Below are 57,671 nucleotides of genomic sequence, written 5' to 3'. Positions count from 1 at the left end.
TAATTGACAAGGATTATCATTGTCAACACGAAACGCATATATTTTCCTACAAAAAAACAAAAAGCGCGACAAAAAGATTTTTTCTTTTCGCTGCGCTCTAGTTAACAATATTATTCACATTCATTTTCCTCTAGCTGGTCACGCATCACTTTCACACGCTGAAAGAAAAAGAACGATAAGCTTAAAAATATAACGATGCTCCCCATCATAACAAAAAATTGGATTGTCTCTTTTGCTCCACTCGGAATCAATAAGCCAACCATTAACAATGTACTTACAGCGAGAAGCATTTGTCCAAACCGAGTATAATCTTCTATTTTTCCTTTTAATTCTTTCATTATATTCTCACTCCTCCATTTCACTGTATCATATTCTATGAAACTGAAAGACCAGTAAATACAGCCATTCTGGGAGATGTTTTCCAATAAAAAAAGAGCCGCTTTTACTGCGGCTCTTTTTTTATCATTATTCACCTTTATATGCTTCCATATAAATTTCTTTCAGCTCTGAAATAAGCGGTAACTTTGGATTAGCAGTTGTACATTGATCTTCAAAAGCTCTTTCTGCTAATACTCCAACAACCTCTTCAAATTGCTCTTTATCGACTCCTTGTCCCGCAATACTCATATTAATATTTAAGCTTTTTCCAAGCTCAATAATTGCTTGGACGAGTGATTCCACCCCTTCTGCTGCCGAACTTGCTGGAAGCCCGAGCATTCTCGCTATATGTGCATATCTTTCATCTGCCACAAAGTGCTCATATTTTGGGAACAATGCGTGTTTTCTTGGCTTAATAGCATTATAGCGGACTACGTGCGGCATTAGAATGGCATTTGCGCGTCCGTGCGGAATATGGAATTCTGGTCCAATCTTATGTGCTAAGCTGTGATTAATACCGAGGAAAGCATTTGCAAATGCCATCCCTGCAATTGCAGAAGCGTTATGCATTTTTTCTCTTGCTTCTTCATCATTTCCATCTTTATATGCTCTCGGTAAATATTTGAATACGAGATCAATAGCTTTTAATGCTAATCCATCTGTATAGTCATTTGCCATAACAGACACATACGCCTCAATTGCATGTGTTAAAACATCCATACCAGTATCTGCTGTTACATGTGGTGGTACTGTCATTACAAATTGTGGATCAACAATTGCTACATCTGGTGTTAATTCATAATCTGCGAGCGGATACTTTATATTATTTTTCTTATCTGTAATAACCGCAAATGGTGTCACTTCTGATCCCGTTCCTGATGTCGTTGGAATCGCAACAAACTGCGCCTTATTTCCTAATTCCGGATATTTACATGTACGTTTTCTTATATCTAAAAATTTCTGTTTAATACCATAGAATGTCGTTTCTGGATGCTCATAGAATAACCACATTCCTTTTGCTGCATCCATAGCTGAACCACCACCAAGTGCGATAATTACATCTGGCTTAAAACTTTTCATCATTTCCGCACCTTTGAAAACAGTTTCATCTGATGGATCTGGTTCGACCTCAAAGAAAACTTCAACTTTCACATCATTTGCATGCTTGTTTAAATAGTGCGCGACTGTATCGACATAGCCATGTTCAACCATTCCGGGGTCCGTTACAATAAAAGCACGTGAAATGTTAGGCATATTTGCTAAATAAGCTGTAGCATGTTTTTCAAAATAAATTTTTGGTGGCAGTTTGAACCACTGCATATTCTTTTTTCTATTTGCCAGCCTTTTTATATTTAATAAATGAGTCGCTGTTACATTTTGGGAAACTGAATTCTTTCCGTATGAACCACAACCAAGTGTAAGTGATGGAATAAATCCATTATATATATCCCCTATTCCACCTTGTGATGAAGGTGCATTTACAATGAGACGGCAAGCTTTCATACGTAACCCAAATTGCTTTTGCACATCTTTATTTGTAGAATGGATAACTGCTGAATGTCCTAAACCACCGAGGTTCAACATTTCTTCGCAATATGTAAATCCTTCTTCTAATGAATTTGCCTTCACACAAGCTAATACTGGACTCAGTTTCTCACGGGATAACGGATATGCTGCTCCGATACCTTGAATTTCAGCTACAAGCATTTTTGTATGTCCAGGAACAGTGATCCCAACTAAATCGGCAATATACTGTGCTGATTTCCCTACAATATCACTATTTACTGCACATGTATTTTCATTTATAACGAGCTTTTCTAATTTTTTTCTTTCTTCTTCTGTTACAAAGTAACAACTGTTTTCAATCATTTCTGTTTTAACATCATCATAAATTTCTTTATCGACAATGATTGCTTGTTCCGATGCACAAATCATACCGTTATCAAATGTTTTTGATAAAATCAAATCATTAACAGCTCGTTTTACATGTGCTGATTTTTCTATATAACACGGTACATTACCAGGACCAACGCCTAACGCTGGTTTTCCAGTAGAGTAAGCTGATTTCACCATACCAGCGCCTCCAGTTGCTAGAACGAGTGCTACACCATCATGGTTCATCAATTGTTTCGTCGCTTCAACAGACGGTCTTTCAATCCATTGAATACAGTGTTTTGGTGCACCAGCTTTCATCGCTGCATCATATACGGTTTTCGCTGCTGCCACAGAACATTTTTGTGCGGAAGGATGAAATGCGAAAATAATTGGATTTCTTGTTTTTATCGCAATTAACGCTTTAAACATTGTTGTCGACGTTGGATTCGTTACTGGTGTTACTCCAGCTACTACACCGACAGGTTCCGCGATTTCTATTATTTCTTCATGAGGATCTTCGTGAATAATCCCTACCGTTTTATCTTGCTTTATACTATGCCAAATATATTCAGTGGCAAAAATATTTTTAATGCATTTGTCTTCATATACACCACGGCCAGTTTCTTCAACTGCCAATTTCGCTAGCGGCATATGTTGATCAACACCTGCTAATGCCATTTCATGAACAATGTTGTCAATTTCCTCTTGTGTAAAACTTTCTAATGCTTGTAAAGCTTGTTGACCATTATTTACTAGCGTATCAATCATCTTTTTTACTTCCTGCATTTCATTTACAACTTTCTCTTTGACTACCATGTGAATTTCCTCCTATTCTACTATTACGGTCCTTATATGTCCCTGTAGGTCAAAATAAGTCCCAATTAACACAAAAAAATAGAGATGCTTTCCTACATGAATTTCATTGTTTGTGAAAAGTTTCACAAGTTTGTTCGTGAGTAACGTTTCCTGAATTCAATATACATGAAATCATTTCGTTTGTGTATGTCTATTTTGTGAAATGTTTCACAAAAAGACGTAATAAAAAAACGCACTGCTAATATAGAGCAGTGCATTTTTTATTATGCTAGCGCTTGTGCTAAATCTTCAATTAAATCTTCACCATCTTCAATACCGACAGAAATACGAATTAATGTATCTGTAATTCCTAATTCTTTGCGGCGATCAGCCGGGATTGATGCATGTGTCATTTGAGATGGAATAGAAATTAAACTTTCTACCGCTCCTAAGCTTTCAGCAAGTGTAAAGTATTGTAGTTTCTCAAGTACTTTATTTAATGTTTCTTCACTATCTACATCAAATGAGATAATAGCACCAAACCCGTTTGCTTGTTCTGTTGCTAATTCGTGATTTTGATGTGATTCAAGACCTGGGTAATATACTTTATTTACTTTTGGATGATTATTTAAGAACTCAGCAATAGCACGTGAATTCGTTTCATGTTCTTCCATACGAATTCCTAATGTTTTTAAACCGCGAAGTAGTAAGAAGCTATCTTGTGGCCCAAGAATACCTCCTGTTGAGTTTTGTACAAAGTGAAGATCTTCTGCTAGTTGTGGGCTATTTACAACTACTAAACCTGCAACTACATCACTATGACCTCCTAAATATTTCGTTGCACTATGAAGCACAATATCTGCTCCTAAAGAAATCGGCGACTGCCAATATGGCGTCATGAATGTGTTATCAATAATTGTTAATAGGTCTTTCTCTTTAGCAAGAGTAGATATTTTCTTAATATCAGTAATTTTTAGTAGTGGGTTCGTTGGTGTTTCCACATAAATTGCTTTCGTATTTGGACGAATCGCTTCTTCAACTTCCTCTAAGTTTGTTGTATCTACAAATGTATGCTCAATACCGAAACGGTTTAATACTTTCGTAATAACGCGGTATGTTCCGCCATAAACATCATCTGTTAAAATAACGTGGTCACCTTTTGAGAACAACATAATTGTCGCTGTAATAGCAGCCATTCCTGAACCAAATGCAAATCCAGCATGCCCATTTTCTAATACAGCAATCATTTCTTCTAAAGCTGCACGTGTTGGGTTACCTGTACGTGAATATTCATATCCTTGATGCTTACCAACTGCTTCTTGTTTGTACGTACTTGTTTGATAAATCGGTACGTTTACAGATCCAGTTGAAGGTTCTCCTATGCGAATACCATGAATTAACTTTGTCTTTGCTCTCATTTTTTATTCCCATCCTTTGTATATGTCTTTACTTAAATAGCGCTCACTGCTATCAGGAAAAATCGTTACAATATTTGTACCTGGTGCTGCCTTCTCGGCCTCAAGTAAGCTCGCATGAAATGCTGCTCCTGAAGAGCTCCCAACGAGAAGTCCTTCTTTTTTCGCTAATTCTTTCACTCGTAAAAATGCATTTCGATCAGAAATCGTATGAATTTCATCAAAATAAGATGTCTTCAAAAATGGCGGGATAAATTCCAGTCCAATTCCTTCGGTCTCATGTGAACCAGCCTTACCACCATTTAAAATAGATCCTTCTGGCTCTACGATAACTGTTTTAATATCTATATTTTTTTCTTTCAAATAAGATGCAGTCCCCATAAACGTACCGCCAGTTCCTGCTCCAGCAACAAATATGTTAATCTCTCCATTCAATGCGTCCCACAGTTCAGGTCCTAGTGTTTTAAAATATGCACGAGGATTTGCCTCATTTGCGAACTGACTTGGAGAGTATGAATTCGGTAGTTCATTTACTAACTCTTTTGCTTTAGCAATTGCACCGGTCATTCCTTGCTCAGTCGGTGTATGCACGACCGTTGCACCTAGTGCTTTCATTAATTCTTGTTTTTCAATACTAAATTTCTCTGGTACACAAACAATAACACGTAAATCATGTTCTAATGCTGCAAGTGCCAGTCCAATACCAGTATTCCCAGCAGTCGGTTCAATAATTGTTCCACCCTGGGTCACAAGCCCTTTTTCTAGCGCATCTTCGATTAATTCTCTTCCTAAACGATCCTTAACGCTTCCGCCTGGGTTATAAAATTCAAGCTTTGCAAATAAACGGACTCCTTTCGGAAGTGAAAAACGAGTAATTTCTACAATTGGTGTATGACCAATTAACTCATGAACTCCACGATATACATTCATCGTGTTCTCCCCCTTGTTTGCCAATAAAGAAAAGGCAACTGTATGTATTTTCTTTATATGAGACAGTTGCCTTTTTGTTACATTACTTTAACTCTTCTAACACTTTTACGATAAAGTTTGTAGAATGAAGAGCTGCTTGATCTAAAAACTGATCAAATGAAACATTTGATTCTTTACCAGCAATATCAGAAAGTGCGCGAATGATAACAAACGGAATTTCATATTGGTGGCATACTTGTGCAACAGCTGCTGCTTCCATTTCTACCGCATAAAGATTTTCAAATTTATCACGGATGGCTGCAACGCGGTTCGGATCACTCATAAATGAATCACCTGTTGCAATCATGCCTTTTACAACTTGAATATTTTCTTCAGCCTGCATACATTTCTCAGCTAATGCAACTAACGCCTCATCAGCTTTAAATCCAGGCGGCATTCCTGGTACTTGACCATATTCATAGTTAAATGCTGTTACATCTACGTCATGGTGACGAACTTCAGTGGAAATAACTACATCACCAACGTTTAGAGAATGATGGAATCCACCAGCTGAACCAGTATTAATTACTTTTTCAGGCTTATATTTTTCTAATAAAATTGTCGTTGACATCGCTGCGTTTACTTTACCAATACCAGACTTTAACAAGATTACTTCATGCCCTGCTAATAGCCCTTTCGTAAATTCACAACCTGCAACCGTTTCTGTCTCTGCTTGTTCTAATTTGTCACGTAAAATACGTACTTCTTCTTCCATTGCTCCAATTACAGCAATTCTCAATCTAATCCCTCTTTCTATTGCTTAGTTGCCTCCATTACCCAAACGAAATGATTTAATCTCGTGAACGTTACATGGAAGCCATTGTTTTCAAAAATAGTCTGCATAACTGGAATACGTGTATAGTATTCCGTTTGCAAATCGTTTGCTAACTGGTGGAAACCTCTTTGTTTTGCTGTTTCAACAGTTTTATCATATGCATCTTGATCTGCAAATATCGTATCAGCAAACACTATTTTACCACCTTTGTTTAGCAATTGACTATACTTCGCAATCGCTACATTTTTTTCATCATCTGTTAAATGATGAAATGCATAGGTGCTTACAATGGTATCAATTGAATTTGGAACTTCAAACGAAAGAAAATCACCGTCTGTAATTGAAAATTCTTTTGGCAATTTCTCTTTTGCAATCATGCGCATTTCACGCGACGGTTCTATACCGTAAACTGTGCGGCCAGCAAGTAATAATTTATTTGTTAAATTACCTGTACCGACACCAAATTCTAATACATTACCAAATGACTTGTGAACTACATCCTCTAGAATGTCCTCATAATGGGCGAAAACTTCTTTATATTGTATATCTTCGCCTTGTACAAATGAGTCGTACGTATGAGCCCACTCATCAAATAAACCATTAAATTCTGTACCCATAAAAATTCCCCTTTTTCTTATCGGTTTTATCAGTATGATATTCCCTCTTTCTAAAAATGTCAATTGAAATGTACATGGTATTTCCTTCTTTTCTTTGTTACACTATAGTTGATTACATAGGAGAGGGGCCGTCTTCATGTCATTTACCTTTGAAATGTTAGAAGATAAAGTAGAGTTTTTTGAAGCGGGAGACTTAGCTTCTTTAGAACGAACAATTAGTGAACAAATTGATAATAATAAAGCACTTATGCTTGAAGTTCATCACATCTCACATCAAATGGTTATGGATCCTGAAAGCAAAAGACCGTATTATAGCGCGGTTGTTCATTTTAAATTAAAGAAATTGCGTTAACAAAAAAGAGAAGCTCCTAAGGAGCCTCTCTTTTTTAGTTTAGAGTTTGAACAAGTACTGGTTTCCAGCCCTCATTGTCTACCCAATCAATATTTACATAATATCTTTTCCCACTTTGCTTATCTTGAACATCACCATAAGCTTTGCTCTTTCCAGTTTTGTCTCTTCCAACAAAATGGAATACTAATTGCTCTTTCGGTACTTCAACACCTGCAGCAATTGCACTTTGCATCTCATTCCAATCTGATGAACCCTGTTTAAACGTCATCGCTGGTGATGAACCTTGTTCTGTTCCTACAGCTTTCCAAGAAGGTTTTGTATACGCCTCTTTTGCCTTAGATACAGTTTTCTCAGCTGATACTTTCTCGTTAGCTTTCGCTTCTTCTTCAGCTTTTTTCTGTTCTTCTTCAGCCTTTAGCTTCTCTTCTTCAGCTTTTTTCTTAGCTTCTGCTTGCTCTTGTTCTTTTTCTTTTTTCTTAGCAGATTCTTTATCTTCTGATTTTCCAGCTTTCTCATTCTTTGTTGTTTGTTGAGAGACTTTCTTATCAGTAGAAGATGCTTGCTCTTTCGTACTAGGAACGAACAATTGATATGCTACAATAGCTACTAATAGTAATACAATAGCGATTGCAATATTTAAAACACCGTTTTGACGACGTTTTTGTTGTTTCTGTTGGAATCTTGATCCTCCTGCCATTCTCCAAACCTCCATGCAGTTTTTCCTAATTGCTATTGTAACATTAAATCTAGAAAGGTTGAACATTTACAATGATATTTTCATGAAATGAAGACATTTCACTATAAATTGCAAGATTACTTTTCATTCTCCAATTGATAGATTGCTCCTACCATATCTTTAAAAATAGGTGTAACTTTATTCACTTTGCTATCAGTCTCTAGATCAACAACAACTAAAGCATATCTTGGATTCTCATACGGAAAATAACCTGCAAACCAGCGATTCACCCTCGTCCCTTTCCCTGTTTGCGCTGTCCCGGATTTTCCAGCGACACTTAGTGGCAACGAACGGAATGCCGTTCCTGTTCCTTTCTCCCTTGTTACAACGCCTCTTAATAACTTTTGTAATGTTTTCACTGTTTCATACGAAAGCTGTTTTCCATTTAACGTATGGCTCTCAAATGTAAAAAAATCCGCTCCATTTTTATATACTATTTTTTCAACTGCTTTCACTTCCATCTTTTCTCCATTCCTCGCAATCGTCGCCATCATATTTGCAATTGCTAGAGGTGATATACGTACATCTTTCTGTCCAATTGCTGTTTGTTCTACCGCTTTTTTACTATTTTTATTTTCTTCATTCCCCCAAATAGTAGTACCCTTTTCTTCTGGCATTTGCTCAAAATGAGGTGTATGAAATACAGAACCTTTCCATCCAACCTTTTCATTTGCTCCTAAAGCTGCTACGTATGTTTCTAGCACCGTCTTATCCTTTTGTAATAGCTCGTTACCTAACTCGGAAAATGTCCTGTTACAGCTCCTAGCAAAGCTCTCTTTAAAGTTAAGTGTACCCATCCTAACTTGCGGGTCGTTTTCACCATATAAATCTTTATTACAGTTAAATGTCCGATTAAACAAATTTACTTTTTGATCAATGACTGCAGCTGCAACTACTGTTTTAAAAACAGAGCCTGGAAAATGTGGCGTTAACATTTGATTTTCAAGTGTAGTTTTATATAAATTCTCATCCCTTACTTGTAAAGACGGCTTACTAGCCATCGCTAATATTTCATTTGTCTTTACATCAAGTAATACTAGTCCCCCCTTCTTTATTTCGTTCGCTTCAATTACTTCTTCTGCTTTTTGCTGCAACTCTTTATGTAAAGTAGTTTGAATCCTAACTGGATAAAATGGATTTCCTGGTGAAGTGTATTTCGCTTGCTTTCCGAAAATTGGTTCTCCTTGCCGATCTACTTGATATAATACTTTTGCCTCTCCATCAGTCAATAGAAATTCATCAAATGATTGCTGTAATCCTGAAATACCTATCGGCGTTTGTTTTGAGATTCTTTTCAATTCTCCATATCGCTTTTGAAACTCCCTTTCGTTCTCCCCTACATCACCAATTAAATGATTTATCTCTCCAGTTTGTTTTAATCGCACTTCAGCTGCTACAATACCTAATACATGTAATTCATTTACCTTCTCCATCTGCTCTCGTGTCACTCGCAATGGAGCAGTTTCTCCTTGTAGTGTAAATGCATTTTTATTATTTTTCATTTGTCTTCTAATCTCTTGTCCCGACACACCAATGATATGCGCGATTTTCTCTAACATGTCATTTTTTATTTGTAAAAATGGAAAAATAATTAAAACAGGATATTTTTCCTCACCTATTTTTTTACCATTACGATCTATAAACTGCCCACGTCCATCGTCTACTGTAATGGATTGTGTGCGTTGCGTAACACTTTTTTCAATTAAATTTATTTTGCGATCAGTAAATGATTCTGTATCTATAATTTGAATTTGGATTAAACGACAAAGCAATACAAACATAACGCTCATAAAACAAATTAAAACAATTGTAATTCTCCGTTTTATTTTCATAAAAAACACCTCGTCTATTGTAGTTTAGACGAGGTACTATTTTATTTATACAATCTCCAAAACAAAAACAGATATTATATAAGGCTATTATTGTTTCTTTGGCTTCTCTAAAAATTTCATAAGAAGCGATCTAAATTCAGTTTCATTCACTCCAGTGTTTTTAGCAACTTCAATTACAGTGGTTGTTACATTAGCCGCTATTTTTAAATAATCCTTACTAAGATTATCCATTTCATTTCTTTTTTCTTTTGCATTCTCAACTGTTACAGAATCAATACAAGTAATCATCTTATCTACAATATGTAAATAATTATTTTGTGCATCTATTATTTTTTGAATATCATCTTTATTACTTACTTTCGATTGTTTTAAATATGTATATGCTTGATTCACTTCATCTTTTAAAATTTTATCATTATTCTTCGCCTGTTCTTGTAACATATTCTTCATATCATCTATTGTTTTTTGATCCATCGAATCTCGCAATAAATAATCTGGATTCCCAATTGCGTAATCATACTTAATCGTTACATCTTGAAATATTTTCATGACAATTGCTAATTGATACGCTACATCAAAATCATTAAATTCCTTTTTATCTTGTGGATTTTCTAAGGCTTTTGAACTCTCAGTTGCTTTAATATCCTTTTTTTCTTCTTGCTTCACTTTTTCTCCCTTTGATGATGTAGTTTCTTCATTCGTTCCGCATGCAGCAAGTCCTAATATGGAGATGCTACAAACCAATCCTGTAAAGATTTTATGTTTCATAATTAGCCCCTTTTCCCTTTTAAAACCTATGGTCTCTAATTATGATATCAAAGCTTAAAGTGTTTTTTTGACATTTTTTGTCGAATCACTCTAAGGTTTACACAATTTTTTTCTGTAGAATGAAAAAAAAGATTCTCCCGATAGGAGAATCTTTTTTTATTTTACAGAGACAATCTCTACTTGCATTTCTCCGCCTGGTGTTTGGATTGTTACTTTCTCACCAATTTGCTTACCTAATAAGCTTTTTGCGATTGGAGAATCGTTAGAAATTCTCCCTTCGAATGGATCAGCTTCCGCGCTACCTACGATTGTATACGCTTCTTCATCTCCGTTTGGTAATTCTTTAAATGTTACTGTTTTACCTAATGTAACAACAGTAGATACTTCGCCAGTATCTTTAATGATAACTGCGTTACGAATCATATTTTCTAATTGTGTAATACGTCCTTCTACGAACGCTTGCTCATCTTTCGCTGCATCGTACTCAGAGTTCTCAGAAAGATCCCCGAAGCTACGTGCGATTTTAATACGTTCTACTACTTCTTTACGTCTTACTGTTTTTAATTGCTCAAGTTCGTTCTCTAGTTTTTGCTTACCCTCTTGCGTCATAGGGTATGTTTTTTCTGTTGACATATTTTCCACTCCTTTTATATACCAATCCCCCGAAAAAAAAGAGGAGTTCCATATGAAAACTCCTCCGCTTCCATTGTTAGCGGAGGTTTCTAGTACCCTTGCACTAGCGGAGTTGTCACATACAACCCCGTATTTCCAATTCTTCTTTATATAAAGAAGATATGTATGGAAAGTTGATATAAATATGCCCTCACCTATATATAGATGAGGTTGCATGTTTCATTGTATTCGATAAGAAGGGAAAAAATCCCTTCCTACCGTATATCTTTTACTATGCTATTACAAATTTACTTTTTGTTCAAGAATTGTTGCAATTTTTGTCACCATAATATCAATTGCAACGTGGTTTTGTCCACCTTCAGGGATAATAATATCCGCAAATTTCTTAGAAGGCTCAATAAATTGATTGTGCATTGGACGTACAACATTTACGTACTGATCAATAACTGAATCCATCGTACGACCGCGCTCTTTAATATCACGTTGCATGCGGCGCAGAATACGAAGGTCAGCATCCGTATCAACGAATAATTTAATGTCCATTAACTCGCAAAGACGTGGGTCTTCTAAAATAAGAATTCCTTCTAAAATAATTACATCTTTCGGCTCAACCGGAATAATTTCTTCTGAACGCGTATGCAATGTATAGTCATATACAGGCTTATCAATTTGCTCATATGCAAGCAACTGCTGCAAATGTTCAATTAACAGATCATTATCAAACGCAAGCGGATGATCATAATTTGTTTTTAAACGCTCTTCCATTGGTAAATGGCTTTGATCTTTGTAATAATAATCTTGCTCTAAGATTAAAATAGAATGACCTTTAAAATGGTCAAAAATCGCTTTCGTTACACTCGTTTTACCTGATCCCGAACCACCAGCAATTCCAATTACAACAGGCTTATTCGTCCCCATTCGACTATCACTCTTTCTTATTGAAGTATGCTTTTGCGCATCATATTATTCACATACACTCGTTGATCCACTTTGAATTTCACGATTTGCAACGGATGTCTCGCTGCATCTAATTCGTTTCCATCCTCATCCCAAATTTTCTCCACCGTTTGCGTAAAGTTTTCTATTTCTGGTCCAAAGAACTCCACTTCATGTCCTGGTTTGAAATGATTACGTTGCTCAATCGTTACGATGCCCGTTTCTTCATTATAATCTAACACTAAACCAGCAAAATCATACGTTGTTTTCTTACTATGATTTCCAAACATTTGCTCTTGATGTCCTGGAACCCCTTCAAAGAATGCAGGAGCTGTATCACGATTTGCACATTTATCAAGCTCATCTAACCATTCTTGTTTAAACTCAAAGTTATCTGGATCCGCACAATACGCATCAATTACTTTACGATATACAGTTGCTACAGTCGCTACGTAATGGATTGATTTCATACGTCCTTCTACCTTTAAGCTATCGATTCCGATTTCAATCATTTTTGGAATTGATAAAATTAAATTTAAATCTTTTGGACTCATCGCAAAGTGAGCATCTCCTTCTTGGAATAGAGGAAGCTCTTTTGCATCTTTATGTTGTGATACTGTTTGAACTAAATCATAATCCCAGCGGCAAGATTGGCAACAACCACCACGATTAGAATCACGCGCTGTCATATGGTTACTTAATGTACATCTTCCTGAATATGCGATACACATTGCACCATGGACGAACGCTTCAATTTCAATATCCACTTTTTCTTTAATTTCTTTCATTTCTTCATAGCTTGCTTCACGAGCTAATACAAGACGATGTAAACCTTCTTCTTTCCAATACTGTGCTGCTTTCCAGTTGGATAGTGATTGCTGTGTGCTTAAATGCACCTCAACAGAAGGCGCTACGCGTTTACAAGTCTCAATGATAAGCGGATCAGCAACGATAATTCCCGTTACGCCAGCTTTTTCAATCCCTTTTAAATATTCCTCTAGCCCGTCCATATTTTCATTATGTGCAAAGATATTTGTTGTTACGTATATTTTTGCTCCATACTTCTTTGCAAACTCAACGCCTTCTGCCATTTCTTCTAGCGTAAAGTTACCTGCATTCGAACGAAGACCAAATTCTTGTCCACCTAAATATACAGCATCTGCCCCGTAATGGATAGCTACTTTTAATTTTTCTAAGTTACCCGCAGGGATTAACAGTTCAGGTTTCTTCACAATAACACGTTTGCCATCGATCACTCGTGAAATTTCTTGTACAGTCATTTCCTACACCCTCCTCGTTTAGTAAACCGTTTCTTTAAAGAAGAATCCTGTATCTAACGGACGATTTACTGGTTGCATTTCTTCTATTTCTTTATATAGATCATCTTTCACGTCATAATATGCATCACGATCTTCTACGCATAAATCAATCGCTTGACGATATTTCTTCGTTACTTCAATAATGTATTCAGAGCTTTTTAGTACACCGTCGATTTTTAAGCTATCAACTTCAGCATCGATTAGTTCCTCTAATTCATCGATGAAACAAATGTCGTTCGGACTCATAATGTGAGTACCATTTTCATCTTCATAAATTGGATATTTATTGTTACGCTCTGGGTCATATAAGAACATATTCTCTTCATATTTTTTCTTTTCAATGTCAAGATTACGTCCTTGATACTCAAAGTAGTTTCCTACTAATGAACGCTTCGATTGGAACATACAAGTCATACCGTGAATTTGTACTTCCAGTTCCACTTCAGCATTTTCTTTTAAATCAACAATTTCATCTAAGCTAAGCTCACGAGCTAATACAGCACGCTTTGATCCTCTTTGTCCCCAGTAATTACAAGTGAACCAGTTTGTTGCTGTCGTTTCTGTATTCCAGTGCAACTGCATATTTGGTGCTACTTCACGAACAGCCATTAATACCGCTGGATCTCCGAAAACAATTGCATCTACATTTACTTCGTTTAAAAATGAAACGTAATCTGTTAATTCTTCTACTTTATCGTTGTGGAACATAGCGTTCATGGCTACGTATACTTTCACACCATTTTCATGTGCAATCTTTACAGTTTGTTTTACATCTTCACGTGAAAACTCCCCTGCTAAACGTAAACCAAACTTTTGCTCACCGATCATTACCGCATCTGCTCCTGCTTTCGCAAGTTGTTCGATATCCGCCACCGCTCTTGGCGTTACTAACAATTCAGGTTTCTTCATACCTTGGTCACCCTCTCTTTTTACTAACAGCTACTCCATCACCAATTGGGAAAATCGTTGTATCATATCCTTCATGGTTCATAAGCCACTCATTGTACGTCTTAATACGACGGATTAAACCACGTGTACGTCTGTTTTCAATTTTCTCTTTTGTCGTTACAAGACCGTGGTACATAACATTATCTGAAATAATTACGCCACCAGGATTTAATAACGGTTCATATAAGTCAAAAAAGCGACGATACTGTCCTTTTGCTGCATCAATAAAAATAACGTCAAATGTCCCATGTTCTTTTACTTGTTCACCTGTCTCTAACGCATCACCGTAAATAACTGAAATACGATCTGTTACTGGGGAACGTTCTATATATTCAAGTGCTTTTTCATATCGCTCACGATTGCGCTCAACTGTCACAATACGTGAATTTGGAATAGCTTGCATCATACGAATACTAGAATAACCGATTGCTGTTCCAAGTTCTAAAATGCTTTTCGGTCCAATTAAACGTAAAAATTGCAGCATAAATTCCATTCCAAGTCGATCCATAATCGGCACATGATTTTCTGTTGCATATTCTTCCATTTCAAGAATTAATTTATCTTTCGGATCAATAAATGATAATAGGTACTCGTTAACTGCATCCTCCATAAATGGTCCTCCTTATTTACATGGAGAAGTGCCTCTATGACGTCTTTTCACACATAGAATGCAATAAAAATACAAGCCAGCTTTATCCTTAGCTTGTACGTCCCGTTTTGATATTAAAAACGATTCTTCTGCCAGTTTTTAACCCGATATATTTTACCACAAAAAAGAGGGATGTGCGACTTTTTTCGCTATCCCTCCCCATTTCACTATTTTTTCGTAATGTATTTTTGCTTTAATGCATTATGCTCTTCTAATGTTTTCGCATAGTACACTTCACCACTTGGTGCAGCTAAGAAATAATAATAATCTGTTTGCGCAGGTTCTAACGCAGCTTCTACTGAATGTTTACCAGAGTTTGCGATTGGCCCTACCGGCAATCCTTTTACAACATACGTATTGTACGGTGAGTTGACCTTTAAATCTTCGTATAATACACGTTGTTTATGCTTTCCAAGTGCATATAATACCGTTGGATCCGTTTGAAGCGGCATACCTTTTGCTAAACGATTATAAAAGACACTAGAGATCTTTTGACGATCTGTAAAACCAGTTGCCTCTTCTTCAATAAGTGAAGATAATGTTAAAAGCTGATGAACATCCCAATTCTTCGCTTTCATTTTCGCCTCATTTTGAACAATGATTGCATTTGTTTTCTCAAGCATTGGAATTACAATTTCTTCTAACGTTGTATCTTTCTTATAAAACGAATACGTTGCAGGATATAAATAACCTTCTAATGGGTATTTAATATTGCTATCAAAGATTTTATCCGTTAATAACTTCGGATACTTTTGCTGCATTTTTTGAATAAATGCTTTATCGTTTAATTGACGCGTAACATCATCTTTATTCCACTTTAGTTCTGTCGCAATCGTTTCTGCAATTTCAGTTACTTGCGCCCCTTCTTTAATCGTCACTTTATAAAGAGCCGGACGATGCACATTGCCAGATGACATTTGTTCGATCACATCTTCAGCATTCATTGAAGGATTTAATAAATATGTACCTGCTTGTAAACTTTTCGATTTAGCCTTTGTATAAAAACTAAAAACTGTACCGTTTTTTACAGCGCCTTTTTCTTCTAAAATTTCTCCAATTTTACTTGTAGATGATCCTTTCGGAATTTCTACTTCAATCTCTTTTTTATTCCCGCTATCAACTGGTCCTAATGCGGATGAAATATACGCATAGACTGAACCACAAACTAAAAGCAGTGCAATAATCGAAAATAAAAAGATGCGTCTACGCTTCTTTTTCACTTGATTCTCTATCAAAACATTTCCTCCTTACTTAATTGTAGACCGTATGTACACCTTTCTATACAGCACGATGTAAAAACGCTAAAAATTCACTTATCTTTTTTAATTGACACTTTATTTTTCTACAATCCGTCTCATTATACTACAAAGACTTACACAGTTTCGACAAAAAATCTTTCATTTTACATATAAATACAAAAAAAGATGGACTGTATGTCGTCCATCTTTTCAGTACTTATTATTCAGCTTCTTGCTCATCAGCTAGAGTGTTGAACATTTCTTGTACCATTTCCCACTCTTCTTCAGATTCGATTGGAAGTAAAGTTCCGCCCTCTTCTTCATTTTGCTCATAAGCCATTGCATCATAAATTTGGTCTCCATCTTCATCTACTTCACCGATTGGAGAGAAGACTACGTATGATTTTTTCCCAAATTTTTCAGCGTCAAAAGTGAAAATAATTTCACATAAATGTTCGTTACCTTTTTCGTCTACAATTGTAATTTGATTTTCTTCCATTTTGGTCACCTCTTATTTACTATCTAAAAATCCTTGTAAGATTACGACTGCAGCCATCTTATCAATTACTTGCTTTCGCTTCTTACGGCTTACATCGGCTGAAATGAGCAGACGTTCCGCTGCCATTGTTGACAAACGCTCGTCCCACATTACAACGTCTAATTGTAACAGCTCTCGTAGGTTTTCTGCAAATTGTTGGCACGCTTCACCACGCGGGCCAATTGTACCATTCATATTTTTAGGTAAACCTACTACTATCTTGTCCACATTGTACTGCTTTACTAACTCAGAAATACGATCAAAACCAAAGTGACCTCGTTCTTCGTTAATCTTAATTGTTTCTAATCCTTGTGCTGTCCAGCCCATTTCGTCGCTAATTGCAACTCCGACTGTTTTTGTACCTACATCTAAACCTAATATCCGCATAAACTACTCCTCACGATGATGTTTCAAGTAAGACTTCACAAGCTCTTCAATTAACTCATCACGTTCAAGCTTGCGAATGATGCTACGTGCATCTTTATGGCGAGGTATGTATGCTGGGTCTCCACTTAATAAATAACCGACGATTTGGTTAATCGGATTATAGCCTTTTTCTTGAAGTGCATCATACACAGTTAAAAGTACATCATTTACATGGACACTCTGTTTTTCATCTTGAATGCTAAACTTCATTGTTTTATCAAAACCGTCCATTTCAAGCACCTCACTTATATAGTAAGTATAGGGAGAAGAACTTCTCCTCTCCCTACCATTGTACACTACTATCTCTTTATTTTGAAACAGATTTAACGTACTCTTGTACAAATGCTAAAGCTTCTTCGACTTGAGCTGGGTTTTTACCGCCTGCTTGTGCCATATCAGGACGGCCGCCACCGCCACCGCCGCAACGAGAAGCTACTTCTTTCACAAGTTTACCAGCATGGTAACCTTGGCTAATTAAGTCTTTCGTTACACCTGCTAGGATGTTTACTTTATCGTCATTAACAGACGCTAATACAACAACTGCTGACTCTAATTTATTTTTCAGATCATCCATCATCGTACGTAAGTTATTCATATCTGCAACATTTACTTTCGCTGCTAATACATTCACACCATCAACTGTCATTACAGAATCAGTTAAGTTTCCAGCTTCGATATTGCTTAATTTCGCAGCAAGAGATTCATTTTCTTTTTGCAGTTGTTTCACTTCAGCAAATAGACCATCAACTCTTGTTAAAATATCTTTCGGATTTGTTTTCATTTTTCCTGCTGCTTCTTTTAATAAACCTACTTGATCATTCATTAATTTGTATGCAGACTTACCAGTTACTGCTTCAATACGACGAGTTCCTGCACCGATACCAGACTCAGCAACGATTTTGAAAATACCGATAGAAGCTGTGTTATCAACGTGACAACCGCCGCAAAGCTCTAAGCTGTAATCGCCAACTTGTACAACGCGTACAACATCACCGTATTTTTCACCGAATAATGCCATTGCACCCATTTCTTTCGCTTCTTCGATTGCTTTTTGAGAAATCTCAACATCAATACTTTCCCAAATTTTCTCGTTTACCATACGCTCAATTTTTTCTAATTCGTCAGCTTGTACTTGACCGAAGTGAGAGAAGTCAAAGCGTAGACGTTCAGAAGTTACAAGAGAACCTGCTTGGTTAACGTGTGTTCCAAGTACGTCTTTTAATGCTTGGTGTAGTAAATGAGTTGCTGTATGATTTTTTACAACGCTACTACGGTTTTTCGTATCGATAATAGCTTTTACAGCCGCATCTTTCGTTAATGTACCTTCTTCAACAACAACTTTATGCAAGTTTTGGCCGTTTGGTGCTTTTTGTACGTCTTTTACAAGAACTTTCACACCATCCGCAAGAAGGTAACCACGGTCTGCAATTTGTCCACCGCTCTCAGCATAGAATGGTGTTACATCAAGCATTAATTGTCCTTCTTCACCAGCTTGTAAGCTGTCTGTGTATTCGCCATTTTTCACAAGTGCAACAACGTTACTTTCTGTTGCAACTGTACCGTAACCAACGAATTCGCTCGCTACTTTAATTTCTCCAAGGACACCACCTTGAACTTGCATAGAATCAACGTCTTGACGAGCAGCACGTGCACGCTCACGTTGTTTTTCCATTTCATTTTCAAAACCTTCATGATCAACTGTCATGCCAGCTTCTTCTGCATATTCTTCTGTTAATTCAATTGGGAAACCGTATGTGTCATATAGACGGAACGCATCTACTCCAGAAATAACAGTTGTTTTTTCTTCTTTTGCTTTTGCAATTACTTCAGCTAAAATCGCTTCACCATCATGAAGTGTTTCATGGAAACGCTCTTCTTCGTTCTTCACAACTTTCGCAATGAAATCTTTCTTTTCAAGTACTTCTGGATAGAAGTCTTTCATTACTTCTCCAACAACCGGTACTAATTCAAACATAAATGGACGATTGATGTTTAATTTCTTCGAATAACGAACAGCGCGGCGTAATAAACGACGTAATACATAACCACGGCCTTCGTTAGATGGAAGAGCACCGTCACCAACAGCGAATGTTACTGTACGGATATGGTCAGCAATTACTTTGAATGCCATATCTTTTTCTAAATCGCCATTACGATATTTTTCACCAGAAATTGTTTCTGTTGCATCAATCATCGGCATGAATAGGTCTGTATCGAAGTTTGTAGGCACATCTTGAACGATAGATGTCATACGCTCTAGACCCATCCCTGTATCAATGTTTTTCTTAGGAAGTGGTGTATATGAACCGTCTGGATTATGGTTAAATTGAGAGAATACAAGGTTCCATACTTCTAAGTAACGCTCGTTTTCTCCGCCTGGATATAATTCTGGGTCACTAAAGTCATTACCGTAAGCTTCTCCGCGGTCATAGAAAATCTCTGTATTCGGTCCACTTGGTCCTTCACCGATATCCCAGAAGTTTTCTTCTAAGCGAATAATACGCTCTTTTGGAACGCCCATTTTCTCATTCCAAATTGTGAATGCTTCTTCATCTTCTGGATGGATTGTAACTGATAGTAATTCTTTATCGAATCCGATCCATTTGTCGCTCGTTAAGAATTCCCAAGCCCAGGTAATTGCTTCTTCTTTGAAGTAATCACCAATTGAGAAATTTCCTAACATTTCAAAGAATGTATGGTGACGAGCTGTTTTCCCTACGTTTTCAATATCGTTTGTACGAATTGATTTTTGAGCATTTGTAATACGTGGATTTTGTGGGATTACACGTCCATCAAAATATTTTTTTAATGTAGCTACACCACTATTAATCCATAGAAGAGATGGATCTTCATGCGGAACTAGTGATGCACTAGGTTCTACTGCATGTCCTTTTTCTTGGAAAAAGTCTAAAAACATTTGACGAATTTGTGCGCCTGTTAGTTGTTTCATTGTATTTTCCTCCTTAAATATAAAAAACTCCCGTCCCTATAAAAGGGACGAGAGTTAACTCGCGATACCACCCTAATTATGAATTGATTACAATAACAATCAATTCATCACCTCATGGTGCCATAACGTGGCAAGACGGCAGTGATTAGCTGCTCTCAGGATTAGCTTTCTGTTACCCTTCATTTAAAGCTTCTTTCAGCCATATGGAAGCTTCTCTCTATAAATGGACTGTAACGTACTTGTTCCGTCATTGATTTAATGTATTATATGACTAAATATAATAGAATTCTCTTAAGTTTGTCAATGTAGATAATCATTTATATTGGATTAATTACTTATTAATCATAAGTATTCTACTATTCATTCTTAACAGCCTTTTCATATAGTATGCATTTATTAACAAATCGGAATCTCCTTATAAGAATATTTTATAAAAATTTCTAAATATTACTTTTTTTGTTATAATTAAATTATTGTTAATAAAATAAAGGAGCGATCACAATGACAACCTTACTTAGCAAAGCTAAAAACATATTAGCGACTGACGAAACGATATTATTTTACGCAGCATGTTCATTAGACATATTTATTTATCGTTCCGTCGCAAGGCCAGGAATGCTAATTTTAACGAACAAAAGGCTATTCTTTTATGGGCCAGATGTAAGTAAGAATCCAATATTTGAAGAGTACTCTTTCGCAAAAATTTCTAATCTAAAAGAACAAAAGCGTCTTTTCAACAATCAAATTGTATTTATGTATGATAACGAATGGAAAAAAATAAAACATATTCAAACAAATGATGTGAGCTCCCTCGTTCAAAAGATACACGAGCAGCTTTCTAAATAAATATATGATTAGCCCTCTATTTCTTACATAGAGGGCTTCTATACTTACACATCTTCTTTTTTCAAGAGCGGTCTCACATGAACAATGACAGTGCGAATAACTGCTAAAATCGGAACCGATATTAGCAATCCTACAATCCCAGCTACCTCTCCCCCAACTAGTAAGGCAAGCATAATAATAACGGGATGCATACGAAGTGACTTACCAACGATGTAAGGCGATAAAATGTTACTCTCCACAAATTGCAAAATCGCAATTGTGATCCCCGCCTTAATAAGTAAACTCGTTGATACTGTTGCTGCAATCATTAACGTCGGGATTGCTCCTAAAATAGGACCGAAGTACGGGATTATATCCGTTACCCCAATAATAATGCCAAGCAATAATGGATATTTCATACCGATAAACCAAAAAGAAAGAGCTGATACTCCCCCTAATACTAAACAAACAAATAACTGTCCTCGAATATAACTTCCAAGTGATTTATCAATTTCTTTCGCAAGCATTTGCCCCGTACCTCGCCATTTACTTGGGACTAGTTTCCAAAAGATATGATAAAACTCACCATAATCTTTTAATATGTAAAATACAATGAACGGTATTAAGAAAATAATGAGCAATGAATCGAGTACACCACGAGCTGTACTCATCACTTTATTTAAAAGCGCTTGAATCTTCGTTTCCACACCCACAAAAAGTTGTTTCACCTTTTCATGAATGAACGAAGGGAAATTCGCCGTTTGTTCTGTAACGCCATCCATCCACGAATCGTACATTTTTGTAAACTGCGGAAATTGTTCATTAATCTCTTGTAACTGTTTAATAACGACTGGTGTTCCTTTATAAATCCCATAACCAATTCCGCCAAAGAAAAGGATATAAATGAGCAAAATGGCAAGTGTACGGGGCATCCCTTCCTTATGAATTTTTTCAATTAAAGGGTGCAATAAATACGCAATAAAACACGCGATAAGAAACGGCGTGATTGCTACTTTAAATACAAAAATAATCGGTGCCCATAGCGGCTTAATTTTTAAAAAGACGAGCAGACAAAGAAAAACAAGTAACAATAATCCTAAACGATATATCCAAATGATTTTAAGATTCTTCACATGAAAAACCTCCTCCACCTTTATTTTGAAAATAAATGGGGTAGGTTATGTGCGAAACTTTTAAAATCTTTTCATACGGACCATACTGTTTTTTAAAGACGTACATATAAATAACATAACAAGGACAACCACCCCTGAGAATACAGCATGAATTAATATAATCAGGAGGGCTAATTATGGTTTTGTTTATGCTTGGATTATCAGCACTTTTTATGATTCTTGAATGGATTTGTATCGGGTTCGGTATTTGGAAGGGGTTCTTTATTCATTCCTCACGTAAAGAAAAAGCGAAGCAATTATGGCAGTATGGAATACTTGGCGTTGGCTGCTACGGTCTATCTTATCTTTTCTCAGAGATCGGACTTTTTTATTTACATATGGGTGCATAAAAAAACTCCCTTGTCTACAAGGGAGTTTTTCACTTTATCGAAATGATTATAAGTAAGACTTAATCATCTTACGTGCTTTTTTCATATTGCGTTTTGAAAATACATCTTGCTTACGAGCATATTGATATGCTGCAGCTCCAACACCTAATGCGATTAATGAATTGCGTAGATTCAAAGTAAATCCCCCTTTTCGTTATCCGATCGTTCTTTCATTCTCATCAAATAAATCATCAAGAGAGCTTAGTGAACCATCTTCCTCAACTTGATGCGTATGGATTTTCCCCTTTGAAACCGATAATTCGATATAACAATTCCAGCAATAAAATTGGTTGACACCTATTTTTCCAATGTCTTTCCCTTTGCAATTTGGACAAATAAACATATGGCTTTCATCTCCTTACAGTCTCCCAGATTCTATTCGCCATTATGTCCAAACTGCATTCATTTATACATTTTACTGGAGCCTTTCAACGCTATGCGTTTGAAAGTTTCACTATATAATTTCACCTTGTTACATGAAATCATACGGTGAAATGTTTTCCACGTCCATTTCCTCGCCATTAACTGTGACCATCTGTACTTCTCCTTGTGATTCTTGCAAGCGACTAGCTAAGGTTGTTTGACGCATTGCATCATCAAGGCGATTTACACCAGATTGGAAAGCTGCTTCCTCTCCGCAAATAATAAGGAACTTCTTACTTCTTGTAATGCCCGTGTAAATTAAATTACGACGTAACATACGGTTGTAACTTTTCACGATTGGCATAATAACAATCGGAAATTCACTACCTTGTGATTTATGAATGGAACAACAATATGCATGCGTAATTTGATTTAAATCGGGCTTCGTATACGTTACCTCAATTCCGTCAAATGAAACGATAATCATATCTTGTTGCTCAACGTTTTCTTTCGCATAAAACACCGAAACAATTTCCCCAATATCACCATTAAACACTTGGCTCTCCGGCTGATTCACGAGTTGCAGTACTTTATCGCCTCTTCGGTACACAACATCACCATAAGCAATTTCTTTACTCTTTTCCCTCTTCGGATTAAATACTTGTTGCAGCGCTTCGTTTAATACATTAATACCAGCAGGCCCGCGGTACATCGGTGCTAATACTTGTACATCTCTTGCGCTAAAGCCTTTTGTTTTAGCATTTTCACAAACTTTTTTCACAACCTCAACAATTTGAGCTCCTGTACAGCCGATAAATGAACGATCTTTTTGATTTTGTGCTAAATCTGGTGGTAGAGTTCCATTTTTTATCGCATGGGCAAGTTGAATCACTGATGAGCCTTCCGCTTGACGATAAATTTCAGTAAGCTTCACTGTCGGAACTGCGCCTGCATTTAATAAATCTTTTAATACTTGTCCAGGTCCTACAGATGGCAACTGATCTTCATCACCTACAACGATAACTTGAATGTTCGTCGGCAACGACTTAAATAGCTGATTTGCAAGCCAAATATCAACCATTGAAAATTCATCGATAATAAGGAGCTTACCTTGGACAGGATCCGTTTCATTACGCTGGAAAGATCCTTCTGGCGTCCAACCAAGTAAACGGTGAATTGTGCAAGCCGGAAGTCCTGTCGATTCACTCATCCGCTTCGCTGCTCTTCCTGTTGGAGCTGTTAATAGTATTGGAAATGGATTATCATCACTGTATTCATTCGGATTTAACGATAACCCGTGTAGTGATGCATACATTTCAACAATCCCTTTAATAACTGTTGTTTTCCCTGTTCCTGGTCCACCTGTCAATAACATCATCGGTTTATGAAGTGCCGTTTGAATTGCTTCTTGTTGAAACGGTGCATATTGTACGTTCAGTTGTTCTTCAATTTCACCTAACGTTTTTAACACTTCTGCTTCTGGAAATGAAGGTGTTTCTTCTTGATTCATAAGCCTGCGAATAGACTTTACAACACCTTTCTCAGAGTAGAATAACGTTGCTAAATACACTCGTTCTTCTTCTATGATGACTTTCCCTTCACTTTGCATCGTTTCAATACAACCTATAATATCTTCCTCAGTCACTCTTCCTTCTTGATTGTTTAAAAGTGACATCGTTTCTCTTACAAGTTGATCTTTCCTCATATAAACGTGACCAAGTTGTAATGAGACATTCTCTAATGTGTAAAAACATCCTGCGCGTACACGGTCGTCATGATTACCCGATATCCCTAACGCACGCCCTATATCATCCGCTCTTCCAAAACCAATCCCGTCCACTTCTTCGATAAGTTGATACGGATTATTACGAATCACTTCTAATGTCATCTCTTTATATTGCTGGTAAATCTTAATAGAAAGTTTCGTTCCAAAACCGTAGCCATTTAAAAAGCTCATTACTTTCTCTAGCCCTTGATGTTCAACAATTGTCTCATATATTTCCTGAGCCTTTTGTTTATTAACGACACCATTTAATGCCTCAGGGTCATCCATAATTTTAGAAATAGCATGTTCTCCGAGATGGTCCACAATTTTTTCAGCTGTACGCTTTCCTATCCCTTTAAATAAATCACTCGCTAAATATTGCACCATACCTGCTTTTGTTTGCGGCAATTCTTTTTTAAATGTTTCAACCATATATTGTTTTCCATACTTTGGATGGTCCTTAAAATGACCTGTCAATGTAAACACTTCATCTTCATGCATGCGGGGAAAATGACCGTTTATCATTACTTTCTTTTCGTCATACGTTTCATTCGTTTCAATGACTTTCATACTGACAACGGAATAGAGGTTTTCTTCGTTGTGGAAAATGGTATGAAGAACTTGCGCTTTTATAAACTTTTTCTCTTCCTCAAACAAATCCATTGCATGTTGATTTCCCATTTTCCCTCTCCTTTCCGGTATTTTCACTTTAATGAGCAGTACATCCCCCACCTTTTTAGATGAGGGATAACTACCCATTAAACTATATTTTTATCTTATTCAGCTTCTTGCTCTAATAAACGAACGCCATTACCCGCTAAAAAGTGATCTGGCTGAATTTCAGTTGCTTTCTTAAATAAAGCGAGAGCCTTCTCATTATTTTCCTCAAATACGTACGCAACACCTAAATTGTAATACGCATCTGCATGCTCCTCATCCATTTCTAATACCTTTTCAAAATAAGGTTTCGCCTCTTGAACGTGTTCTAATCGCGCGAAGCAAAGTCCGCACTGGAATACAGCTTCTACATCGTTTTCATCTAATTCTGTTGCTCTTTGTAAGAATGGTAGTGCAAGACGATCATTTCCAAGCTGTACATGTGTGATACCTAACATAAATGTTACATCAGCTGATTGTAATCCAGCTTGCATTGCTTGTTCAAATACAGCTTTCGCTTCAGTAAATTGCTCTTGGCCATAATATACATTTCCTAAACCATAATAGGCTGCTGCAGATTTATCATCTAACTCTAGTGCACGTTTATAAAATAAAATCGCTCGCTCGCTATCACCTAATACGTCTAATAAATTTGCAAAATTAATGTACCCAAGCGCATCTTTCGGATTTTCTTCGATTGCTTCTGTAAAATTTTTAGCTGCTTCTTCCCAGTTTCCTTCTTGCATATATTGAATACCTGTTTCAAGTTTGTTTGACATGTCCTTCACCTCTACAACAAATTATAACAAAGAATGTATTTTCCAAGCGAACGAAAATTCGCTTTATGTAAAAAAACCTCTAACCGCTAATCGGCAGAGGCTTCTCATTTATCCTAAATAATCCAATTTCTTACCACTACGGTATACTTCATCAATTGTAGCACCGCCTAAGCACTCATCTCCATCATAGAAAACGACTGCTTGTCCTGGTGTAATTGCACGAATTGGCTCATCACAAAGAATACGAACTGTATTTTCATCAACGATTTGAACCGTTACTTTATTGTCTTCTTGACGATAACGGAATTTCGCCGTGCACTTAAATTCTGTTTCTTTTTCTTTGTTACTTACCCATCCTACATTCGTAGCAATAACTTCATCACCATATAGAAGTTCGTTATGGAATCCTTGATCAACATATAAAATGTTTTCTTTTAGATTTTTCCCAACAGCAAACCATGGGTCACCATTACCACCAATTCCAAGGCCATGACGTTGTCCAATTGTATAATACATTAAACCGTCATGCTTCCCTTTCACTTCACCAGATAATGTTTGCATTACACCTGGTTGTGCCGGTAAGTAGTTACTTAAGAAATCTTTAAAGTTACGCTCACCAATGAAGCAAATACCTGTACTATCTTTTTTCGCCGCTGTCGCTAAGCCAGCTTCTTTCGCCATTTCACGAATTTGCGGTTTCTTTAATTCACCTAACGGGAACATTGTTTTTGATAATTGCTCTTGGCTTAATTGATTTAAGAAATATGTTTGATCTTTATTGTCATCAACACCGCGAAGCATTTTATATTCGCCGTCCATATAAGCAACGCGTGCATAATGGCCTGTTGCCACATAATCCGCACCAAGCGCAATTGCATGCTCTAAAAATGCTTTAAATTTAATTTCTTTATTACACATTACATCTGGGTTTGGTGTACGACCAGCTCGGTACTCATCTAAGAAGTACGTAAATACTTTATCCCAGTATTGTTTTTCAAAGTTTACTGCATAATACGGAATACCAATTTGGTTACACACTTCAATTACATCATTGTAATCTTCTGTTGCTGTGCAGACACCATTCTCATCTGTATCATCCCAGTTTTTCATAAAAATTCCGATTACATCATAACCTTGCTCTTTTAATAAAAGTGCTGCTACAGATGAATCGACGCCACCGGACATACCGATGACAACGCGTGTTTCGTGAGGTAGTTTGTTCATCATGTCACCTCCCATGCTAATTTTGTGTTAATCGCTTCACGATTTTCACTGTTTCGTACGCCGCTTTTTCAATTTGCTCTTTCGTATTTCCAAGTCCAAAACTAAAGCGTACGGATGAACGTATTTGATCGGAGTCTTTTCCAAACATCGCTACTAATACATGTGATGGATCAATCGAACCAGCTGTACAAGCAGAACCACTTGATACTGCAATGCCAGCTAAGTCTAAGTTCACAAGAAACGGTTCAATGTTCATTCCTGTAAAACTTACATTAAGTACATGCGGTAAGCGATGTTCTAAGTTTCCGTTTACCTCGAAAGTAATGCCTTCATTTTTGAAGACAGATACCATTATATCTTTAAACTCTTCATATTGGGCATTTTTTTGCTCACGAGTTTTTTCAGCTATAAGAATTGCATGCTGAAGCCCAGCAATACTAGGCACATTTTCCGTACCAGCACGGCGTTTTCTTTCTTGCTCTCCGCCTATTAATAACGGTTCAAATTTCACATTTGCACCAGCGTATAAGAACCCTACACCTTTTGGCCCGTTAATTTTATGAGCTGAAATTGATAATAAATCAATACCAAACTCTTTCACATTAATTTCTACTAAACCGTAAGCTTGTACCGCATCTGTATGGAAATACGCTTGATGCTCTTTTAACAGCTTTCCTATTTCCACAATCGGTTGTATCGTCCCTACTTCATTATTCCCAAACATAACAGATACAAGAATCGTCTCTTCTGTTAATGCCTTTTGTATGTCAGAAACTTGAATGCGCCCTGTTTCATCGACAGGTAAATATGTCACTTCAAACCCTTCACGCTCTAACAATTCGCACGTATGCAAAATCGCATGATGTTCAATTTGCGTCGTTATAATGTGGTTACCTTTATGACGGTTCGCACGTGCTACACCGATAAGCGCTAAATTATCAGCTTCTGTACCACCGCTCGTAAATATAATTTCATTCGGATTCGCATGAATGCTGCGTGCACACACTCTTCTCGCCTCATCTACTGTGTGACGAGTTTGACGTCCATAAAAGTGAATACTAGACGGGTTCCCGAATATTTCTGTCATATATGGAATCATCTTTTCGACCACTTCTGGGTGAGTCGGAGATGTCGCAGCATGATCTAAGTAAATGCGTTCCATTAAATCTCCTTCTTTCCAAATCGTTTCACAAGGAATTAAATGTAAAACATATAGCCCCCGTGATTTTCTTCCTCATAACGTACTAAATCTTCTAACGTTGTACTATCTAACACTTCTTGCACCGCATCACGAACACGCATCCATAACTGGCGCTGCGCTGGCTCTTCTTCTTCTATCATTTCTACAACACTAATCGGTCCCTCTAATACACGGATTACATCCCCAGCTGTAATGTTAGCCGGTTGATCAGATAATACATATCCGCCATATGCCCCGCGCGTACTCTTTACAAGACGAGCGTTACGAAGTGGTGAAATTAATTGCTCTAAGTAATGCTCAGATAAGTCATGCGCCTGCGCAATTGATTTTAATGAAATCGGACCTTCACCAAACTTTTTTGCAAGATCAATCATAATTGTTAAGCCATAGCGGCCTTTCGTTGAAATTTTCATCTATTTTGCACCTCTTTTCAAATTTTCACTTCTATTGGTTATATCTTATTTATAAAAAGAACACAATTTAAAATCCTATGAAATTATAGCATAATATAGTATTATAAGAAATTTCAACTTGTGTATCAAAATGATAACATAAAATCACATTGAAAAACTCGGGAATTATTACAATTGAAAGAAAAATGAAAATATTATCCTTTATTTTTCCCATAAAACAGCATCCTATTTCAAATTTCGTAGAAAAAAATGATACGATAGAACGAGATTATATATTAAGGGAGACGGTCCAAATGAAACAACCACTCGCACATCGAATGCGCCCTACAAATATTCAAGAAATTATTGGGCAACAACATTTAGTTGGTGAAGGAAAGATTTTATGGCGAATGGTCCAAGCCAATCATTTTCAATCTATGATTTTATACGGTCCTCCAGGTACAGGAAAAACATCCATTGCCAGTGCAATTGCTGGAAGTACCGGTACCCCGTTTCGTCTATTGAATGCTGTTACTCACAATAAAAAAGATATGGAAGTTGTCGTACAAGAAGCGAAGATGCATCGACACCTCGTTTTAATTTTAGATGAAGTTCACCGTCTAGATAAAGCAAAGCAAGACTTTCTATTACCTCACTTAGAAAGCGGACTTCTTACTTTAATTGGTGCAACGACAAGTAATCCATTCCATGCAATAAACTCCGCTATTCGAAGCAGGTGTCAAATTTTCGAATTACACGCACTAACAGAAGATGATATTTTAATTGGGTTAAAAAGAGCTTTAGAAGATAAAGAAAAAGGCCTTGGAGAATATGCTGTAACGGTAACAGATGAAGCACTACATCACTTTGCAAACGCCTCTGGTGGTGATATGCGTTCCGCTTATAACGCACTTGAGCTTGCTGTATTATCTAGCTTTACTACAGACGATCAAGCGGCTGAAATCACACTCGAGATTGCAGAAGAATGCTTACAAAAGAAGAGCTTCGTTCACGACAAAGGCGGCGATGCTCATTATGACGTATTATCAGCATTTCAAAAATCAGTGCGCGGAAGTGATGTAAATGCAGCGCTCCATTATTTAGCACGCCTTATTGAAGCAGGTGATTTACAAAGTATTGGCAGACGCCTTCTTATTATGGCTTATGAAGATATTGGACTTGCTAGCCCACAAGCTGGACCACGTACACTAGCTGCAATTGAATCAGCTGAACGAGTTGGATTCCCAGAAGCACGCATCCCACTTGCAAATGCCGTTATCGAGCTATGCTTATCACCAAAATCAAATTCAGCTTATAAAGCACTTGATGCTGCATTACACGATTTACGCAACGGTCAAACAGGTGACATTCCAAGCCATTTAAAAGATAGTCATTACAAAGGCGCAGAATCACTTGGAAGAGGCATTGGATATTTATATCCACACGACCATCCAAACGGCTGGGTAAGGCAACAATACTTACCTGATAAAATAAAAAACAAGCAATATTATAAACCGAAAACGACAGGGAAATTTGAGCAAGCACTTTCTACTGTTTATGAAAGATTACAAACTTCGAATAAAACGAAAAATAAAGGGTAACATAAACGAAAACGTCACCATTATGGAGGCTTCGCTTATGAAAACACGTCAAGATGCATGGACAAAAGAAGATGATCTCCTTTTAGCAGAAACTGTTTTACGACATATTCGCAGCGGAAGTACACAAATAAAAGCATTTGATGAAGTCGGCGATATGTTGAACCGGACTTCAGCAGCTTGCGGCTTTAGATGGAATGCTGAAGTAAGACCGAATTACGAAGATGCTGTGCAGCTTGCGAAGAAACAACGTAAAGAATTAAAGCGCTCTGAAGCTAAAATAGAAAAAAATCAGTTCACGAAAACGAAACAACTCGTAATCGATGCTGAGTTTTCTGAAGATATTACGCCAAGTAAACAAGAACTTACGATGCAAAATGTCATCTCATTTTTGCAAAACTTGGAGCATAATAACCCTTCACTCGCAAAGTTGCAAACTGAAAATGATGTATTACAAGCTCAGCTCACTTCTCTGCAAAAAACGAATCATGAACTTGAAACGAAATTAGCGGTACTCACAAAAAAACAACAAGCAATCGAAGAAGATTACGCGATGCTTGTTCGAATTATGGATCGTGCTCGAAAACTTGTTTCGGTCGAAGAGCAAGAAGAGCAAATTGCCCCGATTTTCAAAACCGATCAAAACGGGAATTTAGATATTATTTATTCTGCTGAGAATTAAAAACAGGGATGTCACTTTTTTGACTGAGTGACATCCTTGTTTGTTTTCGGTAAATCATATATATACATGTCGGTAAATGAAATTATATTAACGATTTTTCGAATATATCTATCGTAACTTGCAATATATCAACGATTTTTCGAATATATCTATCACAACTTGCAATATATCAACGATTCAATAAAGGATATCGATTTAACGACAAAGATTGACAATAACATTCCTCCTTGTCATACAAGGAAACTCCTAAAACGGATTAGATATTTTTTACTAAAATATTATTATAAACATATACCTTTAAAGGGGGATGGTTGCTATTTCATTAATAATCTTCAAAATAACTCTTGGCCTTCTCGTCCTGACTTTAGCTCTTTTCACCATTAACAGTCTAAAAAAGACGTCCGCCTATACATCAGATAAATATGATCATCACTTACTAGCGTTACTTACATTTGAACTAGTAGTAATGCAAATATCCATATTTCTTTAATACATATAAAAAAGCATATATCCAAAATGGATATATGCTTTTACTTTATTCTTGCCCTACACGTTTCACTTCTACATTTTTAATACGTTCACGTACAACGTGACTTGCCATAATTAAGCCTGCCACAGATGGTACGAATGCATTTGATGAAGGCGGTAATTTCGCTTTACGAATTTTTGCATTTTCGTCTGGTACGATTTCTTTACGTACTTCTTCACGAATTACGATTGGGTTTTCGTCAGAGAAGACAACTTTTACACCTTTTTTAATACCCTCTTTACGAAGCTTCGTACGAATGACTTTCGCAATCGGATCTGTGTGTGTTTTAGAAATGTCCGCAATACGGAAACGAGTTGGGTCCATTTTATTTGCTGCACCCATACATGAGATAATTTTAATTTTACGACGTAAACATTGTTTAATTAAATGGATTTTGAACGTAATCGTATCAGATGCATCCACTACGAAATCTAAACCGTGTTTAAAGAACTCTTCATATGTTTCATCTGTATAAAACATTTCTAGTCCAATTACTTCACATTCCGGATTAATGTCTGCGATACGCTCTTTCATTAATTCTACTTTTGAACGTCCTACAGTAGATACTAAAGCGTGAATTTGACGGTTTACGTTTGTAATATCTACAACGTCTTTATCAACTAATACAAGACGTCCAACGCCAGAACGTGCTAACGCTTCAGCTGCAAAAGAGCCTACGCCGCCAATTCCTAAAATACCGACTGTACTATTTTTTAATATTTCAAGTCCTTCTTTACCGAAGGCTAATTCATTACGTGAAAATTGATGTAACATTCAGCTCTACACTCCTATTACAAAAATGGTCTACCATGTATTCTAGCGTTTTTCCGACTATTTGTATAGAAAAAGTTATAGAATTCCTAAAAATACATATTTCGAAAATGAAAACATAGACCAGAATTTCATTTCTTCCTAAATACACGTTTAAAAAGGAGGATTTAGAGAACCGAGCAGATCGAGGCGCTGAAGCCAGGAGGAGCGCAGTGTAGAAAAATACTACTCGAGCACCGGACTGGCGAAGCAACGATGAGATGCGACAGTTATCTAAACCGGACTTTTTAAACAACCTCTCAAAAAAAGTCTAGACGGTTATAGTATAACCATCTAGACCCTATTCTTACTTCTCTTCTTTTAAGCTTAATTTTAAGTTTAACTCTTCAAGCTGTGCTTCTGCAACTGGGCTTGGAGCTTCTGTTAATAAGCAGCTTGCGCTTGCTGTTTTCGGGAATGCAATTGTATCACGAAGGTTCGTACGGCCTGCAAGTAACATAACAAGACGATCTAAACCTAATGCGATTCCGCCGTGTGGTGGTGTACCGTATTCGAATGCTTCTAATAAGAACCCGAATTGCTCTTGCGCTTCTTCTTGTGAGAATCCAAGTGCTTTGAACATTTTTTCTTGTACGTCACGCTCGTAAATACGAAGTGATCCACCACCAAGCTCATAACCGTTTAATACAAGGTCATATGCTTGTGCACGTGCTTTTTCTGGTGCTGTTTCTAGTAACTCAACGTCTTCACGGAATGGCATTGTGAATGGGTGGTGAGCTGCGAAGTAACGATCTGCATCTTCATCGTACTCAAGAAGTGGCCAATCCGTTACCCATAGGAAATTATATTTACTTTCGTCAATTAATTCAAGCTCTTTACCTAGACGTAAGCGAAGTGCACCTAAGCTATCTGCAACAACGCTCTTCTTATCTGCTACGAATAGTAATAAGTCGCCAGCAGTAGCCTCTAATGTGCTCATTAACACATTTGCATCTTCTTCACTGAAGAATTTCGCAATCGGTCCTTTTAAGCCATCTTCTTCAACTTTAAGCCAAGCTAGACCTTTTGCACCGTATACTTTCACGAATTCAGTTAATGCATCGATGTCTTTACGAGAATATTTACTTGCAGCACCTTTTGCATTAATTGCTTTTACTTGTCCGCCGCTTTCTACAGCACTTGTAAACACTTTAAAACCACAACCTGCTGCAAACTCAGATAAGTCTGTTAGTTCCATTTCAAAGCGTGTATCTGGCTTATCAGAACCGTAGCGAGCCATTACATCAGCATATTTCATACGAGGGAATGGTGCACTAACCTCTACACCTTTTGCATCCTTCATAACTTTCGTCATCATACGCTCCATCATATCTAAAATTTCATCTTGTGTTAAGAATGAAGCTTCGATATCGATTTGCGTGAATTCCGGTTGACGATCCGCACGTAAATCTTCATCACGGAAACAACGTGCTACTTGATAGTAACGCTCAAATCCGCCGACCATAAGAAGCTGTTTAAATAACTGTGGTGACTGTGGTAATGCATAGAATTCACCATCATGTACACGACTTGGCACTAAATAGTCACGAGCTCCTTCTGGCGTGCTTTTCGTTAAAATTGGTGTTTCTACTTCTAAGAACTCTTCTGTGTCTAAGAAGTTACGAATTGTTTTCGTTACGTCATGACGCATTTTGAATGTGTTAAACATTACTGGACGACGTAAGTCTAAATAACGATATTTTAAACGCACATCTTCTGATGCATCTGTATCATCAGCAATGATGATTGGCGTTGTTTTCGCTGCATTTAGTACATTTACTTTTGTTGCTTGTACTTCAATACGACCAGTTGCCATATTGTCATTAATTGCGCCTTCACCACGTTCAACAACTGTACCTTCTACGTGTAATACGTATTCGCTACGAATTGTTTCTGCTACTTCTAACGCTTCTTTTGATGTTTCTGGGTTAAATACAACTTGCACGATACCTGTACGGTCACGTAAGTCGATAAAGATTAATCCACCTAAGTCACGGCGTTTTTGTACCCAACCTTTTAATTGAACTGTTTGTCCAACAGCTTCTACTGTTACTTTTCCACATGCATGTGTTCTTTCAGCCACTGTAAGTTCCCCCTATATTAATTTCTCTGCTACGTATGAAGCAAATACATCTAACGCTACTTCTTCTTGTTCACCTGTTGCCATATCTTTTAAGTTAATGATGCCTTTATCTAGCTCATCTTCTCCTAATACAGCTACAAATTTCGCCTTTAGACGATCTGCTGATTTAAATTGTGCTTTCATTTTGCGATCTAAATAATCTTTTTCAACTGACAATCCAGCTTTACGAAGATCGAACGCAACTTTTGCAGCATGATCTTTCGCTTTTTCGCCAAGCGCCACAACGTAACAATCAATGCTATGTTCAAGTGGTAATTCAATGTTTTCAGCTTTTAGCGCCATAATTAAACGTTCAATACTCATTGCAAAACCGATACCTGGCATTTCTGGTCCACCGATTTCTTGTACAAGTCCGTTATAACGGCCACCACCGCTTAATGTAGTGATCGCACCGAAACCGTCTGCCTCACTCATAATTTCAAAAACAGTGTGTTGGTAGTAGTCTAAACCACGCACTAAGTTCGGATCTTTTTCAAACGGAACATCCATCATCGTTAATAGCTCTTGAACTTTGTCGTAGTATACTGCTGAATCTTCATTTAAGTATTCTGTAATAGATGGTGCTGTTCCCATTAATTCATGGTTACGGTCCTTCTTACAATCTAAAATACGAAGAGGGTTCTTTTCTAAACGAGATTGACAGTCAGAACAGAACTCACCGATACGTGGCTCGAAGTGTGCGATTAATGCATCACGGTGTGCTTGACGGCTCGCCGCATCACCTAAGCTGTTTAATACAACTTTAATATTTTTCAAGCCCATGCCGCGGTAAAATTCAACAGCAAGTGCAATTACTTCTGCATCAATTGCAGGGTCATTACTGCCGATTGCTTCGATACCGAATTGTACGAATTGACGATAGCGACCTGCTTGTGGTCTTTCATAACGGAACATTTGACCAATATAGTATAATTTCGTTGGTTGTGTTGCATCACCAAACATTTTATTTTCAACGTAAGAACGTACAACAGGTGCAGTACCTTCTGGACGTAATGTTAAGCTGCGCTCTCCACGATCTTGGAATGAGTACATTTCTTTTTGTACGATATCTGTCGTATCACCAACACCGCGTAAAAATAGCTCAGTGTGCTCAAAAATTGGTGTACGAATTTCTTTATAATTGTAACGACGGCAAATTTCGCGTGCTTGCCCTTCGATATACTGCCATAACTCAACAGTGCCTGGAAGAATATCTTGCGTTCCGCGTGGAATTTGAATAGACATATTCAGTTCCTCCTCAAATTGTTTTAATCTTAATAAAAATAAAAAAACTCCCGCCTCTACTGTTTAAACAGTAGGGACGAGAGTATTATACCCGTGGTGCCACCCTAATTGAAGCACGTATGCTTCCACTTTTTTAATAACGCTTAAATGTGCGTTCATCCCTACTAAGCGTATATGCCGTTCAAGTTGAAACCTCTAGAGTGTCATTCAATCAGTCATCATGCAGAAATGTTTTCAGCCTAAGACATTCCTTCTCTTTCCATGTGTGTCTCATTTACTCTTCTCTATCAACGGTTATATTCATATGTAAATATAAAATTACTATACGTTTGTTAAGTAGGATTGTCAAGTGCTCTAAGAACGTTCAATCTGCTTCTTTAAACGCTTTACATCTTGAAGAGAAATCCCAAACTCGGAAGCAAGCTCCATTGAAGTATTGTTTTGCTCTTTTGAAATAAAATCATGAAAATTCACGTTAAATAGTTGATTTGCACCATTTGTAACAGAATGCCCTTTTTCATTCATACGCATACGTATATCCCTCACATTCAATATGGATGTTTTACTTTTTATTGTTCCATATTGATGAAAGAGTTATACATAAACGAAACTGCTATTGATTCCAAATAAATGAACAAAACATACAACAATGTATAAAAAAGAGAGGATTATATAACCCTCTCTTTTTTATCAACACTATTTACTTTCTACAATTAAGGTCACCGGACCATCATTGATTAAAGAAACATCCATCATTGCTCCGAACTTCCCTGTTTCCACATGTAATCCTTGTTTACGAACTTCTTCATTAAAGAAATCGTATAAACGCTCTGCATAATCAGGTTTCGCAGCATCCATAAAGTTTGGACGTCTTCCCTTGCGGCAATCTCCGTATAATGTGAATTGCGAAATAGATAGAACTTGTCCTTCTACATCAAGTACAGAATGATTCATCTTTCCGCTCTCATCTTCAAAAATACGTAAGTTTGCAATTTTTTCTGCAATGTAAGTTGCATCTTTTTCTGTATCTTCGTGCGTAATGCCAACTAGTAATGTTAAACCGAACGGAATTTGTCCTACCATCTCACCGTCTACTGTGACAGACGCTTTCTTTGATCGTTGTAAAACAACTCTCATCTTTCTACACTCCCTATTAATGCATCATGCGTCGTACTGCATAAATTTCTGGAACGCGTTTAATGCGTTCTACTACTTTTTTCAAGTGTTGTAAGTTACGAATCGAGATTGACATATTAATTGTTGCCATCTTATTACGGTCACTTCTACCAGAAACAGCTGAAATGTATGTTTTCGTCTCTGTAACAGCTTGCAGTACTTCATTTAATAAACCGCGGCGATCGTAACCTGAAATTTCAATATCAACGTTATACTCTATTTCTTTTTCAGGGCTACCTTCCCACTCAACTTCTAATAAACGTTCTATCGCTTCTTCTGTATGAACATTTACACAATCACGGCGGTGAATCGATACACCTCGGCCTTTCGTAATATACCCAACGATATCATCACCCGGAACTGGGTTACAGCATTTCGATAAACGGATTAATAAATTATCAGCACCGCTTACCTTTACACCAGAATCCCATTTTCGAATTTTCATCGGTTTACGAACTTCTTTGACTTCAACAATTTCTTCTTCTTCGCGTTGCTTGCGGAACTTGTCCGTTAGTCGCGTAACAATTTGCGAAGCTGTAATTCCGCTATATCCAACTGCTGCAAACATATCTTCTTCATTTGCAAAGTTAAATTTCTCAGCGACGCGTTTTAAGTTATCAGGCGCTAATACTTCTTTCATCTCATACTCTAGACCACGTACTTCCTTTTCAACAAGTTCACGGCCTTTTTCAATATTTTCGTCTCTACGTTGTTTCTTAAAGAATTGACGAATTTTATTTTTCGCATGAGATGTTTGAGCAAGTTTTACCCAATCTTGACTTGGGCCATATGAATGTTTCGACGTTAAAATTTCAATGATATCGCCGGTTTTTAATTTATAATCCAGCGTTACCATTTTCCCGTTTACTTTTGCACCAATTGTTTTATTCCCAATTTCCGAATGGACACGATACGCGAAATCAATTGGAACCGATCCAAGTGGTAATTCCATTACATCGCCTTTCGGTGTAAAGACGAATACCATGTCAGAGAATAAATCAATTTTTAATGACTCCATAAATTCTTCTGCATTAGAAGCTTCATTTTGCCATTCTAATATTTGACGGAACCACGTGAGTTTCTTCTCTAATGTACCTGTTGTTTCTGCTGTTTTTCCTTCTTTGTATGCCCAGTGTGCCGCGATCCCGAATTCTGCAATTTCGTGCATTTCTTTCGTACGAATTTGCACTTCAAGTGGATCACCTTTCGGTCCAATTACAGTCGTATGAAGAGATTGATATAGATTTGCTTTTGGCATTGCAATATAATCTTTAAAACGACCTGGCATCGGCTTCCAGCACGTATGAATAATTCCAAGCACTGCATAACAATCTTTGATACTATTTACAACAACACGTACAGCTAATAAATCGTAAATTTCATTGAACTGTTTATTTTGCAGTGCCATTTTACGATAAATACTGTAAATATGTTTCGGTCTTCCAGAGATCTCAGGTTGAATTGCAACTTCTTTTAATTTCTCACGAATACCAGTCATTACTTCGTCTAAGTATTCTTCACGTTCTGCACGTTTACGCTTCATTAAATTTACAATACGATAATATTGTTGTGGATTTAAATAGCGAAGTGACGTATCCTCTAGCTCCCATTTAATAGTACTAATTCCGAGTCTATGTGCTAAAGGTGCAAAGATTTCTAGCGTTTCATTCGCTATGCGACGCTGCTTCTCTTGAGGCAAATGTTTCAATGTACGCATGTTATGAAGACGATCAGCTAGTTTAATTAAAATAACTCGAATATCTTGAGCCATTGCAATAAACATTTTGCGATGGTTTTCTGCTTGTTGTTGTTCGTGAGATTTATATTTGATCTTCCCAAGCTTCGTAACACCATCAACAAGCATAGCAATTTCTTTGTTAAATTCCCGTTCAATATCTTCTAACGTAATCTCTGTATCTTCCACTACATCATGTAAGAAACCTGCTGATACCGTAGCTGGATCCATGTGTAAATCAACTAAAATACCTGCAACTTGAATTGGATGAATAATATACGGTTCACCCGATTTTCTGTATTGTTCGCTATGCGCATCGCGTGCATATTCATAGGCACGTGCTACTAGCTCAATATCTTCATCCACTAAATATTGACTTGCTTTCTCGAGTACCTGTTCAGCTGTTAGTACCTGCTCATTTGCCATCGAATCACCTTTTATTGAAAATTGACTTTATCTTTATTTAATAGAATAAATTATATTCTATCATTATAACCCAATGATTGTGAATTGTGAAAAGGAAAAGATTTTACTGACATTTCACCATGATTTTTTGTTCAATTATACAAAAGTACCCGCTCCTCTCCAAGAGATTCACGGGTACTTTTTATCACCGTAGTTTTACCTATATAGTGATTAGTATTTTTCTAATACTAATACATCGTAACCATCTAACATTTTACGACCATCTAAGTAAGTAAGCTCTACTAAGAATGCAATCCCTGCTACAACTCCGCCAAGTTCTTCAACTAGCTTAATTGTCGCTTCGATAGTTCCACCTGTAGCTAATAGGTCATCTGTAATTAATACGCGTTGACCTGGCTTAATTGCATCTTTATGGATTGTTAAAACATCTTTACCATATTCTTTACCGTAGTCAACTGTAATTACTTCACGTGGTAATTTTCCTAATTTACGAACTGGCGCAAATCCTACTTCTAACGCATAAGAAACTGGACAACCGATAATGAAACCACGAGCTTCTGGTCCTACTACAACATCGATATCTCTTTCTTTTGCGTATTCAACGATTGCATCTGTTGCTGCTTTGTATGCTTTACCGTCATTCATTAAAGGTGTAATGTCTTTAAACACAATACCTTCTTTCGGATAATCCGGTACAATTGCGATATGTTGCTTGAAATCCATATTTCTGAATCCTCCTCAGATCTAAAAGGTTTGTAAATACAAATCCTTTACCCTAACTGTTCTACTTCTTTATGATTACGAATCGTTTCAAACCATGTATATAGTTGCTGATATGTGCTATAAACCAATTCTTTTTCTAATTGTAAGTGGTTCATTTTCTCACGATATGTGTTCGATTCAATTAAATCACGCTTTTGTTTTTTGTCTGCCATAAAAATGACGCCATCTTTTATTGTAACAAATTCTAACTCAAAAAACACCTGTGTCATAAAATTTACTGTATCTTTTGACCAACCTTTATGACGACATAGTTGTTCTCCATATTGTCTTAAAGAAAATGGTGTTTTTTGGTTTAAGAAAGAATAATACCATTTAAAGTGTTCTCTCGTAGGAACTGTACTAAATAAGTGGTTATTCTCTTGATAAAATAGCGTATAAATTCGCGCTGGGAATCCTGCCTTAAATAACTCACGTAATTCATCGGTTCCTTTTGGTAAATCAAGTAACACGATATATTGATCATCTAAATGCGTTACTTCTGAAGCATGCATGAGCTTTTCTTTATAGCTCTCTAAAGAAAATTTATTCAATACCTCTTCAGAAAAATACACCATTGTTATTTTTTCTTTCGGAAGTTCTGCTAAATTTGCTTCTGCATTACGCATACTACGCCAATCAAATAATTGCCACGCCTCTACAGCAATATCTTGTACCATTAGTTGTGGCTTCTTAAAATTATTCCATTCATTGATGGATGCTTCTCCTATTACAGATACTTTTGCAACTGGAGAGATTTCTTTCGCATATGCACCAAAACCAAATCCAATTGTATCCAGTGTTGCTTGTCCATCACGAAGAGCCATTTTTAAATGAGAACCATCTGATCCGATTGCGCGAATGCTTTCTAACTCTGCATCTTTTACTGCAATACGTGGTTTCGGATTTCCAATACCAAACGGGGCTAGTTTTTGCATATCTTCAATTGCCGCTAGCGTTACATCCTCTACTTTGCAAAAAACATCAACTGCTGTAATTGGAATAAAATCTTCTTCTGTTAAAATCGCATCTGCTTGTTCATTTAATCGGCGACGTAATTCATCTACATCATTCATATGTAGCGTCATTCCCGCTGCCATCGGATGCCCTCCGAAGTGTGGCAATAACTCTCTACAATCTGATAAGTTTGCAAACAAATCAAATCCTGCAATACTACGTGCTGAGCCTTTTGCTGTTTCTTTTATAGGATCGATGCTTAATACAATCGTCGGACGATAAAAACGTTCAACTAATTTAGAAGCAACAATTCCAATTACCCCTGGGTTCCAGCCTTCTTTTGCAAGTACTAATACTTTGTTTTCTTCTGGCGGGAAGTTATTTTCAACTTCAGCGATAGCTTCTTCTGTAATTTGCTTTACAATATCTTTTCGCAGTTTGTTCAGCTCATCAATTTCTTCGGCCAACTCTTTCGCTTCCTCTGGATCATCTGATAATAAAAGGTGTACAGCCGGCGCAGCATCTTCTAAACGCCCAACCGCATTAATACGAGGTGCAATTGAGAAGCCAATACTCTCTTCTGTAATTTCACTTTGCGAAACGTTAGCAACTTTAAACAATGCCTTCAAACCAATATTTCTCGTCATACGCATATGTTTTAAACCGCGTTTCACTAGCAACCTATTTTCACCATGAAGTGATACTAAATCGGCTACTGTACCGATTACTGCAATCTCTAATAAATGTTCTGGTACACGGCCTAATAGTGCATGCGCAACTTTAAACGCAACACCTACACCAGCTAAATAGTGAAACGGATATACGCCACCTTCTAATTTCGGATGTATAATCGCAAGCGCTTCTGGCAATTCTGGCGGTGGCTCATGGTGATCTGTAATAATTAGATCTATTCCAAGCTCTTTCGCTACATTCGCTTCATGTACTGCTGCGATGCCAGTGTCGACAGTAATAATCAGTGAGAAACCTGCACTATGCGCCCAACGAAATGCTTCTTCGTTCGGTCCATACCCTTCTGTAAAACGATTTGGAATGTAAAATTCTACTTCTGCACCTAATTCTTGAAGAGCAAGATATAAAACCGTCGTACTACTTACTCCGTCCGCATCGTAATCACCAAATATTAATATTTGCTCTCCATTTTGAATCGCCTTATTTACACGTTCTACCGTTCTATCCATTCCTTCTAATAAAAATGGATCATGAAATTCTTGATTTTCTGTATTTAAAAAATCTAAAATCTTATCTTCTGTATCTAGTCCTCTACCGAGGAATAATGAAACGACAAGTGGCGATAACTGTAATTTACTTGCTAATTCACTCACTCGCTCGTCATTATATTCTTTTTCTTTCCAACGCGTCTTCGGTTGTAACACGAAATCACCCCTTAACCTGTTCATTATACAAGACAGATTAAGGGGTGACAATATAATGCAAACTACGATGCAATATCTATATACTAAAATGTTAATGATGTTTAATTTGGAGAATACGGATTTATATGTACGAATACATTTTGTACATTATCTTGTTTCATAAGTATTTCTTTCACATGTTTTCCAATACGGTGTCCTTCTTCTACGGTAATGTATGGATCTACAGACACTTTAATATCGACAATAACATAATGACCATGCTCCCGTGCATATAAAGAACCAATTTTTTTCACACCATCTACTTGAAGAACGGCCTCTCTAAGCGGAATAACATCCTCCTCATGAAGAACATGGTCAAGCGTTGCATGAATTGCTTCCGCTCCAATGCTCCATGCCATTTTTACAACAAGAAGTGAAACAACTAATCCTGCAATCGGATCAGCATATACGAGCCAGTCTATACCAAACTTACCACCGATTATAGCTGCACAAATACCGATTAAAGCTGCAATTGAAGAAAATACATCCGAACGGTGCTCATATGCATTTGCAATAATTGCATCACTGTTTACTCTTTTCCCTAATCGGAATTTATATTGAAACATTCCTTCTTTCACGACGATTGAAAGAACAACAGCAAATATCGTAATTCCTTTCGGCGGTTCTAGTTCTTGCGAAAAAGCTTTTATAGACGAAATCGCGATTTCAAGTCCCACAATAAATAATAATACCGCAACAATAATCGCTGAAATCGATTCCGCTTTACCATGACCATACGGATGATCCTCATCAGGTGGCTGCTTTGCCGCTCGCAGTCCAAAAAGTACAGCTAGCGAACCTATTACATCTGATGCAGAATGCACGGCATCCGCTAATAACGCTTTACTGTTCCCAATATAACCAATTACCGCCTTTACAATCGCTAATATAATATTACCAACGATCCCGACAATAGCACCAAACTCGGCCTGTTTAAAACGTTCATCTTTTTCCATAATTAAAATCCCTTCTTTTCTTAACCTATCTTTTTATTTTAACAAAAACAGCGATAACACCACCACTTTCTTCCATCTTCTTTCTGTTAAAAAGTTGCTATCTTATTGTATCCACAAACGAAAAAAGAGATGCCTCATAAAGAGACATCATCTTTTCTATACTTGCGGTTCAGATTCTACTTTCTCAACCTTCTTCTTGTTTTTTCCCTTTTTCAAACGACGGTTTTCAAGCATTAACCAAATTTGAGAGGCAACGAAAACAGAAGAGTACGTACCTACAATTAATCCAACAAGTAACGCAAACGAGAAGTTACGTAGTGACTCACTACCGAAGATAAGCAGTGCAATTACTGGGAATAACACTGTTAATACGGTGTTAATCGAGCGACCAAGCGTTTGGCGAATACTTGCATTTACGATTTCTTCTAGATCTTTTATATCGCGCACTCGTTTTTTCTGTTTGTATAATTCACGGTTTCTATCAAATGTAACAATCGAGTCATTAATAGAATAACCGATGATTGTTAGTACTGCAGCGATAAACGTTAAGTCTACCTCTAGTTGGAAAATACTAAACATAACAATCATAACGAATGCGTCATGTAATAATGCAAGCACTGCAGATAACGCATACGTAAATCGGAAACGAATACTTACGTATAAAATGATAACCGCAGAAGCAATTAATACTGCGATAAATGCATTTCGTGCAATTTCTTTACCAATTGTCGGTGAAACTGTACTTACGTTTGGATCTGTACCATATTTATCGTGGAAGAATGTTTTTGTTTTCGCAATTTCATCTTTTGATAAAACACCTAATGTACGAACTGCGAAACCTTTATTGTCATCTCCAGTCGGTACAATATTTTCTTCCTTCACATCAATGTTCAATTCTTTAAAATCTTTATGAACATCAGACACAGTAACGGCTTGTTTTGATTGCAAGTCGATACGTGTACCACTCGCAAAGTCAATACCAAGATTCAATTTGAAAATTGGTAAGATAATTGCACCCGCAATTACAACTACAATCGAGAAGATAAGGAATTTATGACCGATATTTACGAAATTAATACGATCAAATCTCGTTGGCGGATGTACTACCCCTTTTGTTAATGGAATAATATCCTTTTGTTTCACACCAAAATATCCTGGTTTTTTATCAAAGTAACGGCTCTTTACAAGTAAACCTAGTAAGAAACGAGTACCGAATACGTTCGTAATAAAACCAACTAAAATACTTACGATTAAACTTGTTGCGAATCCTTTTACAGAGCTATTACCATAAACGAATAACACACCAGCTGCTGCAAGAGTTGTAACGTTTGCATCTAGAATTGTTGCTAATGAACGATGGTTACCAGCGCGGAATGCCGACATCATGGACTTACCAATTTTCAACTCTTCTTTCAGTCTCTCGTACGTAATAATATTCGCATCAACTGCGATACCTACTCCGAGCACTAACGCCGCAATACCTGGCAACGTAAGAACTGCATGCATCCAGTTAAAGACAAGTAATGTAACGAAAATGTATAAACCTAACATAATAACCGCTACAAGTCCTGGTAAACGGTAGAATACAAGCATAAATAAGAAAATAAGAGCGATACCAATCGCACTAGCGAAAATCGTTTGCTCTAACGCTTGTTGACCAAATTTCGCTCCAACAGATGTTGAATACATTTCTTTTAAATCAACAGGAAGTGCACCTGCATTTAATAAAGATGAAAGTTGTTTCGCACTTTCAACTGTGAAGTTTCCACCTACGATAGATACTTCAGCTTGGTTAAATACTTGGTTTACTGTTGCTGCTGATAAGAATTTCGGATTCGGTTTTGCAGATTCTGCTTTGTACGAATCTTTTCCTTCTTCAAAATCAAGCCAAATTACCATTAAATTCGTTGGTGGTGGCATTTTTGAAATTTTTTCAGTTACTTCACGGAATTTTTCAGCGCTCTTTAGTGTAAGACCTACGCTCGCACGGCCTTGCTCATCAAATGTTTGCTTCGCTCCGCCGCCTTTTAAATCCGTTCCGTCCATAAGAAGATTATCATCTACATCACGGAATGTTAATTTCGCTTGTGTTGATAACATTTCACGTGCTTTTTGCTGATCTTGTACACCAGCAAGCTGTACACGAATTCGATCTTGCCCTTCGATTTGAATGTTCGGCTCACTTACACCGAGAACATTGACACGATTCTCAAGAGCACCTACTGTACTTACAAGTACGTCTCGATCGATTTTGTCACCTTTTTTGGCTGGTTTTACTTCATACAGAATTTCAAAACCACCGCGAAGGTCTAGTCCTAGACTAATTCCTTTTGCTATGTCTTTTCCTGCCGCACCAATTACTCCACCGATTAATAAAACGATGAGGAAAAAGGCGGCAATTCTCGTACCACGCTTTGCCATATGTACCCTCTTTCCGCTACTAACACTTTAAATAAATCTCTTACGATTCACTTTTACACGTGTGCATACGTCTAGTTAGTAGACTTCCTTTCTATAATTTTGCTAGCTCATCACTAGCTGTGCCGGTACGTTTTCACGATACCTGCACTTTCATTATTTGTTTTCTCTCTTCACTACCTCCTTTATATATGATCTTAGACATAATTATTTCCTGATTATCAATACCTATCATTATACTGCAAAAGGAAGAACAAACCAATTGCAGTCGGTTATTTATTTTCATATTCATCAAATGACCAAAGTGGCGCTTGATATGCTTCAACAGTTAAATATGTCATATATTCATTAGCACTTACTGTTAATACGTCATTAACTAATTCATACAATCTAACATCGCTGTCTATCTTCTTCCACTTTTTCACTTTAAGAAACTTCCAAATGTCATCATCTGTCACTCTGTCGTAGCCGAACATTTGAAACTCTTCTACTTTACTTTCTAAAACGACTTGTAACTGTCCGCGGTATGATTCTACCAAAGCCTCTCTATCTAACATCTATAACATCTCCTTCTTATTTCGCACGAAAAGTCGCTTTTATTCCCGCTCTAATGGACAGCAATAACTACTTTCAAGAGCACTATCATATTTCACTCTCTTAAATGCTTGTCATTCTTGTCTCGTACGTGCATATAAATTATTGTAAATCATTCCATTGATTTTGAGAAGGTAGGAGAAGAACATGACGAGACAAAGCTTTTTAAAAGGCGCATTTATTTTAATGATAGCCGGCTTTATTACAAAAATACTCGGCTTTATCAACCGCATAGTAATGGCACGTATTTTGGGAGAAGAAGGCGTTGGTCTTTATATGATGGCCGTTCCTACATTCATTTTAGCAATTACATTGACACAAATTGGTCTTCCTGTCGCAATCGCAAAATTTGTAGCAGAAGCGGAAGCTGTGAACGATAAACAAAGAGTTAAAAAAATATTAACCGTATCACTAGCTGTTACATCCGTTATTAGTATCATTTTAACAATCGGAATTATGTTCCTCACACCTATTTTAGCAAAAACATTATTAACCGACGAAAGAACGTACTATCCATTAATGGCCATTTTGCCCGTTGTTCCTGTTATTGCTGTTTCTTCTGTTTTGCGTGGTTATTTTCAAGGGAAACAAAACATGAAACCTAGCGCTTATGCGCAAGTTCTAGAACAAGTCGTCCGCATTACCATTATCGCTATATGCATTCAATTATTTTTACCTTACGGCATAGAATACGCTGCAGCCGGCGCTATGTTATCAGCTGTTCTCGGTGAAGTTGCATCGTTATTATTTTTACTCACGTTATTTCAGCGAGAAAAACATTTATCAATACGCTCTGGATTTTTCACTACTGTAAAGGAAAGCAAAGAGACATTTTATTCTCTGATGGATATTGCCCTTCCAACTACAGGAAGTCGTTTAATCGGCTCCGTTTCATATTTTTTTGAACCTATTGTCGTTATGCAAAGCTTAGCAATCGCTGGTGTCGCTGCTTCTGTTGCAACCCAGCAATACGGTATATTAAACGGTTATGCATTCCCGCTTCTATCACTACCCGCCTTTATTACATACGCTCTCTCTACAGCGCTCGTCCCTTCTATTAGTGAAGCAATGGCAAAAAGACAACATAAATTAGTGGAGCACCGTTTACAACAAGCACTTCGAATTTCATTAATTACCGGCGGATGGTCTGTCGTTATATTATACGTATTCGCTTCTCCTGTTTTAACTCTTATGTATGGATCAGACAGCGCAACAGCATTCATTCAACTTCTTGCGCCTTGCTTTTTATTTCATTATTTCCAAAGTCCACTTACCTCTGTTTTGCAAGCTTTAAACTTAGCAAGAGCTGCAATGATGAATACATTTATTGGAGCCATCGTGAAATTAATCGTTATTTTTGTACTAGCATCAAGGCCAGAATTTCAAATGATGGGGGTTGCTCTCGCTATTGCAGCAAATATTGTAACAGTAACATTTCTTCACTACGCTACTGTTTTAAAAAAGATTACATTTACCATTTACGCAAAAGACTATATTTTCGGCGGACTTGCCATCGGTATCGCAGGTGCCTTCGGTTTTTATCTTCATAAATATATTATTTTCTCTCATGCCCTTGGCATACAAACATTATGGGAAATCACTTTAACAACAATTGTTTATATCGTACTTCTCTTCACTTTCAAACTCATTCGAAAAGAAGAGTTAAGTCGTCTCCCTATCATTCGTAAACTTTCATTTTTGAAATAAGGTGAAACTTTAATCAGTGGGGTAATCTCCACTGATTATTAGTTACACTAATCATTCTTACTCTTTCAAAGAATAAGTCTCTAATTTTCTTTTACATCAACAAAAAATTTCCCGTTTTGAAAACTACAGTATAAAATTTGTGTTACATCGTTATAACCTAAGTTTTTTAATTTCTCAATAAGCCATGCATCTGTATGTTCAATCATTTGTAAATGACTAGATTGAATTTCTCCATCAATAATAAGAGGAAGCGTAAACTGCAATGTATCTTGTTTATTTTTTTGTTTTTGAAAGACAGATAACTTCCCAGACGGTTCCAAAATAGCATATTCTACATCCCGAATATCTCCAACTCCTTGTTCCCTTAATTGCATCATTAAATCATCTATATTATAACGTTGCTTTCTCATCTTCTTTTCATCAATCTTTCCCGCGTTTACAAGAATAGCCGGCTCACCTTCTATTAAATGCCGAAAGCGTTGATACTTTAGGGAAATGACTGACAAAATAATTTGGATGCACATAAGAAAAGTCATCGGAACTAATTGATGCCAAAGTGATTTATCGGTATTTTCAATTGCCACTACAGCCATTTCTCCAAGCATAATAAATACGACTAAATCTAATACACTTAGCTCTCCTATCTCACGTTTACCCATAAGACGAAAAATAATTAAGATGATGATATATAAAAGCATTGTCCGTCCAATTATTGATATCCATTCCATTTCTACATCTCCTTTTTTACGTATAGACTCCCCTATAAAAAAGAAACTAGTCTAACTTAGACAAAAGGAAAATATGCTTGTATTAAAAAGGGGGAATGCATAAATGGATGGAACGAAAAAATTATCAACTGCAATTGGCTTCGGTATTGTTACACTACTAATTCTCGCATCTATTACTAGTATGATTATGGCTCTTTTATTAAAGTTTACGAATATAAACGAAGGGACATTAACCGTTACTATTTTTATACTCGCTCTTTTATCTATGCTTATGTCTGGATTTACTGCCGGCAAAAAGGCTCAAGGAAAAGGTTGGCTAGTAGGTTTCACAACAGGTCTCACGTTCACTATACTCGTTTTTCTAGTTAACTATTTAGGCTTTTCTCAAACTTTATCGAACTCACAATTACTTTATCAATTAGCATTAATGGGGGCGAGTACACTCGGTGGTATTTTCGGTGTAAATATGTCAAAGCAAAGTAACTAAAAAAGGCCCTGCATATTTCATGCAGGGCCTTCCAAATTAGTTTTTCACAACTTCACGAATCGCATTGCGATCGAACGTTAAGTGTGAACCACCAGATTTAATAACAATTTTCGTCTCATCTACTGATTCGATTGTACCGTGTAAACCACCGATTGTTACGATAGCATCACCTTTTGCTAACTCACTTTGCATTTGAGCAACTGCTTTTTGACGTTTTTGTTGCGGGCGAATTAATAAGAAATAGAAAATCGCAAACATCGCAACGATCATAACGATATTCATCATACCTGCATTCATCTTTTGTTCCTCCTTTTAAATTATGTATTAGAAGTTTTTAGCATTCGGTTTATTAAAGCCATACTGTTCAAAGAACTCTTCGCGGAAATCGCCAAGACGGTCTTCACGAATAGCTTGTCTCACCTGCTCCATTAAGTTTAACAGAAAATGAAGGTTGTGATAAGACGTTAAACGAATTCCGAACGTTTCATCACATTTCATTAAGTGACGAATGTACGCACGAGAGTAGTTTTTACATGTGTAGCAATCACAGTTTGGATCAAGCGGACCGAAGTCTCTTGCGAATTTCGCATTTTTTACAACGAGGCGACCTTCACTTGTCATACATGTACCATTTCGAGCGATACGAGTTGGAAGTACGCAGTCAAACATATCAATACCACGAATTGCGCCATCGATTAACGAGTCAGGAGAACCTACACCCATTAAGTAACGAGGCTTATTATCTGGAAGAAGTGGTGTTGTAAACTCAAGTACACGGTTCATAATATCTTTCGGTTCGCCTACAGATAAACCACCTACAGCGTAACCAGGGAAGTCCATTGAAACAAGATCTTTCGCACTTTGACGACGAAGCTCTTCGTACTCTCCCCCCTGTACAATACCGAATAAACCTTGATCTTGCGGACGTTCATGCGCTTTTAAGCAACGTTCTGCCCAGCGGCTCGTACGCTCTACAGATTTCTTCATATATTCAAAAGTAGCTGGGAATGGTGGACACTCATCAAATGCCATCATAATATCTGAACCTAATGCATTTTGGATTTCCATCGCTTTTTCTGGTGATAAGAATAATTTATCTCCATTTAAGTGATTGCGGAAGTGAACGCCTTCCTCTTCAATACGACGGAAGTCACTTAAACTGAATACTTGGAAACCACCAGAGTCTGTTAAGATTGCACGATCCCAGTTCATAAATTTATGCAAACCGCCTGCTTCACGAATAATTTCATGACCTGGACGTAGCCATAAATGATACGTATTACTTAAAATAATGCCAGAATCCATTGCTTTTAATTCTTCTGGTGACATTGTCTTAACTGTTGCAAGTGTACCAACTGGCATAAATGTTGGTGTATCAAATGAACCGTGCGGCGTATGCACACGACCTAAACGGGCACCCGTTTGTTTACATGTCTTAATAAATTCATAACGAATTGCTGTCATAACTTACTCCTTTTATTTGTTTCTCATTTTAGCGTGAGATGCAACGAACATTGCATCACCGAAGCTAAAGAAACGATATTTTTCTTTTACTGCTTCATTATAAGCATGAAGTACATTATCTCTATTTGCAAATGCACTTACAAGCATAATTAATGTTGATTTCGGTAAATGGAAGTTTGTAATTAAACCATCAATTGCTTTAAATTCATATCCCGGATACATGAAAATATCTGTCCATCCAGAAGCGGCGCAAAGCTTACCTTCATGATCTGTTGCAATTGTTTCTAACGTACGAGTTGATGTCGTACCTACAGTAATAATACGTCCACCATTCTCTTTCACACGATTTAATAATGCCGCTGTCTCTTCAGACATATGATAATATTCTGCGTGCATATGGTGTTCTTCAATCGTGTCTGCAGAAACTGGTCTAAATGTTCCAAGTCCTACGTGAAGTGTAATGAATGCTAACTGAACGCCTTTTTGCTTTAACTTCTCAAGTAACTCTTCTGTAAAGTGAAGTCCCGCAGTCGGCGCTGCTGCTGAACCAATTTCTTTCGCATATACTGTTTGATAGCGATCGCGATCTTCTAGCGTCTCTTTAATATATGGAGGAAGTGGCATTTCCCCAAGTTCATCTAAAATTTCATAGAAGATGCCATCATATGAAAATTCAAGCTGACGTCCACCTTGATCTGCAGTTCCTGTGCAAGTTGCTTTTAATTTCCCTTCGCCAAAAGAGATAACAGTTCCTTCTTTTACACGTTTCGCTGGCTTTACAAGCGTTTCCCACTTATCACCTTCTTCTTGTTTTAAAAGAAGTACTTCAATGTGCGCGCCTGTATCTTCTTTCACACCGTGCAAACGAGCAGGCATAACTTTCGTTTCATTTAAAACTAAGCAATCCCCCTCATGTAAGTAAGAAAGAATGTCCGTAAAATGTTTATGCTCAATATCACCTGTTTCACGGTCTAACACCATTAATCTTGATGTTTCACGCTCTTCTAACGGGACTTGTGCAATAAGTTCTTCTGGTAAATGAAAATCAAACAGATTTATATCCATAGCTATATCCACCTATTTCTTATTTAAATCGATTTATTATATACATAATAAAAGATAATACAATACTTAACACAATACATGTAATGATAGGAAAATAAAAGGTAACGTTTCCTTTTTTCACAAAAATATCGCCTGGAAGCCTTCCAATGAACTTCCAAGCTAATCCAACAACGATGAGTAAGATCCCGGCTGTAATAAGCAGCTTTGGCATCTCCGTCATACGTTTGGTATCTCCATTCCGAAATGTTCATACGCAAGCGGCGTTACAATTCGGCCCCTTGGTGTTCGTTGTAAAAAGCCAATTTGTAATAAATACGGCTCATACACATCTTCAATCGTATGAGATTCTTCTCCAATTGTTGCTGAAACCGTTTCTAATCCAACTGGACCGCCACGGAATTTCTCAATAATACCAAGCAGTAATTTATGATCAATATGATCTAGACCTAATTTATCTACTTGCAGTAGCTCTAATGCCATTTGTGTAATTTCCATCGTAACCGTTCCATTACCACGAACTTGCGCGAAATCACGTACACGTCTTAAAAGACGATTCGCAATACGAGGTGTACCACGAGCACGTCTTGCAATTTCTAATGCAGCTAATGAATCGATTTCAACTTCAAATACTTCTGCTGTACGTTCAACAATCGCAGAAAGCTGATCTACTGTGTAGTACTCTAACCTTGAAAGTACACCGAAGCGGTCACGAAGCGGTGCCGATAATGCTCCAGCACGTGTCGTTGCTCCAACTAATGTAAATGGCGGTAAATCTAGGCGTACAGAACGTGCTGAAGGCCCTTTTCCAATTACAATATCAAGGCAAAAGTCTTCCATCGCAGGATACAATACTTCTTCAATTGATCTATGCAAACGATGAATTTCATCAATAAATAATACATCCCCTGGCTGAAGCGCTGTTAATACAGCAGCTAAATCTCCTGGTCTTTCAATTGCGGGACCTGAAGTTGTTCTAACATTAACGCCCATCTCATTGGCAATAATATTCGCAAGCGTCGTTTTACCAAGACCTGGCGGTCCATATAAAAGCACGTGATCTAACGTTTCTTCACGCATTTTCGCCGCTTCAATAAATACTTCTAAATTATGTTTCGCTTTATCTTGGCCAATATACTGACGGAGCGTCTGTGGCCGTAATGAATATTCTAAATCCGCATCTTCATATGCAGATTCCCCTGAAAGGAGACGTTCGTCCATTATACTCACCTCTTACCATTTAGTAAAAGACTAAGTGCCTTTTTAATATACTGATCCGTCGTTAATGCTTCTTTTAATAACTCTGGTACAACACGAGAAACTTCGCGTTCTGCGTATCCAAGTGCGCGCAGAGCCTCCAGTGCCTCATCAAGCTCAGCTGATGAACCTTTCTTCTCATCAAAACGTTCTGCGTCTGAGAATAAATCAACAAATGCATCTGGTACGACATCTGCTAGTTTTCCTTTTAAATCTAAAATCATTTGGCGTGCTGTTTTCTTTCCGACGCCTGGGAATTTCACTAAAAACTTCTCATCTTCATGCTCAATCGCTTGAACGACCTGTCCTGTTTGACCAGAAGCTAAAATTGCAAGAGCGCCTTTTGGCCCAATGCCAGACACGCCTAACAACTTTGTAAATAATAAACGCTCTTCACGTGTTTTAAAACCGTAAAGTGCCATAATATCTTCTCTCACATAATGATATGTATAGACACGGATTTCTTGCTTACTTCTTTGAAATACATACGGATTTGGTGTGAAAATTTGATAACCAATTCCATTATGATCAATTACGACATATTCCGGCCCTACATACTCCACGTAACCTGTAACATATTCAAACAAAATACGATCTCTCCCTCTTAAATCATGTATTCCATTTTAACATATTTAATGATAGAAAAGCGAGATTGCCCCAACAAATGTTCTCCACTTGAAACTTCTGTTATTTTCCATTGACAGAAAGGTTAAAGCACCTTAATATACAGAAGTCGATAATGATTATCAATACTAATTAAAGGGGTTACATCAGGATGAAACGTAAGCTATTTATTTTATTTACTATTATGCTTGTTGTTCTTTCTATCGTTGGCTGTTCTTCTCAAAAAGAAGAATCGAAAGCAAAAGAACAACCGAAAACAAAAGTTGTAAAACATGCTAAAGGTGAAGCTACAATTCCAGTAAATCCAAAGAGAATTGTTGACTTATCTGGATCAACAGAAGAACTATTACTTCTTGGACATAAACCTGTTGGTACAGCAAATACATATAAAGATAAAATCCAAAATCACTTAACAGACAAGTTAGATGGAGTAAAAGCAGTAGGTTGGTACTGGGCACCTAAAGTTGATTTAGAAGCTGTTACTGCTTTAAAACCAGACTTAATTATTTTAAACAACCGTCAATTAAAAATTTATGATCAACTAGAAAAGGTTGCACCTACAGTTGTTCTAGAAACAAACTTAGAAGACTGGCGCGGTAAGTTTAAAGAAGTAGGTAAACTATTTGACGAAGAAAAGAAAGCAGACAAATGGATTGCAGACTACGATAAAAAAGCAGACTCTCTATCTAAAAAAATTAAAGAGAAAACAAAAGATGAGAACTTTATGTTCGTCGCAGTTACACCACAAAACTTCCGCGTATACGGTAGCTTCGGATACGGTGACATCATCTTTAACGACTTAAAACTTCCAGCAACAAAAGGCACAGATTTAAAACAAACGATGGCGCAAGTATCGCTAGAAGGTCTTGTTGCATTCCAGCCTGATCAAATGTTTATTGTAAACTTCGGCGGCGAAGCTGATAAAGTTTACGAAGACTACAAAAACAGTGCCGTTTGGAAAGACAATAAAGCAGTTAAAAACAATCACGTATATGAAGTATCAAATGAAGTCTTCAATACGAAAGCATTCAATCCAATCGGAAAAGATATGCTAATTGATGAAATCGCGAAAGAAATTTTAGCTAAAAATAAATAAGAAAAAAAGCAGCTCACCATGAGCTGCTTTTTTTCTTACTTTGAACTGCGTATTGCTTCATTTTTTCAATCGTCTTCACAAAACCTTCTTTTGATTTAATACGAATGCCACGTTTCAATTTCGCACGTTCATAGCTCTCAAGCTTTTTCATATCAATTTGAAAGAAAGAATGGATCGCATTATCATTTTTTGGCACACCTTTGAAAATTTGTAATATCCCTTCCTCTGAAACACCAAAATACCCGCTCGTTTTCAATAACGGAGAAATATCATCAACTTTCTTTTGCAATACAATTTGTACATCATCACGATCAACGAGCTGCCATTCTTTATACTGCTGTAAAAACTTTTCTAAATCCGTCACTTTTTCTGTAAGTATTTCTTCGCTTACTTCGCCATCAACATACATACGCTCTAATAAAATTGTAACCTCAGGTTCTTTTTTCGTTACCTCTGGTACTGGCCCTTCCGCCTTCACATTCGTTTCATAAACGAAACAAAACATCATAACGAAAGCTTGCATCGCAATCAGTATCCATTTCATTTCCGTTCACCTCTTTTAGGCAAAATCAAACTTTCATTAGTAGTTTTTCCGGAAATGGGGGTTTTATCCATATTACATTTCTTTCGAAAATATAAAAAATGCAGATAAGGATTCACCTCATCTGCATGTATCATTTACTTTTATATAAAATGAAAGACGCCTGCAAAGCAGGCGTCTTGATGCGTTTACGGCGAGAGACCAGGCGACCACATTCGCGTGTTTAGCACTTAAGCATATCTCTCGTCTTACGTAAATTAGCTCATCGCTTTGCTAATATAACATTAATAAAGTATAAGTGCAACATGTTTATAAAAATATTTTATTTCCTCTTTCATCTAAACAAATTATATGTAAATTATAAATTGATAAATGTAATGTATATGTTACAATTAATGTAACAGCGAAATCATAATAAACAGGAGATGGGTAGTGTAAAAAAAATAAAGGATGAACGTCTCATTCTGCAAACGTTAAAAAACATACGTATTGTCTTTCTTTTTCAATCACTTGGTATAATCGGTGTTTTAGGCTATATCGGATTCACTGAAGGAATAGATCAAATTACGAAATCTCCATTATGGCTAGTATTTATTCTTACGAGTATGATCCTTAGTTATTTACAGTTAAGTGTTTCAATCGATGTAGAAGAAGGCGAAAAGGAAATAAAGTTAACTCCTTATTATAAACTTGTCTTCCGCTCCCTTATTGTAGGAATCGTTATGGCTATTATTTATATCATTTTCAGTCCAGAAAGACCTCTATTTGAAGCTATTTTAACAGGTAGTATTCTTTTCATCTGCTTTTTAGTTTCTTATTCCGTTAGTTATTTTATTAAAAAACGTCGTTTACAAGACAACGATGAATAAAGAGGAAGGGCTCCCCCTTCCTCTTTTGTTTTGCTATCGCACTGTACCAGTTAAACCGTAACGAATGTCTCGGAACATATTCACTATGTCACGATTAAAATCGTTTGTAACTGTACCGTTACGTAGACGCGTACTCATTGCATCGACACGAGTAAACATATCATTTCTTACAGAAACATATACGTTTCTGTTTCCAACTTCATTTGCAACAGCTTGACGAATTTCGTTCGCCATCGCCGTTTCATTTGTCACTGTGTTACGTGGTTTTACCGCAATCGCTACATCGTTTCCATATACAACTGTAGATACACGGTCTACGTTATTCATACGTTTCACACGATTTGTTATTCTTTCAGCTGTTTTACCATCATTGTTAATGTATGAATTGTTCATTGTAATATTACGAGTTGGATGCGGATTAGCAATTTGTCCATTGTAATTTACATCACGGTAATAATTGTATCCTGTATCGTTACGACCATTTCTATATGTTACATAATCTGTATAACGATCATTACGCGTCACATTATCACGATACTGATGTGTATCATTATAAGATGTACGCTCGTAATTGTAGTTACGTCCATCCATTGCATTGTTTTTTGGTGTACCACATGCAGCTAATGCACTAGTAACTAACAAAGAAGCAGCAATCACTTTTACTTTCGTATTCAATACAAAAACCCCCTCTGTTAGAATGAGCTTCTCTACTGAAAAGCTCCCTCTTATGATGAGTAACAGAGAAGGTTTTTACACTGTTAATATTTCACTGGGAATTTTCTAGCACTTCATAAAAAAACTGCCTTTTCTTAATTAACAGGAATGCAAAAAAGGCGGGAATACTCCCGCCTTTTTAAACTTCTTCTTCGTCCTCTTCTTCTGAAACGGGCTCTCCAAATACATTTGGTGGATCTGGTTGATAATACATCGTTCCTGGCTGTGGTGCATATGCAGACTGAGTTGGTTGATAATATAAAGGATTCGCATATTGCGGACCGCCTGGTTGTGGACTATATAGTCTACTTTCTCCTCCGCATCCACAATCTTCCTCACCCTGCACAAGCGGCGGCATGTTATTATCCATTGGCATCATATTCTGGTTTGGCATAGACGTATGTTGCGGTCCAAACGGCGCTCCTTGCTGATATGGCATTTGATATGGATTTGGTTGTTGATAATACGGATTCGGCGGCATCATGGGCTGTTGATACGGCGTTTGATAGGGCATCATATTTGGTGGTTGATTGTTATCCATAATCGGCATCATATTCGGCATTTGATTGTTATCCATAATTGGCATTATATTCGGCATTTGATTGTTATCCATGATTGGCATCATATTCGGCATTTGGTTATTATCCATAATCGGCATTATATTCGGCATTTGATTGTTATCCATAATTGGCATCATATTCGGCATTTGATTGTTATCCATAATTGGCATCATATTCGGCATTTGATTGTTATCCATAATTGGCAT

General features: G+C 37.0%; 56 protein-coding genes, 1 pseudogene and 2 other annotated features. Of the genes and pseudogenes, 9 read left to right on the top strand and 48 right to left on the bottom strand.

All coding sequences use genetic code 11. The features are described 5' to 3' along the window. Positions 1 to 110 precede the first annotated feature (110 nt). From QO049_RS15790 to QO049_RS15765, 6 genes are all read right to left on the bottom strand, one after another. The gene (locus tag QO049_RS15790; protein WP_000661265.1) at positions 111 to 338 is read right to left on the bottom strand and encodes a YrhC family protein; all 228 of its coding nucleotides are present in this window, start codon (positions 336 to 338) and stop codon (positions 111 to 113) included. Positions 339 to 465: 127 nt separating this feature from the next. Next, the gene (gene adhE / locus QO049_RS15785; protein ID WP_048567733.1) at positions 466 to 3,069 is read right to left on the bottom strand and encodes a bifunctional acetaldehyde-CoA/alcohol dehydrogenase; all 2,604 of its coding nucleotides are present in this window, start codon (positions 3,067 to 3,069) and stop codon (positions 466 to 468) included. A 263-nt stretch (positions 3,070 to 3,332) separates the two neighbouring features. Beyond that, a complete protein-coding gene (locus QO049_RS15780) occupies positions 3,333 to 4,466 on the bottom strand; it encodes a bifunctional cystathionine gamma-lyase/homocysteine desulfhydrase (protein WP_001201908.1) in 1,134 nt (377 codons plus the stop codon). A gap of 3 nt (positions 4,467 to 4,469) precedes the next feature. Then, the gene (locus QO049_RS15775; RefSeq protein ID WP_001103880.1) at positions 4,470 to 5,393 is read right to left on the bottom strand and encodes an O-acetylserine dependent cystathionine beta-synthase; all 924 of its coding nucleotides are present in this window, start codon (positions 5,391 to 5,393) and stop codon (positions 4,470 to 4,472) included. An 82-nt stretch (positions 5,394 to 5,475) separates the two neighbouring features. Continuing rightward, entirely contained in the window at positions 5,476 to 6,171 is a 696-nt protein-coding gene (gene mtnN, locus QO049_RS15770) for a 5'-methylthioadenosine/S-adenosylhomocysteine nucleosidase (RefSeq protein ID WP_001217024.1), read from the bottom strand. A 14-nt stretch (positions 6,172 to 6,185) separates the two neighbouring features. Beyond that, positions 6,186 to 6,824, bottom strand: coding sequence for a class I SAM-dependent methyltransferase (locus QO049_RS15765; RefSeq protein ID WP_000536310.1), 639 nt, complete (start codon positions 6,822 to 6,824; stop codon positions 6,186 to 6,188). 136 nt (positions 6,825 to 6,960) lie between these two features. Between QO049_RS15765 and QO049_RS15760 the strand changes: the two genes are divergently transcribed. Beyond that, on the top strand, positions 6,961 to 7,176 hold the full coding sequence (locus QO049_RS15760) for a YrzA family protein (protein ID WP_134995778.1): 216 nt from the start codon (positions 6,961 to 6,963) through the stop codon (positions 7,174 to 7,176). 34 nt (positions 7,177 to 7,210) lie between these two features. Here the strand turns inward: QO049_RS15760 and QO049_RS15755 are convergent, their stop codons facing one another. The 13 genes from QO049_RS15755 to alaS form a co-directional block, all read right to left on the bottom strand. Then, positions 7,211 to 7,873, bottom strand: a complete 663-nt coding sequence (locus QO049_RS15755; RefSeq protein ID WP_000897099.1) for a YrrS family protein — start codon at positions 7,871 to 7,873, stop codon at positions 7,211 to 7,213. Positions 7,874 to 7,989: 116 nt separating this feature from the next. Next, positions 7,990 to 9,744 carry a peptidoglycan D,D-transpeptidase FtsI family protein gene (locus QO049_RS15750; protein WP_284489330.1) on the bottom strand — a complete coding sequence of 585 codons (1,755 nt, stop codon included), beginning with the start codon at positions 9,742 to 9,744 and terminating at the stop codon, positions 7,990 to 7,992. Between the two features lie 87 nt (positions 9,745 to 9,831). Continuing rightward, positions 9,832 to 10,512 carry a hypothetical protein gene (locus QO049_RS15745; RefSeq protein WP_000680878.1) on the bottom strand — a complete coding sequence of 227 codons (681 nt, stop codon included), beginning with the start codon at positions 10,510 to 10,512 and terminating at the stop codon, positions 9,832 to 9,834. Between the two features lie 156 nt (positions 10,513 to 10,668). Then, the gene (greA, locus tag QO049_RS15740; protein ID WP_000102591.1) at positions 10,669 to 11,145 is read right to left on the bottom strand and encodes a transcription elongation factor GreA; all 477 of its coding nucleotides are present in this window, start codon (positions 11,143 to 11,145) and stop codon (positions 10,669 to 10,671) included. 279 nt (positions 11,146 to 11,424) lie between these two features. Beyond that, positions 11,425 to 12,063, bottom strand: coding sequence for a uridine kinase (udk, locus tag QO049_RS15735; protein WP_000537078.1), 639 nt, complete (start codon positions 12,061 to 12,063; stop codon positions 11,425 to 11,427). A 17-nt stretch (positions 12,064 to 12,080) separates the two neighbouring features. Continuing rightward, positions 12,081 to 13,361 (bottom strand): peptidase U32 family protein, encoded by a 1,281-nt coding sequence (locus QO049_RS15730; protein ID WP_000217974.1) that lies wholly within the window; start codon positions 13,359 to 13,361, stop codon positions 12,081 to 12,083. 18 nt (positions 13,362 to 13,379) lie between these two features. After that, on the bottom strand, positions 13,380 to 14,309 hold the full coding sequence (locus QO049_RS15725; RefSeq protein ID WP_000742811.1) for a peptidase U32 family protein: 930 nt from the start codon (positions 14,307 to 14,309) through the stop codon (positions 13,380 to 13,382). A 7-nt stretch (positions 14,310 to 14,316) separates the two neighbouring features. Next, positions 14,317 to 14,958 (bottom strand): O-methyltransferase, encoded by a 642-nt coding sequence (locus QO049_RS15720; protein ID WP_000389102.1) that lies wholly within the window; start codon positions 14,956 to 14,958, stop codon positions 14,317 to 14,319. A 206-nt stretch (positions 14,959 to 15,164) separates the two neighbouring features. Continuing rightward, positions 15,165 to 16,232, bottom strand: coding sequence for an endolytic transglycosylase MltG (gene mltG / locus QO049_RS15715; protein ID WP_000572137.1), 1,068 nt, complete (start codon positions 16,230 to 16,232; stop codon positions 15,165 to 15,167). A gap of 223 nt (positions 16,233 to 16,455) precedes the next feature. Beyond that, positions 16,456 to 16,734 carry a DUF1292 domain-containing protein gene (locus QO049_RS15710; protein ID WP_000392247.1) on the bottom strand — a complete coding sequence of 93 codons (279 nt, stop codon included), beginning with the start codon at positions 16,732 to 16,734 and terminating at the stop codon, positions 16,456 to 16,458. Positions 16,735 to 16,746: 12 nt separating this feature from the next. Next, complete coding sequence (gene ruvX / locus QO049_RS15705) at positions 16,747 to 17,160, bottom strand: Holliday junction resolvase RuvX (RefSeq protein ID WP_001221193.1); 414 nt, start codon at positions 17,158 to 17,160, stop codon at positions 16,747 to 16,749. 3 nt (positions 17,161 to 17,163) lie between these two features. Continuing rightward, the gene (locus QO049_RS15700; protein WP_000348590.1) at positions 17,164 to 17,430 is read right to left on the bottom strand and encodes an IreB family regulatory phosphoprotein; all 267 of its coding nucleotides are present in this window, start codon (positions 17,428 to 17,430) and stop codon (positions 17,164 to 17,166) included. Between the two features lie 76 nt (positions 17,431 to 17,506). Then, on the bottom strand, positions 17,507 to 20,149 hold the full coding sequence (gene alaS / locus QO049_RS15695; RefSeq protein WP_284489329.1) for an alanine--tRNA ligase: 2,643 nt from the start codon (positions 20,147 to 20,149) through the stop codon (positions 17,507 to 17,509). Positions 20,150 to 20,189: 40 nt separating this feature from the next. Beyond that, positions 20,190 to 20,409 (bottom strand) — a binding site (T-box leader). Positions 20,410 to 20,650: 241 nt separating this feature from the next. On the opposite strand from alaS, the gene QO049_RS15690 reads away from it, so the two are divergent. Next, positions 20,651 to 20,995 carry a PH domain-containing protein gene (locus QO049_RS15690; protein ID WP_000209584.1) on the top strand — a complete coding sequence of 115 codons (345 nt, stop codon included), beginning with the start codon at positions 20,651 to 20,653 and terminating at the stop codon, positions 20,993 to 20,995. Positions 20,996 to 21,039: 44 nt separating this feature from the next. Here QO049_RS15690 and QO049_RS15685 read toward each other — a convergent pair whose 3' ends face one another. Further along, the gene (locus tag QO049_RS15685; RefSeq protein WP_000793128.1) at positions 21,040 to 22,107 is read right to left on the bottom strand and encodes an AI-2E family transporter; all 1,068 of its coding nucleotides are present in this window, start codon (positions 22,105 to 22,107) and stop codon (positions 21,040 to 21,042) included. A 176-nt stretch (positions 22,108 to 22,283) separates the two neighbouring features. On the opposite strand from QO049_RS15685, the gene QO049_RS15680 reads away from it, so the two are divergent. Next, positions 22,284 to 22,496: a hypothetical protein gene (locus tag QO049_RS15680; protein WP_000242535.1), complete on the top strand. Its 213-nt coding sequence runs from the start codon at positions 22,284 to 22,286 to the stop codon at positions 22,494 to 22,496. 46 nt (positions 22,497 to 22,542) lie between these two features. Here the strand turns inward: QO049_RS15680 and QO049_RS15675 are convergent, their stop codons facing one another. The 7 genes from QO049_RS15675 to cymR all read right to left on the bottom strand — a co-directional run bounded on the left by QO049_RS15675 (position 22,543) and on the right by cymR (position 28,937). Further along, positions 22,543 to 22,671: a YrzQ family protein gene (locus QO049_RS15675; RefSeq protein WP_001053553.1), complete on the bottom strand. Its 129-nt coding sequence runs from the start codon at positions 22,669 to 22,671 to the stop codon at positions 22,543 to 22,545. Positions 22,672 to 22,689: 18 nt separating this feature from the next. After that, a complete protein-coding gene (locus tag QO049_RS15670; RefSeq protein ID WP_000469281.1) occupies positions 22,690 to 22,878 on the bottom strand; it encodes a hypothetical protein in 189 nt (62 codons plus the stop codon). A gap of 129 nt (positions 22,879 to 23,007) precedes the next feature. Continuing rightward, positions 23,008 to 25,344 (bottom strand): SF1B family DNA helicase RecD2, encoded by a 2,337-nt coding sequence (gene recD2, locus QO049_RS15665; RefSeq protein WP_000528086.1) that lies wholly within the window; start codon positions 25,342 to 25,344, stop codon positions 23,008 to 23,010. A gap of 95 nt (positions 25,345 to 25,439) precedes the next feature. Beyond that, positions 25,440 to 26,099: a tetratricopeptide repeat protein gene (locus QO049_RS15660; protein WP_000066409.1), complete on the bottom strand. Its 660-nt coding sequence runs from the start codon at positions 26,097 to 26,099 to the stop codon at positions 25,440 to 25,442. A gap of 108 nt (positions 26,100 to 26,207) precedes the next feature. Further along, positions 26,208 to 27,323 (bottom strand): tRNA 2-thiouridine(34) synthase MnmA, encoded by a 1,116-nt coding sequence (gene mnmA, locus QO049_RS15655; RefSeq protein ID WP_001038010.1) that lies wholly within the window; start codon positions 27,321 to 27,323, stop codon positions 26,208 to 26,210. A 16-nt stretch (positions 27,324 to 27,339) separates the two neighbouring features. Continuing rightward, positions 27,340 to 28,485, bottom strand: coding sequence for a cysteine desulfurase family protein (locus tag QO049_RS15650; protein ID WP_284489328.1), 1,146 nt, complete (start codon positions 28,483 to 28,485; stop codon positions 27,340 to 27,342). Positions 28,486 to 28,520: 35 nt separating this feature from the next. Then, the gene (gene cymR / locus QO049_RS15645; RefSeq protein WP_000704116.1) at positions 28,521 to 28,937 is read right to left on the bottom strand and encodes a cysteine metabolism transcriptional regulator CymR; all 417 of its coding nucleotides are present in this window, start codon (positions 28,935 to 28,937) and stop codon (positions 28,521 to 28,523) included. A gap of 293 nt (positions 28,938 to 29,230) precedes the next feature. Between cymR and QO049_RS15640 the strand changes: the two genes are divergently transcribed. Together QO049_RS15640 and QO049_RS15635 are read left to right on the top strand one after the other, a co-directional pair. Next, on the top strand, positions 29,231 to 30,517 hold the full coding sequence (locus QO049_RS15640; RefSeq protein ID WP_000812919.1) for a replication-associated recombination protein A: 1,287 nt from the start codon (positions 29,231 to 29,233) through the stop codon (positions 30,515 to 30,517). A gap of 37 nt (positions 30,518 to 30,554) precedes the next feature. After that, on the top strand, positions 30,555 to 31,196 hold the full coding sequence (locus QO049_RS15635; protein ID WP_284489327.1) for an RsfA family transcriptional regulator: 642 nt from the start codon (positions 30,555 to 30,557) through the stop codon (positions 31,194 to 31,196). A gap of 535 nt (positions 31,197 to 31,731) precedes the next feature. On the opposite strand, the gene QO049_RS15630 is transcribed toward QO049_RS15635, so the two are convergent. The 11 genes from QO049_RS15630 to QO049_RS15580 all read right to left on the bottom strand — a co-directional run bounded on the left by QO049_RS15630 (position 31,732) and on the right by QO049_RS15580 (position 46,319). Further along, on the bottom strand, positions 31,732 to 32,499 hold the full coding sequence (locus tag QO049_RS15630; RefSeq protein WP_000903176.1) for a tRNA threonylcarbamoyladenosine dehydratase: 768 nt from the start codon (positions 32,497 to 32,499) through the stop codon (positions 31,732 to 31,734). A gap of 343 nt (positions 32,500 to 32,842) precedes the next feature. Next, positions 32,843 to 34,618: an aspartate--tRNA ligase gene (gene aspS, locus QO049_RS15625; RefSeq protein WP_284489326.1), complete on the bottom strand. Its 1,776-nt coding sequence runs from the start codon at positions 34,616 to 34,618 to the stop codon at positions 32,843 to 32,845. A gap of 12 nt (positions 34,619 to 34,630) precedes the next feature. Then, complete coding sequence (gene hisS, locus QO049_RS15620; RefSeq protein ID WP_097862002.1) at positions 34,631 to 35,902, bottom strand: histidine--tRNA ligase; 1,272 nt, start codon at positions 35,900 to 35,902, stop codon at positions 34,631 to 34,633. 69 nt (positions 35,903 to 35,971) lie between these two features. Beyond that, positions 35,972 to 36,202: a binding site (T-box leader), on the bottom strand. Positions 36,203 to 36,256: 54 nt separating this feature from the next. Next, complete coding sequence (locus QO049_RS15615; protein WP_001242605.1) at positions 36,257 to 36,433, bottom strand: hypothetical protein; 177 nt, start codon at positions 36,431 to 36,433, stop codon at positions 36,257 to 36,259. Between the two features lie 165 nt (positions 36,434 to 36,598). Then, positions 36,599 to 37,039: a D-tyrosyl-tRNA(Tyr) deacylase gene (locus tag QO049_RS15610; protein ID WP_284489325.1), complete on the bottom strand. Its 441-nt coding sequence runs from the start codon at positions 37,037 to 37,039 to the stop codon at positions 36,599 to 36,601. A gap of 16 nt (positions 37,040 to 37,055) precedes the next feature. Beyond that, entirely contained in the window at positions 37,056 to 39,239 is a 2,184-nt protein-coding gene (gene relA, locus QO049_RS15605) for a GTP diphosphokinase (RefSeq protein WP_001262811.1), read from the bottom strand. A 210-nt stretch (positions 39,240 to 39,449) separates the two neighbouring features. Continuing rightward, positions 39,450 to 39,962, bottom strand: coding sequence for an adenine phosphoribosyltransferase (locus tag QO049_RS15600; RefSeq protein WP_000346215.1), 513 nt, complete (start codon positions 39,960 to 39,962; stop codon positions 39,450 to 39,452). A gap of 47 nt (positions 39,963 to 40,009) precedes the next feature. Further along, positions 40,010 to 42,349 (bottom strand): single-stranded-DNA-specific exonuclease RecJ, encoded by a 2,340-nt coding sequence (gene recJ / locus QO049_RS15595; RefSeq protein WP_097862003.1) that lies wholly within the window; start codon positions 42,347 to 42,349, stop codon positions 40,010 to 40,012. Positions 42,350 to 42,450: 101 nt separating this feature from the next. Then, positions 42,451 to 43,344, bottom strand: coding sequence for a cation diffusion facilitator family transporter (locus tag QO049_RS15590; protein WP_000409741.1), 894 nt, complete (start codon positions 43,342 to 43,344; stop codon positions 42,451 to 42,453). 156 nt (positions 43,345 to 43,500) lie between these two features. Further along, complete coding sequence (gene secDF, locus QO049_RS15585) at positions 43,501 to 45,765, bottom strand: protein translocase subunit SecDF (protein ID WP_001119066.1); 2,265 nt, start codon at positions 45,763 to 45,765, stop codon at positions 43,501 to 43,503. 269 nt (positions 45,766 to 46,034) lie between these two features. Next, entirely contained in the window at positions 46,035 to 46,319 is a 285-nt protein-coding gene (locus QO049_RS15580) for a post-transcriptional regulator (RefSeq protein ID WP_000886978.1), read from the bottom strand. A gap of 184 nt (positions 46,320 to 46,503) precedes the next feature. Here QO049_RS15580 and spoVB point away from each other — a divergent pair, with 184 nt between their 5' ends. After that, complete coding sequence (spoVB, locus tag QO049_RS15575; protein WP_284489324.1) at positions 46,504 to 48,063, top strand: stage V sporulation protein B; 1,560 nt, start codon at positions 46,504 to 46,506, stop codon at positions 48,061 to 48,063. Positions 48,064 to 48,143: 80 nt separating this feature from the next. On the opposite strand, the gene QO049_RS15570 is transcribed toward spoVB, so the two are convergent. Continuing rightward, on the bottom strand, positions 48,144 to 48,791 hold the full coding sequence (locus tag QO049_RS15570) for a DUF421 domain-containing protein (RefSeq protein WP_000454818.1): 648 nt from the start codon (positions 48,789 to 48,791) through the stop codon (positions 48,144 to 48,146). Positions 48,792 to 48,894: 103 nt separating this feature from the next. Between QO049_RS15570 and QO049_RS15565 the strand changes: the two genes are divergently transcribed. Further along, complete coding sequence (locus tag QO049_RS15565) at positions 48,895 to 49,278, top strand: TIGR04086 family membrane protein (protein ID WP_000349148.1); 384 nt, start codon at positions 48,895 to 48,897, stop codon at positions 49,276 to 49,278. Positions 49,279 to 49,314: 36 nt separating this feature from the next. On the opposite strand, the gene yajC is transcribed toward QO049_RS15565, so the two are convergent. From yajC to ruvA, 6 genes are read right to left on the bottom strand one after another with little or no spacing between them, the layout of a single operon-like run. Next, the gene (gene yajC, locus QO049_RS15560) at positions 49,315 to 49,575 is read right to left on the bottom strand and encodes a preprotein translocase subunit YajC (RefSeq protein WP_000991115.1); all 261 of its coding nucleotides are present in this window, start codon (positions 49,573 to 49,575) and stop codon (positions 49,315 to 49,317) included. Positions 49,576 to 49,602: 27 nt separating this feature from the next. Next, positions 49,603 to 50,742 carry a tRNA guanosine(34) transglycosylase Tgt gene (gene tgt, locus QO049_RS15555; RefSeq protein WP_000125365.1) on the bottom strand — a complete coding sequence of 380 codons (1,140 nt, stop codon included), beginning with the start codon at positions 50,740 to 50,742 and terminating at the stop codon, positions 49,603 to 49,605. A gap of 12 nt (positions 50,743 to 50,754) precedes the next feature. Then, entirely contained in the window at positions 50,755 to 51,807 is a 1,053-nt protein-coding gene (gene queA / locus QO049_RS15550; protein WP_000354034.1) for a tRNA preQ1(34) S-adenosylmethionine ribosyltransferase-isomerase QueA, read from the bottom strand. Between the two features lie 19 nt (positions 51,808 to 51,826). After that, the gene (locus QO049_RS15545) at positions 51,827 to 52,027 is read right to left on the bottom strand and encodes a DUF2905 domain-containing protein (protein ID WP_000138162.1); all 201 of its coding nucleotides are present in this window, start codon (positions 52,025 to 52,027) and stop codon (positions 51,827 to 51,829) included. Then, positions 52,024 to 53,025: a Holliday junction branch migration DNA helicase RuvB gene (ruvB, locus tag QO049_RS15540; RefSeq protein ID WP_078186500.1), complete on the bottom strand. Its 1,002-nt coding sequence runs from the start codon at positions 53,023 to 53,025 to the stop codon at positions 52,024 to 52,026. The genes QO049_RS15545 and ruvB overlap by 4 nt, the downstream gene beginning before the upstream one ends. A gap of 5 nt (positions 53,026 to 53,030) precedes the next feature. After that, the gene (ruvA, locus tag QO049_RS15535; protein WP_000464505.1) at positions 53,031 to 53,648 is read right to left on the bottom strand and encodes a Holliday junction DNA helicase RuvA; all 618 of its coding nucleotides are present in this window, start codon (positions 53,646 to 53,648) and stop codon (positions 53,031 to 53,033) included. 188 nt (positions 53,649 to 53,836) lie between these two features. Between ruvA and QO049_RS15530 the strand changes: the two genes are divergently transcribed. Further along, a complete protein-coding gene (locus QO049_RS15530; protein ID WP_000823606.1) occupies positions 53,837 to 54,781 on the top strand; it encodes an iron-hydroxamate ABC transporter substrate-binding protein in 945 nt (314 codons plus the stop codon). 13 nt (positions 54,782 to 54,794) lie between these two features. On the opposite strand, the gene QO049_RS15525 is transcribed toward QO049_RS15530, so the two are convergent. Then, positions 54,795 to 55,325 (bottom strand): BofC C-terminal domain-containing protein, encoded by a 531-nt coding sequence (locus QO049_RS15525; protein ID WP_000871174.1) that lies wholly within the window; start codon positions 55,323 to 55,325, stop codon positions 54,795 to 54,797. A gap of 422 nt (positions 55,326 to 55,747) precedes the next feature. On the opposite strand from QO049_RS15525, the gene QO049_RS15520 reads away from it, so the two are divergent. Continuing rightward, on the top strand, positions 55,748 to 56,191 hold the full coding sequence (locus tag QO049_RS15520; RefSeq protein WP_284489323.1) for a branched-chain amino acid ABC transporter substrate-binding protein: 444 nt from the start codon (positions 55,748 to 55,750) through the stop codon (positions 56,189 to 56,191). A 33-nt stretch (positions 56,192 to 56,224) separates the two neighbouring features. Here the strand turns inward: QO049_RS15520 and QO049_RS15515 are convergent, their stop codons facing one another. Both QO049_RS15515 and exsA read right to left on the bottom strand, forming a co-directional pair. Beyond that, complete coding sequence (locus tag QO049_RS15515; protein WP_001093542.1) at positions 56,225 to 56,866, bottom strand: YhcN/YlaJ family sporulation lipoprotein; 642 nt, start codon at positions 56,864 to 56,866, stop codon at positions 56,225 to 56,227. 178 nt (positions 56,867 to 57,044) lie between these two features. Further along, a pseudogene (gene exsA, locus QO049_RS15510) lies at positions 57,045 to 57,671 on the bottom strand (spore coat assembly protein ExsA); the annotation flags it as partial.

The sequence above is a fragment of the Bacillus sp. RB3 genome, assembly GCF_030164735.1.
Lineage (GTDB): Bacteria > Bacillota > Bacilli > Bacillales > Bacillaceae_G > Bacillus_A > Bacillus_A cereus.
This window is presented reverse-complemented; position numbering and strand designations above follow the sequence as displayed.

Excerpts from the sequence above, each read along its gene's own strand:
- QO049_RS15590 (WP_000409741.1), bottom strand. The coding sequence starts at position 43,344 with ATGGAAAAAGATGAACGTTTTAAACAGGCCGAGTTTGGTGCTATTGTC.
- QO049_RS15565 (WP_000349148.1), top strand. The coding sequence starts at position 48,895 with ATGGATGGAACGAAAAAATTATCAACTGCAATTGGCTTCGGTATTGTT.
- QO049_RS15635 (WP_284489327.1), top strand. The coding sequence starts at position 30,555 with ATGAAAACACGTCAAGATGCATGGACAAAAGAAGATGATCTCCTTTTA.
- mnmA (WP_001038010.1), bottom strand. The coding sequence starts at position 27,323 with ATGAACAAACTACCTCACGAAACACGCGTTGTCATCGGTATGTCCGGT.
- QO049_RS15525 (WP_000871174.1), bottom strand. The coding sequence starts at position 55,325 with ATGAAATGGATACTGATTGCGATGCAAGCTTTCGTTATGATGTTTTGT.
- alaS (WP_284489329.1), bottom strand. The coding sequence starts at position 20,149 with ATGAAACAACTAACAGGCGCACAAATTCGTCAAATGTTTTTAGACTTT.
- yajC (WP_000991115.1), bottom strand. The coding sequence starts at position 49,575 with ATGAATGCAGGTATGATGAATATCGTTATGATCGTTGCGATGTTTGCG.
- QO049_RS15640 (WP_000812919.1), top strand. The coding sequence starts at position 29,231 with ATGAAACAACCACTCGCACATCGAATGCGCCCTACAAATATTCAAGAA.
- QO049_RS15570 (WP_000454818.1), bottom strand. The coding sequence starts at position 48,791 with ATGGAATGGATATCAATAATTGGACGGACAATGCTTTTATATATCATC.
- QO049_RS15775 (WP_001103880.1), bottom strand. The coding sequence starts at position 5,393 with ATGAATGTATATCGTGGAGTTCATGAGTTAATTGGTCATACACCAATT.
- cymR (WP_000704116.1), bottom strand. The coding sequence starts at position 28,937 with ATGAAAATTTCAACGAAAGGCCGCTATGGCTTAACAATTATGATTGAT.
- QO049_RS15615 (WP_001242605.1), bottom strand. The coding sequence starts at position 36,433 with ATGCGTATGAATGAAAAAGGGCATTCTGTTACAAATGGTGCAAATCAA.
- QO049_RS15780 (WP_001201908.1), bottom strand. The coding sequence starts at position 4,466 with ATGAGAGCAAAGACAAAGTTAATTCATGGTATTCGCATAGGAGAACCT.
- QO049_RS15765 (WP_000536310.1), bottom strand. The coding sequence starts at position 6,824 with ATGGGTACAGAATTTAATGGTTTATTTGATGAGTGGGCTCATACGTAC.
- QO049_RS15750 (WP_284489330.1), bottom strand. The coding sequence starts at position 9,744 with ATGAAAATAAAACGGAGAATTACAATTGTTTTAATTTGTTTTATGAGC.
- recD2 (WP_000528086.1), bottom strand. The coding sequence starts at position 25,344 with ATGGGAAATCAACATGCAATGGATTTGTTTGAGGAAGAGAAAAAGTTT.
- QO049_RS15725 (WP_000742811.1), bottom strand. The coding sequence starts at position 14,309 with ATGAAGAAACCTGAATTGTTAGTAACGCCAAGAGCGGTGGCGGATATC.
- udk (WP_000537078.1), bottom strand. The coding sequence starts at position 12,063 with ATGGGGACGAATAAGCCTGTTGTAATTGGAATTGCTGGTGGTTCGGGA.
- QO049_RS15700 (WP_000348590.1), bottom strand. The coding sequence starts at position 17,430 with ATGGACGGTTTTGATAAAACAATGAAGTTTAGCATTCAAGATGAAAAA.
- QO049_RS15600 (WP_000346215.1), bottom strand. The coding sequence starts at position 39,962 with ATGGATTTCAAGCAACATATCGCAATTGTACCGGATTATCCGAAAGAA.
- ruvX (WP_001221193.1), bottom strand. The coding sequence starts at position 17,160 with ATGCGGATATTAGGTTTAGATGTAGGTACAAAAACAGTCGGAGTTGCA.
- hisS (WP_097862002.1), bottom strand. The coding sequence starts at position 35,902 with ATGTCTATTCAAATTCCACGCGGAACGCAAGATATTCTTCCAGGCACT.
- QO049_RS15530 (WP_000823606.1), top strand. The coding sequence starts at position 53,837 with ATGAAACGTAAGCTATTTATTTTATTTACTATTATGCTTGTTGTTCTT.
- QO049_RS15720 (WP_000389102.1), bottom strand. The coding sequence starts at position 14,958 with ATGGAGGATGCAGTTAACGAGTACCTATTATCATTTATTGATCCGAAA.
- QO049_RS15745 (WP_000680878.1), bottom strand. The coding sequence starts at position 10,512 with ATGAAACATAAAATCTTTACAGGATTGGTTTGTAGCATCTCCATATTA.
- QO049_RS15630 (WP_000903176.1), bottom strand. The coding sequence starts at position 32,499 with ATGTTACATCAATTTTCACGTAATGAATTAGCCTTCGGTAAAGAAGGA.
- QO049_RS15680 (WP_000242535.1), top strand. The coding sequence starts at position 22,284 with ATGGTTTTGTTTATGCTTGGATTATCAGCACTTTTTATGATTCTTGAA.
- QO049_RS15670 (WP_000469281.1), bottom strand. The coding sequence starts at position 22,878 with ATGTTTATTTGTCCAAATTGCAAAGGGAAAGACATTGGAAAAATAGGT.
- QO049_RS15755 (WP_000897099.1), bottom strand. The coding sequence starts at position 7,873 with ATGGCAGGAGGATCAAGATTCCAACAGAAACAACAAAAACGTCGTCAA.
- QO049_RS15580 (WP_000886978.1), bottom strand. The coding sequence starts at position 46,319 with ATGTTAGATAGAGAGGCTTTGGTAGAATCATACCGCGGACAGTTACAA.
- adhE (WP_048567733.1), bottom strand. The coding sequence starts at position 3,069 with ATGGTAGTCAAAGAGAAAGTTGTAAATGAAATGCAGGAAGTAAAAAAG.
- QO049_RS15760 (WP_134995778.1), top strand. The coding sequence starts at position 6,961 with ATGTCATTTACCTTTGAAATGTTAGAAGATAAAGTAGAGTTTTTTGAA.
- QO049_RS15610 (WP_284489325.1), bottom strand. The coding sequence starts at position 37,039 with ATGAGAGTTGTTTTACAACGATCAAAGAAAGCGTCTGTCACAGTAGAC.
- tgt (WP_000125365.1), bottom strand. The coding sequence starts at position 50,742 with ATGACAGCAATTCGTTATGAATTTATTAAGACATGTAAACAAACGGGT.
- QO049_RS15710 (WP_000392247.1), bottom strand. The coding sequence starts at position 16,734 with ATGGAAGAAAATCAAATTACAATTGTAGACGAAAAAGGTAACGAACAT.
- QO049_RS15730 (WP_000217974.1), bottom strand. The coding sequence starts at position 13,361 with ATGACTGTACAAGAAATTTCACGAGTGATCGATGGCAAACGTGTTATT.
- QO049_RS15690 (WP_000209584.1), top strand. The coding sequence starts at position 20,651 with ATGACAACCTTACTTAGCAAAGCTAAAAACATATTAGCGACTGACGAA.
- QO049_RS15520 (WP_284489323.1), top strand. The coding sequence starts at position 55,748 with ATGGGTAGTGTAAAAAAAATAAAGGATGAACGTCTCATTCTGCAAACG.
- QO049_RS15650 (WP_284489328.1), bottom strand. The coding sequence starts at position 28,485 with ATGGAACGCATTTACTTAGATCATGCTGCGACATCTCCGACTCACCCA.
- ruvB (WP_078186500.1), bottom strand. The coding sequence starts at position 53,025 with ATGGACGAACGTCTCCTTTCAGGGGAATCTGCATATGAAGATGCGGAT.
- QO049_RS15790 (WP_000661265.1), bottom strand. The coding sequence starts at position 338 with ATGAAAGAATTAAAAGGAAAAATAGAAGATTATACTCGGTTTGGACAA.
- spoVB (WP_284489324.1), top strand. The coding sequence starts at position 46,504 with ATGACGAGACAAAGCTTTTTAAAAGGCGCATTTATTTTAATGATAGCC.
- relA (WP_001262811.1), bottom strand. The coding sequence starts at position 39,239 with ATGGCAAATGAGCAGGTACTAACAGCTGAACAGGTACTCGAGAAAGCA.
- QO049_RS15545 (WP_000138162.1), bottom strand. The coding sequence starts at position 52,027 with ATGACGGAGATGCCAAAGCTGCTTATTACAGCCGGGATCTTACTCATC.
- QO049_RS15660 (WP_000066409.1), bottom strand. The coding sequence starts at position 26,099 with ATGTCAAACAAACTTGAAACAGGTATTCAATATATGCAAGAAGGAAAC.
- greA (WP_000102591.1), bottom strand. The coding sequence starts at position 11,145 with ATGTCAACAGAAAAAACATACCCTATGACGCAAGAGGGTAAGCAAAAA.
- secDF (WP_001119066.1), bottom strand. The coding sequence starts at position 45,765 with ATGGCAAAGCGTGGTACGAGAATTGCCGCCTTTTTCCTCATCGTTTTA.
- queA (WP_000354034.1), bottom strand. The coding sequence starts at position 51,807 with ATGGATATAAATCTGTTTGATTTTCATTTACCAGAAGAACTTATTGCA.